The organism is Dermatophilaceae bacterium Sec6.4 (assembly GCA_039636865.1).
GTDB lineage: Bacteria > Actinomycetota > Actinomycetes > Actinomycetales > Dermatophilaceae > Allobranchiibius.
Genome location: CP144172.1, coordinates 2,299,572 through 2,357,242 on the forward strand (window position 1 = coordinate 2,299,572; position 57,671 = coordinate 2,357,242).

At 65.1% G+C, this 57,671-nt stretch carries 60 protein-coding genes (2 of these 60 cut by a window edge); 34 read left to right on the top strand and 26 right to left on the bottom strand.

Going from position 1 to position 57,671, the window contains the following annotated elements; translation table 11 throughout:
* Positions 1–171 carry the 3' end of a type II toxin-antitoxin system PemK/MazF family toxin gene (locus V3G39_10935; GenBank protein XAS75182.1) on the top strand. Its footprint begins 204 nt before the window's first position, so 171 of the gene's 375 nt are visible here — the last part of the coding sequence; the start codon falls outside the window, past its left edge; it ends in the stop codon at positions 169–171.
* Between the two features lie 49 nt (positions 172–220).
* On the opposite strand, the gene V3G39_10940 is transcribed toward V3G39_10935, so the two are convergent.
* Positions 221–556: a type II toxin-antitoxin system PemK/MazF family toxin gene (locus V3G39_10940; GenBank protein XAS75183.1), complete on the bottom strand. Its 336-nt coding sequence runs from the start codon at positions 554–556 to the stop codon at positions 221–223.
* Entirely contained in the window at positions 553–789 is a 237-nt protein-coding gene (locus V3G39_10945; GenBank protein ID XAS75184.1) for a hypothetical protein, read from the bottom strand. The genes V3G39_10940 and V3G39_10945 overlap by 4 nt, the downstream gene beginning before the upstream one ends.
* A 268-nt stretch (positions 790–1,057) precedes the next feature.
* On the opposite strand from V3G39_10945, the gene V3G39_10950 reads away from it, so the two are divergent.
* The 3 genes from V3G39_10950 (at position 1,058) to V3G39_10960 (ending at position 2,364) form a co-directional block, all read left to right on the top strand.
* Positions 1,058–1,690 (top strand): recombinase family protein, encoded by a 633-nt coding sequence (locus tag V3G39_10950; protein XAS75185.1) that lies wholly within the window; start codon positions 1,058–1,060, stop codon positions 1,688–1,690.
* Between the two features lie 96 nt (positions 1,691–1,786).
* Positions 1,787–1,990 carry a hypothetical protein gene (locus tag V3G39_10955; protein ID XAS75186.1) on the top strand — a complete coding sequence of 68 codons (204 nt, stop codon included), beginning with the start codon at positions 1,787–1,789 and terminating at the stop codon, positions 1,988–1,990.
* Positions 1,987–2,364, top strand: coding sequence for a type II toxin-antitoxin system death-on-curing family toxin (locus V3G39_10960; protein ID XAS75187.1), 378 nt, complete (start codon positions 1,987–1,989; stop codon positions 2,362–2,364). The genes V3G39_10955 and V3G39_10960 overlap by 4 nt, the downstream gene beginning before the upstream one ends.
* Before the next feature lie 155 nt (positions 2,365–2,519).
* On the opposite strand, the gene V3G39_10965 is transcribed toward V3G39_10960, so the two are convergent.
* The 5 genes from V3G39_10965 to V3G39_10985 form a co-directional block, all read right to left on the bottom strand.
* A complete protein-coding gene (locus V3G39_10965; GenBank protein XAS75188.1) occupies positions 2,520–2,891 on the bottom strand; it encodes a type II toxin-antitoxin system PemK/MazF family toxin in 372 nt (123 codons plus the stop codon).
* Entirely contained in the window at positions 2,846–3,082 is a 237-nt protein-coding gene (locus tag V3G39_10970; protein XAS75189.1) for an antitoxin MazE5, read from the bottom strand. Before V3G39_10970 ends, V3G39_10965 begins: the two co-directional genes overlap by 46 nt.
* A 704-nt stretch (positions 3,083–3,786) precedes the next feature.
* Positions 3,787–4,668, bottom strand: a complete 882-nt coding sequence (locus tag V3G39_10975) for an EamA family transporter (GenBank protein ID XAS75190.1) — start codon at positions 4,666–4,668, stop codon at positions 3,787–3,789.
* Complete coding sequence (locus V3G39_10980; protein ID XAS75191.1) at positions 4,665–5,468, bottom strand: NlpC/P60 family protein; 804 nt, start codon at positions 5,466–5,468, stop codon at positions 4,665–4,667. Before V3G39_10980 ends, V3G39_10975 begins: the two co-directional genes overlap by 4 nt.
* Positions 5,447–6,112, bottom strand: coding sequence for an MBL fold metallo-hydrolase (locus V3G39_10985; protein XAS75192.1), 666 nt, complete (start codon positions 6,110–6,112; stop codon positions 5,447–5,449). Before V3G39_10985 ends, V3G39_10980 begins: the two co-directional genes overlap by 22 nt.
* Before the next feature lie 169 nt (positions 6,113–6,281).
* On the opposite strand from V3G39_10985, the gene uvrA reads away from it, so the two are divergent.
* The 11 genes from uvrA (at position 6,282) to V3G39_11040 (ending at position 18,785) form a co-directional block, all read left to right on the top strand.
* Complete coding sequence (uvrA, locus tag V3G39_10990) at positions 6,282–9,314, top strand: excinuclease ABC subunit UvrA (protein XAS78221.1); 3,033 nt, start codon at positions 6,282–6,284, stop codon at positions 9,312–9,314.
* Between the two features lie 60 nt (positions 9,315–9,374).
* The gene (locus V3G39_10995) at positions 9,375–9,884 is read left to right on the top strand and encodes a Rieske (2Fe-2S) protein (GenBank protein XAS75193.1); all 510 of its coding nucleotides are present in this window, start codon (positions 9,375–9,377) and stop codon (positions 9,882–9,884) included.
* A 32-nt stretch (positions 9,885–9,916) separates the two neighbouring features.
* Positions 9,917–11,947 (top strand): excinuclease ABC subunit UvrC, encoded by a 2,031-nt coding sequence (uvrC, locus tag V3G39_11000; protein ID XAS75194.1) that lies wholly within the window; start codon positions 9,917–9,919, stop codon positions 11,945–11,947.
* Positions 11,948–11,981: 34 nt separating this feature from the next.
* Positions 11,982–12,977 (top strand): RNase adapter RapZ, encoded by a 996-nt coding sequence (rapZ, locus tag V3G39_11005; GenBank protein ID XAS75195.1) that lies wholly within the window; start codon positions 11,982–11,984, stop codon positions 12,975–12,977.
* Positions 12,974–13,918: a uridine diphosphate-N-acetylglucosamine-binding protein YvcK gene (gene yvcK, locus V3G39_11010; GenBank protein XAS75196.1), complete on the top strand. Its 945-nt coding sequence runs from the start codon at positions 12,974–12,976 to the stop codon at positions 13,916–13,918. Before rapZ ends, yvcK begins: the two co-directional genes overlap by 4 nt.
* 59 nt (positions 13,919–13,977) lie before the next feature.
* On the top strand, positions 13,978–14,961 hold the full coding sequence (gene whiA / locus V3G39_11015; GenBank protein ID XAS75197.1) for a DNA-binding protein WhiA: 984 nt from the start codon (positions 13,978–13,980) through the stop codon (positions 14,959–14,961).
* Positions 14,962–15,068: 107 nt separating this feature from the next.
* On the top strand, positions 15,069–16,064 hold the full coding sequence (gene gap / locus V3G39_11020; GenBank protein XAS78222.1) for a type I glyceraldehyde-3-phosphate dehydrogenase: 996 nt from the start codon (positions 15,069–15,071) through the stop codon (positions 16,062–16,064).
* Between the two features lie 5 nt (positions 16,065–16,069).
* Complete coding sequence (locus V3G39_11025) at positions 16,070–17,269, top strand: phosphoglycerate kinase (GenBank protein XAS75198.1); 1,200 nt, start codon at positions 16,070–16,072, stop codon at positions 17,267–17,269.
* A gap of 34 nt (positions 17,270–17,303) precedes the next feature.
* Positions 17,304–18,077, top strand: a complete 774-nt coding sequence (tpiA, locus tag V3G39_11030; GenBank protein XAS75199.1) for a triose-phosphate isomerase — start codon at positions 17,304–17,306, stop codon at positions 18,075–18,077.
* A 105-nt stretch (positions 18,078–18,182) separates the two neighbouring features.
* Entirely contained in the window at positions 18,183–18,425 is a 243-nt protein-coding gene (gene secG / locus V3G39_11035; protein ID XAS78223.1) for a preprotein translocase subunit SecG, read from the top strand.
* A gap of 9 nt (positions 18,426–18,434) precedes the next feature.
* Complete coding sequence (locus tag V3G39_11040) at positions 18,435–18,785, top strand: RNA polymerase-binding protein RbpA (protein XAS75200.1); 351 nt, start codon at positions 18,435–18,437, stop codon at positions 18,783–18,785.
* 86 nt (positions 18,786–18,871) lie between these two features.
* Here the strand turns inward: V3G39_11040 and V3G39_11045 are convergent, their stop codons facing one another.
* The 9 genes from V3G39_11045 to arsM form a co-directional block, all read right to left on the bottom strand.
* The gene (locus V3G39_11045; GenBank protein ID XAS75201.1) at positions 18,872–20,335 is read right to left on the bottom strand and encodes a nucleobase:cation symporter-2 family protein; all 1,464 of its coding nucleotides are present in this window, start codon (positions 20,333–20,335) and stop codon (positions 18,872–18,874) included.
* Between the two features lie 202 nt (positions 20,336–20,537).
* The gene (locus V3G39_11050) at positions 20,538–21,368 is read right to left on the bottom strand and encodes a bifunctional allantoicase/(S)-ureidoglycine aminohydrolase (GenBank protein ID XAS75202.1); all 831 of its coding nucleotides are present in this window, start codon (positions 21,366–21,368) and stop codon (positions 20,538–20,540) included.
* Between the two features lie 229 nt (positions 21,369–21,597).
* Complete coding sequence (pgl, locus tag V3G39_11055; protein ID XAS75203.1) at positions 21,598–22,362, bottom strand: 6-phosphogluconolactonase; 765 nt, start codon at positions 22,360–22,362, stop codon at positions 21,598–21,600.
* A 22-nt stretch (positions 22,363–22,384) separates the two neighbouring features.
* Positions 22,385–23,320 carry a glucose-6-phosphate dehydrogenase assembly protein OpcA gene (locus V3G39_11060; GenBank protein ID XAS75204.1) on the bottom strand — a complete coding sequence of 312 codons (936 nt, stop codon included), beginning with the start codon at positions 23,318–23,320 and terminating at the stop codon, positions 22,385–22,387.
* Positions 23,317–24,861: a glucose-6-phosphate dehydrogenase gene (zwf, locus tag V3G39_11065; GenBank protein ID XAS75205.1), complete on the bottom strand. Its 1,545-nt coding sequence runs from the start codon at positions 24,859–24,861 to the stop codon at positions 23,317–23,319. Before zwf ends, V3G39_11060 begins: the two co-directional genes overlap by 4 nt.
* On the bottom strand, positions 24,858–26,495 hold the full coding sequence (locus tag V3G39_11070; GenBank protein ID XAS75206.1) for a glucose-6-phosphate isomerase: 1,638 nt from the start codon (positions 26,493–26,495) through the stop codon (positions 24,858–24,860). Before V3G39_11070 ends, zwf begins: the two co-directional genes overlap by 4 nt.
* Positions 26,495–27,610, bottom strand: a complete 1,116-nt coding sequence (tal, locus tag V3G39_11075) for a transaldolase (protein ID XAS75207.1) — start codon at positions 27,608–27,610, stop codon at positions 26,495–26,497. The genes V3G39_11070 and tal overlap by 1 nt, the downstream gene beginning before the upstream one ends.
* Positions 27,611–27,655: 45 nt before the next feature.
* On the bottom strand, positions 27,656–29,791 hold the full coding sequence (gene tkt, locus V3G39_11080) for a transketolase (GenBank protein XAS75208.1): 2,136 nt from the start codon (positions 29,789–29,791) through the stop codon (positions 27,656–27,658).
* A gap of 277 nt (positions 29,792–30,068) precedes the next feature.
* Complete coding sequence (arsM, locus tag V3G39_11085; GenBank protein XAS75209.1) at positions 30,069–30,875, bottom strand: arsenite methyltransferase; 807 nt, start codon at positions 30,873–30,875, stop codon at positions 30,069–30,071.
* A 102-nt stretch (positions 30,876–30,977) separates the two neighbouring features.
* Between arsM and V3G39_11090 the strand changes: the two genes are divergently transcribed.
* Positions 30,978–31,325, top strand: a complete 348-nt coding sequence (locus tag V3G39_11090) for a metalloregulator ArsR/SmtB family transcription factor (protein ID XAS78224.1) — start codon at positions 30,978–30,980, stop codon at positions 31,323–31,325.
* A 63-nt stretch (positions 31,326–31,388) separates the two neighbouring features.
* Here the strand turns inward: V3G39_11090 and V3G39_11095 are convergent, their stop codons facing one another.
* Positions 31,389–31,565: a hypothetical protein gene (locus V3G39_11095; GenBank protein ID XAS75210.1), complete on the bottom strand. Its 177-nt coding sequence runs from the start codon at positions 31,563–31,565 to the stop codon at positions 31,389–31,391.
* A gap of 233 nt (positions 31,566–31,798) precedes the next feature.
* Here V3G39_11095 and V3G39_11100 point away from each other — a divergent pair, with 233 nt between their 5' ends.
* The 3 genes from V3G39_11100 (at position 31,799) to V3G39_11110 (ending at position 33,922) form a co-directional block, all read left to right on the top strand.
* Complete coding sequence (locus V3G39_11100) at positions 31,799–32,290, top strand: nitroreductase family deazaflavin-dependent oxidoreductase (GenBank protein XAS75211.1); 492 nt, start codon at positions 31,799–31,801, stop codon at positions 32,288–32,290.
* A gap of 123 nt (positions 32,291–32,413) precedes the next feature.
* Positions 32,414–32,764 (top strand): VOC family protein, encoded by a 351-nt coding sequence (locus tag V3G39_11105; protein XAS75212.1) that lies wholly within the window; start codon positions 32,414–32,416, stop codon positions 32,762–32,764.
* A gap of 519 nt (positions 32,765–33,283) precedes the next feature.
* Positions 33,284–33,922 (top strand): class I SAM-dependent methyltransferase, encoded by a 639-nt coding sequence (locus V3G39_11110; protein ID XAS75213.1) that lies wholly within the window; start codon positions 33,284–33,286, stop codon positions 33,920–33,922.
* A gap of 20 nt (positions 33,923–33,942) precedes the next feature.
* Here the strand turns inward: V3G39_11110 and V3G39_11115 are convergent, their stop codons facing one another.
* Positions 33,943–34,233, bottom strand: coding sequence for a hypothetical protein (locus V3G39_11115; GenBank protein XAS75214.1), 291 nt, complete (start codon positions 34,231–34,233; stop codon positions 33,943–33,945).
* A gap of 218 nt (positions 34,234–34,451) precedes the next feature.
* Between V3G39_11115 and V3G39_11120 the strand changes: the two genes are divergently transcribed.
* Positions 34,452–35,066 (top strand): cytidylate kinase-like family protein, encoded by a 615-nt coding sequence (locus V3G39_11120; GenBank protein ID XAS75215.1) that lies wholly within the window; start codon positions 34,452–34,454, stop codon positions 35,064–35,066.
* Positions 35,067–35,332: 266 nt separating this feature from the next.
* On the top strand, positions 35,333–36,343 hold the full coding sequence (locus V3G39_11125; GenBank protein ID XAS75216.1) for a heme o synthase: 1,011 nt from the start codon (positions 35,333–35,335) through the stop codon (positions 36,341–36,343).
* 22 nt (positions 36,344–36,365) lie between these two features.
* Here V3G39_11125 and V3G39_11130 read toward each other — a convergent pair whose 3' ends face one another.
* The 5 genes from V3G39_11130 to V3G39_11150 form a co-directional block, all read right to left on the bottom strand.
* Positions 36,366–36,938, bottom strand: a complete 573-nt coding sequence (locus V3G39_11130) for a universal stress protein (GenBank protein XAS75217.1) — start codon at positions 36,936–36,938, stop codon at positions 36,366–36,368.
* 10 nt (positions 36,939–36,948) lie between these two features.
* On the bottom strand, positions 36,949–38,421 hold the full coding sequence (locus V3G39_11135; GenBank protein XAS75218.1) for an MFS transporter: 1,473 nt from the start codon (positions 38,419–38,421) through the stop codon (positions 36,949–36,951).
* 144 nt (positions 38,422–38,565) lie between these two features.
* Positions 38,566–39,558, bottom strand: coding sequence for a COX15/CtaA family protein (locus V3G39_11140; protein XAS75219.1), 993 nt, complete (start codon positions 39,556–39,558; stop codon positions 38,566–38,568).
* Positions 39,558–40,307 carry an ABC transporter permease gene (locus tag V3G39_11145; GenBank protein ID XAS75220.1) on the bottom strand — a complete coding sequence of 250 codons (750 nt, stop codon included), beginning with the start codon at positions 40,305–40,307 and terminating at the stop codon, positions 39,558–39,560. The genes V3G39_11140 and V3G39_11145 overlap by 1 nt, the downstream gene beginning before the upstream one ends.
* A complete protein-coding gene (locus tag V3G39_11150) occupies positions 40,304–41,053 on the bottom strand; it encodes an ABC transporter ATP-binding protein (protein ID XAS75221.1) in 750 nt (249 codons plus the stop codon). The genes V3G39_11145 and V3G39_11150 overlap by 4 nt, the downstream gene beginning before the upstream one ends.
* A 125-nt stretch (positions 41,054–41,178) precedes the next feature.
* Here V3G39_11150 and V3G39_11155 point away from each other — a divergent pair, with 125 nt between their 5' ends.
* The 9 genes from V3G39_11155 (at position 41,179) to V3G39_11195 (ending at position 49,343) form a co-directional block, all read left to right on the top strand.
* Positions 41,179–42,393, top strand: a complete 1,215-nt coding sequence (locus V3G39_11155) for a glycoside hydrolase family 3 N-terminal domain-containing protein (GenBank protein ID XAS75222.1) — start codon at positions 41,179–41,181, stop codon at positions 42,391–42,393.
* 187 nt (positions 42,394–42,580) lie between these two features.
* The gene (locus V3G39_11160; GenBank protein ID XAS75223.1) at positions 42,581–43,432 is read left to right on the top strand and encodes a transcriptional regulator; all 852 of its coding nucleotides are present in this window, start codon (positions 42,581–42,583) and stop codon (positions 43,430–43,432) included.
* Positions 43,429–44,847, top strand: coding sequence for a Fe-S cluster assembly protein SufB (gene sufB / locus V3G39_11165; protein ID XAS75224.1), 1,419 nt, complete (start codon positions 43,429–43,431; stop codon positions 44,845–44,847). The genes V3G39_11160 and sufB overlap by 4 nt, the downstream gene beginning before the upstream one ends.
* 64 nt (positions 44,848–44,911) lie before the next feature.
* The gene (sufD, locus tag V3G39_11170) at positions 44,912–46,099 is read left to right on the top strand and encodes a Fe-S cluster assembly protein SufD (GenBank protein XAS75225.1); all 1,188 of its coding nucleotides are present in this window, start codon (positions 44,912–44,914) and stop codon (positions 46,097–46,099) included.
* 8 nt (positions 46,100–46,107) lie between these two features.
* The gene (locus V3G39_11175) at positions 46,108–46,434 is read left to right on the top strand and encodes a non-heme iron oxygenase ferredoxin subunit (GenBank protein ID XAS75226.1); all 327 of its coding nucleotides are present in this window, start codon (positions 46,108–46,110) and stop codon (positions 46,432–46,434) included.
* Between the two features lie 17 nt (positions 46,435–46,451).
* The gene (gene sufC, locus V3G39_11180) at positions 46,452–47,213 is read left to right on the top strand and encodes a Fe-S cluster assembly ATPase SufC (GenBank protein ID XAS75227.1); all 762 of its coding nucleotides are present in this window, start codon (positions 46,452–46,454) and stop codon (positions 47,211–47,213) included.
* Between the two features lie 5 nt (positions 47,214–47,218).
* Entirely contained in the window at positions 47,219–48,514 is a 1,296-nt protein-coding gene (locus V3G39_11185; GenBank protein XAS75228.1) for a SufS family cysteine desulfurase, read from the top strand.
* Positions 48,514–49,014 (top strand): SUF system NifU family Fe-S cluster assembly protein, encoded by a 501-nt coding sequence (locus V3G39_11190; GenBank protein XAS75229.1) that lies wholly within the window; start codon positions 48,514–48,516, stop codon positions 49,012–49,014. Before V3G39_11185 ends, V3G39_11190 begins: the two co-directional genes overlap by 1 nt.
* Entirely contained in the window at positions 49,011–49,343 is a 333-nt protein-coding gene (locus tag V3G39_11195; protein XAS75230.1) for a metal-sulfur cluster assembly factor, read from the top strand. Before V3G39_11190 ends, V3G39_11195 begins: the two co-directional genes overlap by 4 nt.
* 241 nt (positions 49,344–49,584) lie before the next feature.
* Here the strand turns inward: V3G39_11195 and V3G39_11200 are convergent, their stop codons facing one another.
* The gene (locus V3G39_11200) at positions 49,585–50,577 is read right to left on the bottom strand and encodes a hypothetical protein (protein XAS75231.1); all 993 of its coding nucleotides are present in this window, start codon (positions 50,575–50,577) and stop codon (positions 49,585–49,587) included.
* Between the two features lie 228 nt (positions 50,578–50,805).
* Between V3G39_11200 and V3G39_11205 the strand changes: the two genes are divergently transcribed.
* Entirely contained in the window at positions 50,806–51,573 is a 768-nt protein-coding gene (locus V3G39_11205; protein ID XAS75232.1) for a hypothetical protein, read from the top strand.
* A gap of 20 nt (positions 51,574–51,593) precedes the next feature.
* Positions 51,594–52,280, top strand: a complete 687-nt coding sequence (locus tag V3G39_11210) for a class F sortase (GenBank protein XAS75233.1) — start codon at positions 51,594–51,596, stop codon at positions 52,278–52,280.
* A gap of 10 nt (positions 52,281–52,290) precedes the next feature.
* On the opposite strand, the gene V3G39_11215 is transcribed toward V3G39_11210, so the two are convergent.
* The gene (locus V3G39_11215) at positions 52,291–53,409 is read right to left on the bottom strand and encodes a hypothetical protein (protein ID XAS75234.1); all 1,119 of its coding nucleotides are present in this window, start codon (positions 53,407–53,409) and stop codon (positions 52,291–52,293) included.
* A complete protein-coding gene (locus V3G39_11220) occupies positions 53,406–54,206 on the bottom strand; it encodes an MBL fold metallo-hydrolase (protein ID XAS75235.1) in 801 nt (266 codons plus the stop codon). The genes V3G39_11215 and V3G39_11220 overlap by 4 nt, the downstream gene beginning before the upstream one ends.
* Before the next feature lie 210 nt (positions 54,207–54,416).
* On the opposite strand from V3G39_11220, the gene V3G39_11225 reads away from it, so the two are divergent.
* Positions 54,417–56,015, top strand: a complete 1,599-nt coding sequence (locus V3G39_11225; protein XAS75236.1) for an ABC-F family ATP-binding cassette domain-containing protein — start codon at positions 54,417–54,419, stop codon at positions 56,013–56,015.
* Positions 56,016–56,105: 90 nt separating this feature from the next.
* A protein-coding gene (locus V3G39_11230) for an ABC transporter ATP-binding protein (GenBank protein XAS78225.1) crosses the window boundary here: on the top strand, positions 56,106–57,671 show its 5' portion. The gene runs 303 nt beyond the window's last position; the window shows 1,566 of its 1,869 coding nt (coding positions 1–1,566); the start codon lies at positions 56,106–56,108; its stop codon lies off the right edge, out of view.

Sequence of the window (57,671 nt, forward strand, 5' to 3'; positions counted from 1 at the left end):
TTCCAAACCCTGCTGCCCGCAGCTGTCACCGGGTTACCTCGAGACTCAAAGGCCCAGGCCGAGCAGGTCCGCTCGATCGCCGTCGAGCGGCTCGGCGCAGTTCTTGGACAAGTCCCCGCGGACGTCATGACGCAGCTCGACGACGCACTGCGCCTCCACCTGCAGCTATAGCCACACTGCCGTCCCGCGGCAGGATCGTCTATCGAGGCAGACCCTTTGGTCACAGGTCGAGGACGAAGCGCAGCGCTTGGTCGATGGCGCTCATCTGATCGGGGGCGATCATTCCCCGACGGGACGACAACCGTGAAGTCGAGATCGCGCGCAGCTGGTCGCAGCGCGCGTAGGAAGTGTGGCCAAGCCCGCTGCTTCCCTGCTCGACCTCGACGTGGCTGCGCAGTCCGTAGGCGGCCGACGTGATGGGCACGACCATGACCAACTGGCCAGGGCTGTTGTTCAAGATGTCGACCGAGACCACGACGGCGGGCCGCCGGAAGGCTGGCTCGTGGCCGACCGGCTGACCCAGGTCGACGTCGTAGACCTCCCTTCGCCAGATCACGCGAGGGAGTCCCACTCCTGTCGTTCGGCCAGGTACTGATCCCAACGCTCGGGGTCATCACGCAGCCGCTGGTAGTCCTGGCCCAGCCCGCGGAGAAATTCTTGCCGCTCTAGTGCGTCGATGGCGGCGTGCAGCACATCGATGACCGCGGTCTGCCTGTCCTTGGCGAGGGACTGCAACCGCTCGGAGTCTGGTCGGCGAACACGAACGGTGGTGGTGTCTACGGAAGCCATAACCCCATTGTAGACGAAATGTAGACAAGTGTCCCGGTTGCCGATCGAGCTGCGGTACGCGCAGGGCGATCGCTATCTGGCAGATCCATAACATTCTGTTCGGCCACTGGGTGAGGCATGGGTGGCCCCTTCAGTGACGAACGTTTTCGAGCAGCCAGGCGACTTATCCGCAGCGACGGCGGGGGAGCGTCCGAAAACCCCGCTCACTGACGACGACGCTCGAAACCTCGAATATGAGTGAGTTTCGAGCAGGCAGGGAGATGACACCGTGACGGTATGGGGGTACGCGCGAGTGAGCACCGTTGACCAAGATCCCGCATTGCAGTTCGACGCGCTACACGCGCACGGCATCGACGAGCTGCACATCGAAACCGACCAAGTATCCGGAGCGAAGCAGGGCCGGCCCGGACTCACCCGCCTACTCGGAAAACTCGAGCGCGGCGACGTGCTCACCGTATGGAAGCTAGACCGGCTCGGCCGCTCGATGTCGCACCTCGTCGCCGTTGTGGACGAACTCGGCCGCCGGGGGATTGAGTTTCGGTCGCTCACCGACGCGATCGACACCACCACCCCAGCAGGCCGATTCACCTTCCACCTCATGGCGAGCGTCGCTCAGTTCGAGCGAGAGATGACCGCCGAACGCACCAAAGCCGCCCTAGCCGCGGCGCGCAGGACCAAGACGCTAGGGCGCCCATCGAAGGTCAACCGTCACCAGTACGCCGCGATACACCGGATGGCCGCCGCAGGAGACGCCCACGGCCGCATCGCCGCAACCACCGGACTATCCCGCGCTGTCGTTGGCCGCGTCCTGCGCGGCGAGATTGCATCCCTAGCCAAGTTCGACCTAAACCCCGATGACGGAGCCCTACCGCTGCACGACGCCGCAGTTACGGACAATTAACTGCGGAACCTCGGCCAGCGGCAGATCGTCTACAGGGTCGCCATATGGGGATCCTCATCCGGCTCATCATGGTGTCACCAGTGATACCATGAGTGTATGCCGATGACTCTGCGACTCTCTGATGCTGAAGCCGATGCGCTGCGCCGTCGTTCCGAACGTGAGTCTCGATCGATGCAGGACATCGCCCGGCAGGCGGTACGGGAGTACGTAGAGAACCACAGTCGCGCCGAACTGCTTAGTCAAGTACTGGACGAGGAACTGCCGCGGTATGCCGAGGCGCTGGAGCGGCTTGGTCAGTGATCTATCTGACCTTGGCCGAACTCATGTACGTCGCCGAGCGGACTTTAGGCAGCGACGTTGGGGTTCGAGACCACGGGCTGCTGCAGTCAGCACTGGCTCGGCCGCAAGCCACGGTGTTCGGGAGCGATGCCTATCCCGAGCTTGAGGAAAAGGCTGCTGCGCTGCTTCACTCACTGGCTCGCAACCATGCCGTGGTCGATGGGAACAAGCGACTGGCGCTGGCTGCCACGATCGCTTTTCTAGGAATCAACGGGCGCAGGCTCACGTCGACCAATGACGAGGCGTATGAGTTGGTGATGAGCATCGCGGCCGGCGAGTTGGACGAGGTCGCTGGAATCGCTGCCCGGATCAGCGCCGGAAGTCAGCCACGTTGATCGACCGACCCAGATAACGATCGGTAATGGGAACGCCGTGGTTATGCCGTCCGTATAGGACACCGTGTGGGACGGCCCAGCTGATGTGAGCTCCAGGCCCGATCTGCGGACTGCTGTCGCCGGTGACCGATCGTCTACCGGCGCGTCGCTGTGGCTCAGTTGAAGCAGTCGACGGCAACGGCGAGGGCGGCGCAGACCTGCCTCATCCGAGCGTCGCTCAGTCGGCCTATTCGGTCGACGAGCACGGCCAGAGACACGCTCTCGACCGAGTCCAGGTTGACCGCCGAACGACGCGGCACGGGGTCGTCTCCGGGATCAAGCACCACTTCACTGACAAGGCCCCGAATTGTCGTCGTGCACGGAGCAATCAATGCGCGGCGATGCCTCGGTATTACTGCATCGCGGGAGAGCACGACGACCGGTCGACGACCTATCTGCGGTATCTCGCACCACCACACATCACCTCGGCCCGCAAGAGCCGTCAAGATGCGGCCGCAGCTTGACGGAACGAGGCGAGGTCGCCCCACTCATCCGGCTCGTCGAGCGGGTGATCGTCGTAGGCGACGTAACTCGCGTCTACCTCGACGGCGCGGTGGCGAGCGAGTAGAGCAGCCAGAGCCTCGTCTACGAGGACCGCGTCGGTGACGCCGGATCGAACACGTCTCGCATCGTCAAGAAGCGTCGCATCCACTGTCGTACTCAATCGTGCGCGATTCATGCCATGAGTATGCCATCTTGGTTTTCCGGGCGCCGACCCGTTCCCGGACAGCGATCTCGTTCCGGTCGAGCACCGCTCCGGCTGATCGGAGGACAGTTTCATCGCCCCTGGAATCGACCGGTGACTCGATACACCTCGTACAGGGCCAGCACCATCCGCGACGGTGGACGGTTGTCGATGCTGCGTGAAAACTGACCCTCTGCCGCCGCTCAGCGACTGGCGTGGCTCGCAATGCAGCGGACTCACCCAGCGGTTCAAGGAACGGACGCACAGCGTTGTACCGGCCGGCCAGCGCGGCCCACAACGCCGAGAGGTCAATCGGCTCGTTCGCTACCTCGGCTGCCGTCAACAGCAGCACCCGACCGGCCCGGGCGATCATTCCAGTGGCCTTTTCAAGCCGTGGCGGACCAGCTGACCGTTGCTCGGCCGAGGTACCCCGGGTCGGGCTGAAAAGGCGGGTGGCCACGAGTAACGCGAACAGGCCGAACGTGTCATCGACCGCGGTTGCCTCGAGATGCCGGAACCGCCATCAGCCTCGCGGTCCACTTCGACTCGCCCAGCCGCGCCAGGGCGGGTTGCCGTCCTCCCAAGCCCGGTCCGGGACAGCAGCTGATCGAGCGCCGAACTCCACCGGCCCGACTCACGACGGTAGACCCGCAACCAGCACCACATTCGCGAGCTACGGACCTTCGCCACCATCGCGCCTACCGTTGACGACTGTTGGGTGGTTTCTCGACGCTGGCTCCGAGCACAATCACGCTCGCGCAGACGACGAGCGCCATACCGACCACCTCCAACCGGTTCAGCCGCTGGCCGAGCACGAGGAGTCCCGCAATGGCGCCGGCCGCCGGCTCGAGGCTGAGCAGGATGCCGAAGATCCGCGCGGACAGTCGTCGTAGTGCGAGCAATTCCAGGGAGTAGGGCAGCACCGTGGACAGGATCGCGATGCCAAGGCCCTTGACCAGCGCATTCCCTGTGAGCAGGGCACCGCCCGCGCGCCAGATGCCGAGGGGGAGCACGACAACGGCACCCATCGCCAGCGCGATGGCCAGGCCGTCGAGAGAAGCGAAGCGGGCGCCCGTGGCGCGCGACGCGACGATGTAGGCAGCCCAGCAACCGCCCGCCGCCAGGGCGAGGAGGATTCCCTGCAGCGGGAGTCGGGACCACGACGTGGTGAGCGCGCCGGAGACGAGCAGGACACCGATGACTGCGAACAGCACCGCGACGCGATCACGCGCCTGGCGCGACAGGACTGCCGCCAGCGTCAGCGGGCCGATGAATTCACAGGTCACCGCAACGCCCAGCGGTAGGTGCGCCAACGAGCCGTACAGGCACAGGTTCATCGTCGCCAAGATCACGGCGAAACCGGTGACCACCATCCAGTCCGCACGGCTGCGCCCGCGGATCGACGGTCGGCCGAGCGCGCACAACACCACAGCGGCGAAGCCCAGCCGCAAGGCGACCGAGCCGGTAGCGCCGATGGCCGGTATCAACGTCGATGCGAGCGCCCCGCCGAATTGCACGGCAACGATCGAGGCAAGGACCAGAGCGATCGGCGACGGCGTCGGCCGGTCGCCCGGCTTCACCTGAGCACGCGGACCCTGCCGACGGTGCGCTTCTGCTGCTGCAACTGCGCGGGCACAGGCTCTTCGAGCACGCGGCCACCCTCCAGCACATGCACGATGTGCAGGGAGTCCATGGAATCGGTCACGACGCCGACGTGCTGTGGAGCGCAGCCGGGGCGGGCGAAGAACACCAGGTCGCCGGGCCGCTCCTGACCCTGCGGGCATGCGTCCGTCGCCTGTTGCTGATCCGCACAGTCACGTGGATAGCGGATCCCGAGTTCGCGCAGGCTCAGATGAACCAGTCCTGCGCCGTCCAGGCCGGTCTCGGACAGACCACCGACGAGGTACGGCTCCCCGATATGACCACGGATCTGCTGGATGAAAGTCGATCGGGCGACCAGCGGCGGAGCGGACATCGGCTCGTCCGCATCGACCGGCAGGTCAGAGAGGTCCAGATGAGCGATGCGCAGGTAGCCCGGGTATCCCCAGGGATTCTTGTGCGACGGCTGCTGGGAGCACGTGACGAAGACCCAGTCACCAGCACGTTCGTGGGTGCGCACCAGCTCACCGGCCAGCACCTGACTGGACATCCTCCCCTCCAGGCCGATGCGGCCTCCCATCGGGTCGATGGCGGCGTCCATGGCGCGCAACCAACCGTCGTGATCAGGGTCATCGACGAGCATCGCGGCATCGATGGGCCGCGGTGAGCTGGGTGTCAGCCACAACCCGCACACCGGCACCCGCACTCTCGCGACCTGACCGGGGCCCGTCACCGGACGCAAAGTGTCGCCCAGACCGCTCACCACCCGCGCGCGCGCCATTCGGGCAGGCCGGCACGCTCGGCGCCGACGGTGGTGTCGTCACCGTGCCCGGGGTAGACCCACGCCGCGTCGTTCTGTCGGCCGAAGATCCGCTCCTGCACATCGTCGATAAGTTGCGGAAACGACTGGTAGTCGAAGTGATCCGTTGCCCCGACTCCACCGGGGAACAGCGTGTCTCCGGTGAAGACGTGCGGATGGCCGGCCGGATCGTCGTAGGTCAGCACGACGGAGCCCGGCGTATGTCCGCGGACCAGTGCCACCGACAACGTGAGGCCGTCCACTTCGACGGCGTCCCCGTCGCGCAGCCGCACGTCGACGGGCACGGGGAGGGCATCTGCGTCGGGGTCGCCCGCATACGTGGGTGCACCGAGTTCGCGCACGGCCTCGACGAGTGCGCCCGTGTGGTCGCCGTGGCGATGCGTCGTCACGATTGCCTGCACCCTGGTGTTGCTCTCGCCGATCATCGCGGCGATCGCCGGCCAGTCCGCAGCGGCATCGATCAGGACCGCGGCACCAGTCGAGACGCAGCTGACCAGGTAGACGTTGTTGTGCATCGGCCCTACGGCCAGCTTGCGGATCACGACATCGGAAAGATCCCGCTGCTGGGCGGGGGAGCCGGGGCTGACGGCGCCGTCATAACTCATCGCGCTCTCCTTCGGTGGGGGTTGCTCCGCAGCGTAACCACTGCAGATCGGCATCGACCGGGTCGGACCTGTCATCGTTGTCGGACCCGACACCTAGCATTGAGCTGTGCCTAGTGCGTCCTCCCGTAACAGCCCGTCATCTGTGTCCACGCCGACCGCTCCCGGCTCGATGCCCGATCCGTCTGCTGCCGAGACCAGCGAGACCGTCTCACTCCTACCTGCCGGTAGGACTTCGGCGGCGTCCGGTCGCGACCGGCTGCGCGTCAAGGGAGCCCGCGAACACAACCTGCGCAATATCTCGGTCGATATTCCCCGCGATTCGCTGGTCGTGTTCACCGGATTGTCCGGTTCGGGTAAGTCCTCCCTGGCTTTCGACACGATTTTCGCCGAGGGCCAACGTCGCTACGTCGAGTCGTTGTCGGCGTACGCCCGTCAGTTCCTGGGGCAGATGGACAAACCGGACGTCGACTTCATCGAGGGACTGTCTCCGGCGGTATCGATCGACCAGAAGTCCACCAACCGCAACCCACGGTCGACCGTGGGCACGGTGACCGAGGTGTACGACTACCTTCGACTGCTGTTCGCCCGTGCCGGGCGTCCGCACTGCCCGGTATGTGGTGAGCCGGTCGGTCGCCAGACCCCACAGGCGATCGTCGATCAGCTGCTGGAGCTGCCGGACCGGACCCGTTTTCAGGTGTTGGCGCCCGTCGTTCGCGCCCGCAAGGGTGAATACGTCGACCTGTTCAGTGAGCTGCAGGGCAAGGGGTATTCGCGTGCCCGGGTCGACGGCGACGTGGTGTCGCTGGCTGAACCGCCGAAGTTGGCCAAGCAGAAGAAACACAGCATCGACGTTGTCGTCGACCGGTTGGTCTCCCGGGAAGGTGACGCATCGTCCAAGCAACGACTGACGGACTCCGTGGAGACCGCGCTACGCCTTGCCGACGGGGTCCTGATCGTGGAGATGGTCGACCTCGAGGCGAAGGACCCGCAGCGCGAGCGCCGCTTCTCCGAGCGGATGGCATGCCCCAACGAGCACCCGCTGGCGATGGACGAGATCGAACCGCGCTCGTTCTCCTTCAACAGCCCGTTCGGCGCCTGCCCGGCGTGCACCGGTATCGGCACCGAATTGGAGGTCGATGCCGAGCTGATCGTCCCGGACGAGGACAAATCGATTCGCGAAGGTGCCATCCTGCCCTGGGCACAGGGTTCGACCTCGGCGGACTACTTCTTGCGGGTCATCGGTGCGCTCGCCGAGGACCTGAAGTTCTCCCTGGACACTCCGTGGCACGCCCTTCCCGACCGGGCCCGCGAGGCTCTGCTGGTGGGTCAGAACCACGAGGTACACGTCCGCTACCGCAACCGGTACGGCCGCGAGCGTAGTTACTCCACCGGTTTCGAAGGCGTCATCCCCTTCGTGAAACGACGTCATTCCGAGACCGACTCGGACTGGAGTCGGGAGCGGTACGAGGGCTACATGCGCGAGGTTCCGTGCCCGACGTGCAAGGGCGCGAGGCTCAAACCCGAATCGCTCGCCGTGACCGTCGGGGGTCAGTCCATTGCGCAGGTGTGCGCGTTGCCGATCAGTGAGGCGGCGCACTTCCTGCCCGGGGTCGACTTCAGCGCGCGTGAGATGAAGATTGCGGAAGGCATCATCAAGGAGGTCGATGCCCGGTTGGGCTTCCTGCTCGACGTGGGTCTGGACTACCTGTCGCTGGATCGGCCGGCTGCCACGTTGTCCGGCGGCGAGGCGCAGCGCATCCGACTGGCCACGCAGATCGGATCGGGTCTGGTCGGCGTGTTGTATGTGTTGGATGAGCCCTCGATCGGGCTGCACCAGCGTGACAATCATCGGCTGATCGAGACGCTCACCAGGTTGCGTGACCTGGGCAACACCCTCATCGTCGTCGAGCACGACGAGGACACGATCGCCACGGCGGACTTCGTCGTGGATATCGGCCCTGGTGCGGGGGAGCACGGGGGGTATGTCGTGCATGCGGGCTCGGTCGCCGGCCTGCTCGCCAATACGGAGTCGATCACCGGCGACTACCTCGCGGGTCGACGCGAGATCCCCGTGCCGGTGCAGCGGCGACCGTTCGACGGTCGCCAGATCGTCGTCCGGGGCGCGCGTGAACACAATCTCAAGAACGTCGACGTCGCGATCCCGCTCGGCAATATGGTCGCTGTGTCAGGGGTGTCGGGTTCCGGGAAATCCTCCCTCGTGAACGGCATCCTCTACAACGTGTTGGCCAACCAGCTGAACGGCGCCCGGCATGTCCCCGGCCGGCACCGCACAGTGGAGGGTCTGGACCAGCTCGACAAGGTGGTGCACGTCGATCAGAGTCCGATCGGTCGTACCCCGCGTAGCAACGCGGCGACCTACACCGGAGTTTTCGATCATGTCCGCAAACTCTTTGCGCAGACCCAGGAGGCGAAGGTCCGGGGTTATCTGCCCGGCCGGTTCTCCTTCAACGTCAAGGGTGGACGATGCGAGGCGTGCACCGGTGACGGGACCCTGAAGATCGAGATGAACTTCCTGCCCGACGTGTACGTGCCCTGCGAGGTCTGCCACGGAGCGCGGTACAACCGCGAGACCCTCGAGGTCCACTTCAAGGGCAAATCGATCGCCGACGTCCTCAACATGCCGATCGAGGAGGCGAAAGACTTCTTCGAAGCTGTTCCGGCCATTGCCCGGCACATGTCGACGCTCGTGGATGTCGGGCTGGGGTACATCCGGCTCGGACAACCTGCCCCGACGCTGTCCGGTGGGGAGGCGCAGCGGGTCAAACTGGCCTCCGAGCTGCAGAAGCGCTCGACCGGACGGACGATCTACGTGTTGGACGAGCCGACCACCGGGTTGCACTTCGAGGACATCCGCAAACTGCTGCTCGTCCTGCAGAGCCTGGTCGACAAGGGCAACACCGTCGTGGTGATCGAGCACAATCTGGACGTGATCAAATCTGCCGACTGGGTCATCGACATGGGCCCGGAGGGCGGTAACGGTGGCGGCGAGGTCGTTGCGACCGGCACCCCTGAGGAAATCTCGCTGGTGGAAGCAAGTCACACGGGGCGCTTCCTCGGCCCGCTGCTGGCCAAGTCTGCGACTGCCGCTCGTCCCTCGACCGGTCGTTCCACAGTCAGCAGGGTCAAAAAGCCGTCGGTGCGTGCCGCACCGGCCAAGCAGAAGACCCGCGCGGCCAGTTAGAGGTGCCACCTCACCGGGGCTGCTCACGGTCGTCACAGCACCGCGGGTGATGATGGTTGCATGGACAAGACTTTGCACGAACAGCATGGCGAGACACCGGTCATACCAGCGGTGCTGGGTCGACGCAGGATGCTCGGCGGAGCGGCCGTCGCCGGGGTGGGTCTCGTCGGGTTGACTGCCTGCGGCTCCGGTTCGTCGTCCCCGGGCACGGGTGGAGGCGGTTCCGACTCTGCAGCGGGCGAGGTGACGTCTTCGTCCGGCGGTAGCGCTGCGGGCGGACAGACTGCTGTCACAGTCCCGGTCGACGAGGTACCGGTCGGTGGCGGCAAGATCCTGGCCAAGCAGGCGGTCGTGGTCACCCAGCCGAGCGCCGGGGTGTTCAAGGCATTTTCCGCCGTCTGCACACATCAGGGGTGCATCGTCGCTCAGATCAAGGACAAGATGATCGGCTGCCCCTGTCACGGGAGTGAGTTCTCGATCACCGACGGTTCGGTGCTGAACGGTCCGGCCACGACCCCTCTACCGGCGAAGACAGTGACCAAGAAGGGACTCGACCTCACCGTCACCTGATCGCTGTCGGTAGCGGTTCGTAGGCTGGGGGGGTGGCTGACCCATCGACGTACCGTCCGAAGCCGGGAGAGATTCCCCTCGACCCCGGCGTCTACCGGTTCCGCGACAAGGACGGCCGGGTCATCTACGTCGGCAAGGCCAAGTCGCTGCGTAGCAGGTTGTCCTCCTATTTCCAGGACATCGGCGCCCTGCACCAACGCACCCGCACCATGGTTACCACCGGTGCAAGTGTCGAGTGGACCGTCGTACGTAACGAGGTCGAGGCGTTGCAGCTGGAGTACTCCTGGATCAAGGAGTACGACCCGCGGTTCAACGTCAAATACCGCGACGACAAGTCTTATCCGTATCTCGCGGTCACCATGGGTGATGCGTTTCCGCGAGCCCAGGTCATGCGCGGGGCCAAACGAAAGGGCACGCGTTACTTCGGTCCGTACGCGCACGCGTGGGCGATCCGGGAAACGCTCGACCAGCTGTTGCGGGTCTTTCCTGTCCGAACCTGCAGCAGCGGTGTCTTCAAACGGGCCGGTCAGGTCGGCCGGCCGTGCCTGCTCGGTTACATCGACAAATGCTCGGCGCCCTGTGTCGGAAAAGTGACCGAGGACGAACACCGCGCTATTGCAGCAGACTTCTGTGACTTCATGGCCGGTAACACCGCGCGCTTCCAGAAGCGGCTGCGTGAGCAGATGCAGTTGGCGAGCTCCGAATTGGATTTCGAGACTGCGGCGCGCCGCCGAGATGATCTGGGCGCACTGGAGAAGGCGCTGGAGAAGTCCGCCATCGTCTTCGGCGATGCGACCGACGCAGACGTGTTCGGAGTCAGCGACGACGAACTGGAAGCTGCCGTGCAGGTGTTCCACGTGCGCGGTGGCCGGATCCGCGGGCAACGGGGCTGGGTGGTGGACAAGCAGTCCGAGGGCGACCTCGGACTGACCGAAGTCATCGAGCGGCTCCTGGGCCAGGTGTACGGCGGGGAGTCCGCGGACGGTGTGCCACGCGAGGTCCTGGTGCCGGTGCTACCCCCGGACCCGGAGCCGATGACGCAGTGGCTGCAGAAACTACGCGGTGCGAATGTGGACCTGCGGGTGCCTCAGCGCGGTGACAAGAAGACCCTGATGGAAACGGTGCAACGCAACGCGAGCCAGTCGCTGGCACGTCACAAGGTGGCCCGAGCCGGTGATCTGACGGCCCGTAGCCAGGCGTTGCAGGATCTGCAGGAAGCCCTGGAACTGGACCAGGCACCGTTGCGGATCGAATGTTTCGACATCAGTCACATCCAGGGCACCAACGTGGTGGCATCGATGGTGGTCTTCGAGGACGGACTGTCCCGCAAGCCGGAGTACCGCCGCTTCATCGTGCGTGGTGTTGCCGATGAGAACGACCCGGACGCTCCGCTGCGGATGGATGACACGGCGGCCATGGACGAGGTGCTCACCCGCCGATTCCGGCGGTACCTGAGTGACCGCGACGACGCGTCTGACGTCGAGGTCGACGTACAGGACCGCGCCGGTCACGACGCGGATTCATCCGCTCGGGCATCCGGACCTGTCGATGAGACGACCGGCAAGCCCCGTCGCTTCGCGTACCCCCCGCAGCTGGTGGTCGTCGACGGTGGAAAACCGCAGGTCAATGCCGCTGTACGGGCTCTGGACAGGCTCGGGATCACCGACGTGGCAGTCGTCGGGCTGGCGAAGCGGCTGGAGGAGGTCTGGGTCGCTGACGACGAGTTCCCGGTGATCCTGCCGCGTACGAGCGAGGGGCTCTACCTCCTGCAGCGGGTACGCGACGAGGCCCACCGGTTTGCCATCACGTTCCACCGGCAGCGTCGTTCCAAGGCAATGACCACCTCGGCCCTGGACGACATCCCAGGGCTGGGGCAGGTCCGGCGTAAGGCACTGCTGAAGGAGTTCGGTTCGGTCAAGAAGATCCGGGCCGCTCCTGTGCAGGAGCTGGCTGCTGTCAAGGGCATCGGTGCGGCTCTCGCGCAGACCGTTCATTCGCGTCTGCGAGATGATGGGGACGTCACACCGGCCGTCAATCTGTCGACCGGTGAAGTCCTGAGTTGATGCCGGACCCGTTGCAGCAGGAGAAGGAGCCTCGATGAGCGAGCGACCCGATCGACCGGGAGCAGGTTCGGGGGAGTTGATCATCGTGACCGGTATGTCCGGCGCGGGCCGCAGCACCGCCGCCAATGTGCTGGAGGACCGCGGCTGGTACGTCATCGACAACCTTCCCCCACAGCTCCTGGTGTCGATGGCGTCCCTGCTGGATGAGCAGGATGCCGGGCCGGTGCAGCGTCCGATCGGTGCGGCCGGCAACAACGGCAAGGGCGAGAGCACCACCGGCGTGGTGGGTGATGCGAGTAGTGGAAGCGCTGGAAGTGAAGGGTCTGTCCACCGCCTCTGTGCCGTGGTCGACGTTCGGTCCCGCACGTTCTTCACCGATTTTCGGGACGGTCTGGACCAATTGCGGGCGGGCAACTACCGCCCGGTCGTGGTGTTCATGGACGCCACCGATGAGGCCCTGGTCCGACGTTTCGAATCGGTCCGCCGACCGCACCCTCTCCAGGGCCAGGGTCGTCTGCTGGACGGCATCGTCGCTGAGCGGGCGGCCCTGCGCGACCTGCGGTCCACCGCCGACGTCCTGATCGATACCAGCGGACTCAACGTGCATCAGCTGAGCACGAAGGTCAGGGAGATGCTCGGCGACGAGAGCTCGATGGACCTTCGTATCGCGGTGATGTCGTTCGGTTTCAAATACGGAATTCCATTGGACGCCGACATCGTCTTCGACATGCGTTTTCTGCCCAACCCGTTCTGGAACCCCGCGCTGCGGCCCTTCTCCGGGCGCGACGCGGTCGTCGCCGATTTCGTCCTGGCCCAACCCGGAGCGCAGGAGTTCCTGGACCGTTCATTGTCGATGCTCGAACCGATGTGTGAGGGATACCGACGCGAAGGTCGTAGCTACATCACCCTCGCTGTGGGCTGCACCGGTGGCAAGCACCGCTCGGTGGCCATGACCGAGGCGCTGTCGGCTCGCCTGGGCACCGACCGCACCCATGCGGTGACCGTGCACCGAGACCTGGGTCGGGAGTGACGGCCCGTCCCGCGGTGGCGGCCCTCGGCGGCGGACACGGGCTGGCAGTCTCCTTGCAGGCGTTGCAGTTGGTGACCGACAAGATCACCGCCATCGTCACGGTCGCCGACGACGGCGGCTCGAGTGGACGGTTACGTGACGAATTCCACATCCTGCCGCCGGGCGACCTGCGGATGGCGCTGGCCGCTCTGTGCGACAACTCCGAGTGGGGACTGCAGTGGCGTGATGCCCTCCAGCATCGATTTGCCGGCGAGGGTCCGTTGGGCGGGCACGCCCTCGGCAATTTGATCATCGCGTCTCTGTGGGATCTGCTGGGCGATCCGGTGGCTGGTCTGGACCTGGTCGGTCGGTTGCTCGGGGCACGCGGACGGGTGCTGCCGATGGCTGCGGAACCGTTACGCATCGAGGCGAGTGTCCTCGGTGCGGACCCCGCGCACCCCACCGACGTCACGGAGGTCATCGGTCAGGTGAAGGTCGCAACAACGCGCGGACGCGTGCTGAGTGTTCGCCTGCATCCAGATCCACCGGCCGCCTGTCAGCCGGCAGTCGATGCGGTTCGTGAGGCCGACTGGGTCATCCTCGGACCGGGATCATGGTTCAGTTCGGTCATGCCGCACCTGTTGGTGCCCGACCTGTGCGACGCGATCGTGCAGACCAAAGCGCGCAAGATGCTGACGCTCAACATGATGCGCCACGACGATGAGACGCAGGGTTTCAGCGCGGCCGATCACCTCGAGGTGCTCGCGTCGCACGCGCCCGACCTGCACCTTGACGTGGTGCTCGCCGATATCTCGCTGCACCGTGATGAGGCGCGGGTCCTGGAGCAGGTCGCCCAGCGTCTCGGCGCGCGGCTCATGCTGGCCCAGGTGGCCGACGTGGACACCCCCGGCAGCCACGATCCGCTGCGCCTGGCTGCGGCATACCGGGATGTCCTGGACTGAGCGCCCGGGAGTCCGGCAATCGCAGCCAGCACCCTCTCGGCAATGCGAGAATACCGCTCATGCCTGCGATGACTGCGTCCGTCAAAGACGAGTTGAGCAGATTCACCGTCACCAAGACCTGCTGCCGCAAGGCTGAGATCTCGGCGGTGCTGCGCTTTGCGGGAGGGTTGCACATCATCGGCGGCAAAGTCGTGGTCGAGGCCGAGTTGGACACCGCAGCCACCGCGCGCCGGCTTCGTCAGGACATCGCCGCGGTGTACGGGCAGAAGTCCGAACTGGTCGTGATGAGTGCCGGCGGCATCAAACGGGGTAGTCGTTACGTGGTGCGGGTCGTTGGAGACGGCGAGGCGCTGGCTCGTCAGACGGGGCTGATCGACACCAGGGGTCGTCCTGTGCGCGGACTTCCCCCCCGGGTGGTCAACGGTCCGGTGTGCGACGCCGAGGCGGCCTGGCGGGGCGCGTTCCTGGCGCGCGGATCGTTGACCGAGCCCGGTCGTTCCTCCTCGATGGAGGTCACATGCCCCGGACCCGAAGCCGCCCTCGCGCTGGTCGGCGCCGCACGACGGATGGGGATCTCGGCCAAGGCCCGTGAGGTGCGGGGGGTGGACCGGGTCGTCATCCGCGACGGGGACGCCATCGGCGCGATGCTGACCCGTCTGGGGGCACACGACGCCGTCCTGACCTGGGAAGAACGCCGGATGCGCCGCGAGGTCCGGGCGACCGCCAACCGCCTCGCAAACTTCGACGACGCAAATCTGCGGCGGTCCGCGCGCGCTGCCGTTGCGGCTGGTGCGCGCGTCGAGCGGGCGATGGAAATTTTGGGCAGGGAGGTTCCGGATCACCTCGCTCAGGCAGGTCGACTCCGCATCGAACACAAGCAGGCCAGCCTGGAGGAGTTGGGTCAATTGGCGCAGCCCCCGATGACCAAGGACGCCGTCGCAGGGCGGATCCGACGGCTACTGGCAATGGCCGACAAGGTCGCCGGGGACCGCGACATCCCGGGCACCGATGCCAACCTCACACCCGACATGCTCGACAGCTGAACACGGCCGACCAAGCCGGCGGGGTCGCTGCGCGTTCGTCGTACCGAGTGGTAATCCCATAGGCTCCAAGCAGCCCTAGACCCCTCACCAGAAGGAATTGAGTGACTGTGACTGTTCGGGTAGGAATCAACGGTTTCGGCCGCATCGGCCGTAACTTCTTCCGCGCTGCGATTGCATCCGGCGCAGACATCGAGATCGTCGGTGTCAACGACCTCACCAGCAATGCCACGCTTGCGCACCTGTTGAAGTACGACACGATCCTGGGTGTCTTCGATGGCGAGATCACGTCTTCAGACGACGAGATCACCGTGGCGGGTAAGTCCTTCAAGGCGTTTGCCGAGCGCGATCCGGCTGCTCTTCCCTGGGGCGAGCTGGGGGCCGACATCGTCATCGAGTCGACCGGTCTGTTCACCGACGCGACGAAGGCGAAGGCGCATATCGACGGCGGGGCCAAGAAGGTCATCGTCTCGGCGCCGGCCTCCAACGAGGACATCACGATCGTGATGGGTGTCAACGACGGCGACTACGACCCGGCCAAGCACCACATCATCTCCAACGCATCCTGCACGACGAACTGCCTGGCCCCGATGGCGAAGGCGCTGGACGACGAGTTCGGCATCGTCAAGGGTCTGATGACCACGATCCACGCCTACACGGCCGATCAGAACCTGCAGGACGGCCCGCACAAGGATCTGCGTCGCGCCCGCGCGGCAGCGGTCAACATCGTCCCGACCTCGACCGGCGCTGCGAAGGCCATCGGCCTGGTGCTGCCGCAGCTGAAGGGCAAGCTGGACGGGTTTGCGCTGCGCGTGCCGACCCCGACCGGTTCCGCGACCGACCTGACGTTCGAGGCCGGCCGCGAGACGACGGTGGCCGAGGTCAATGCAGCGGTGCAGAAGGTGGCCGACGGCCGTTTCCTGAAGTACACCGACGCGCCCATCGTCTCCAGCGACATCGTCACCGACCCGGCCTCCTGCATCTTCGACTCCGGGCTGACCAGGGTCATCGGCAACCAGGTCAAGGTCGTCGGCTGGTACGACAACGAGTGGGGTTACTCCAACCGGCTCGTCGACCTCACCGTCCTTGTCGCGAAGGGCCTCTGAGAACGATGCGCACGATCGAGGATCTCGGCGACCTACGGGGTAAAAAGGTGCTGCTGCGCAGTGACCTGAATGTTCCGCTGGACGGCGAGGGCAACATCACCGACGACGGTCGGGTGCGGGCATCGGTGCCTACCATCCGGCGCCTGGCAGCTGCAGGAGCACGCGTCATCGTGTGCGCCCACCTGGGTCGACCCAAGGGCGCACCGGACGCGAAGTACTCGCTGCGCCCGGCCGCCGACCGTCTCGCCGAGCTCCTCGATCAGCCGGTTCCGCTCGCTGAGGACACCGTCGGTCCGTCAGCGCAGGCAGTTGTGCAGGCGCTGCGTGACGGTGAGGTCGCCATGTTGGAGAATCTGCGTTTCAACGTGGGAGAGACCAGCACGGACGTCGCTGAGCGCGCCGAATTCGCCGATGCCCTCGCCGGACTGGCTGACGTCTTCGTCAGCGACGGATTCGGCGTGGTACACCGCAAGCAGGCCAGTGTGTATGACGTGGCCGAGCGACTACCGCAGGCCGCGGGCGCCCTCATCGAGCAGGAGGTCGAGGTGCTGCAGCGACTGACCAGTCCCGCCCGCCCGTACGCCGTCGTCCTTGGTGGCGCGAAGGTCTCCGACAAACTCGGTGTCATCGAAAACCTGCTGGCGCATGCCGACATGCTGCTCATCGGCGGAGGCATGGTCTTCACCTTCCTGGCTGCCCAGGGGCATGAGGTGGGTAATTCGCTACTTGAGAAGGACCAGATCGATCGGGTCGCTGGGTACCTGGCAGCTGCCGAGAACCGTGGGGTCGACATTGTGCTGCCCACCGATATCGTTGCTGCGTCAGCTTTTTCGGCTGACGCCGACCATGACGTAGTCGCGGCGGACGCGATCCCAGCAGACCGGATGGGACTGGACATCGGCCCAGAATCGGCGAAACTGTTCGCCCGCAAGATTTCCGGTGCGCGGACCGTCTTCTGGAACGGCCCGATGGGTGCGTTCGAGATGGCGCCGTTCGCGGCCGGGACGGAGACGGTGGCCCGCGCACTGGCGGAGAGCACGAAGTCAGGTGCCTACACCGTCATCGGCGGTGGGGATTCCGCCGCTGCGGTCCGCCAGGCCGGTTTCGCCGACGACGACTTCTCGCACATCTCCACCGGTGGTGGCGCGAGTCTGGAATACCTCGAAGGCAAGACCCTTCCCGGGCTTGCGGTGCTGGAGAACTGAAGCGATGGCCGACGTGCCGAGCAGGGTGCCCCTCATGGCGGGCAACTGGAAGATGAACCTGGACCACCAGCAGGCAACGGTGCTGGTGCAGAAACTGGATTGGACGCTGCGCGACAAGCGGCATGACTTCGCGCAGGTCGAGGTCGCCGTCATACCGCCCTTCACAGACATCCGCTCGGTGCAGACGCTGATCGACGGCGACAAGCTGCATTTGAAGTTCGGCGCGCAGGATGTCTCTGTCCATGACGCGGGTGCGTACACCGGGGAGATCTCCGGCGCGTTCCTGGCCAAGCTCGGATGTAGCTACGCCGTGGTCGGACACAGCGAACGTCGCGAGTACCACCACGAGGACGATGCGGTGGTGGCGGCGAAGGTCGCGGCTGCCTACCGGCACGGCGTGACCCCGTTGCTCTGCGTGGGTGAAGCGCTCGACGTGCGGGAGGCCGGTGAACAAGTTCCGTTCGTCATCGGACAGCTGAACGTGGCGCTGGCCGGGCTGAGCGCAGAGCAGGCGGCGTCCATCGTGATCGCCTACGAGCCCGTCTGGGCCATCGGCACCGGTGAGGTCGCAACCCCAGAAGACGCCCAAGAAGTGTGCGCAGCAATCCGCGGGCGGCTGGCACAGCTGTTCTCCAGCGTCGTCGCCGACGGTGTCCGCGTGCTGTACGGCGGCTCGGTGAAGTCCGGGAATGTCGCGTCGATCATGGCGCAGCCTGACGTCGACGGAGCTCTCGTGGGCGGCGCTTCGACCGATGCCTCCGAATTCGCTGCCATCTGCCGCTATCAGTCCCATGTCGGTGGAGCCTGAGCCGCACCGCGTGGGGCGGCGTCGCCCACCGACTCCCGGTGTAAAATTTCTACCGCTGCTCATATCGGGCAGTACCACGCTCGACCGAAGGTGAGTTCCAGACACGTGGATGTCATCCGTTTCACTCTGCAGATCCTCGTCCTGCTCACCAGCGTCCTGCTGGTGCTGCTGATCCTGCTGCACAAGGGTCAGGGCAGTGGCTTGTCCGACATGTTCGGCGGTGGCGTCTCCTCGAACCTGGGCGGATCTTCGGTCGCCGAGCGTAACCTGAACCGACTCACCGTCATTGGTGGGTCTCTATGGATCCTGGCCGTCGTCGGCCTCGGTCTCGTCGCTCGATTCAGCTAGGAGACGTTCGTGGCCGGTGGCAGTGCAATTCGCGGTAGTCGTGTCGGTGCAGGGCCCATGGGGGAGGCTGAGCGTGGCGACGCGGCCCCTCGGGTGACGGTGTCGTTCTACTGTTCCAACAAGCATGAGATCACTCCGAGCTTCGCGCAGGAGCCGGGTATGACCGTGCCGGAGACCTGGGACTGCCCGCGGTGCGGGATGCCCGCCGGTCAGGACAAGGACAACCCACCGTCGGCTCCGGTCGTGACGCCCTACAAGACTCACCTGGCCTACGTCAAAGAGCGACGTAGCGACGAAGAGGGCGCCGTCCTGCTCGATGAGGCGCTCGGTACGCTGCGTGGCCGGGGTCTGATCCGCTGAACCATTCTCAACATCGCTGCACCGCAGCACAGAAGTCGCCCACCGGTCTCTCCTCCGGTGGGCGACTTGCTGTGGGTGGGGTGGGATCAGTTCGTGGATCTGCGATGCGTCCTCGCTGCGCCGGCTTCCCTGGGTGCCCGGGGTTGGGTGATCCGCTCTTCGTCCTCATCGGAGATCGAGGCGGGTTCGGGAGCTTCGGAGAAGATCGGTCCCTCCTCGCCCGCCGGCCGGCCGACGATATTGAAGACGATGTTCAGCAGCACTGCCATCAGCGCAGCAGCGGTGATCCCGGAGTCGAAGATGACGGTGAACCAGGCCGGGAACTTGTCGTAGAAGGTCGGAACGGAGATCGGGATGATGCCGAATCCGAGGGAGAACGCAACGATGACGAGGTTTGCGTTTCCGTCATAGTTGACCTTGCTCAAGGTGCGGATACCACTTGCTGCGACTGTTCCGAAGAGCGCGAGGCCGGCACCACCGAGGACGGGGAGCGGCACCAGGGCGACAACCGCGCCCAGTACGGGGAACAGGCCCAGGAAGACCAGGATTCCGCCACTGACGGCGACCACGAAACGACTCTTGATCCCGGTGATGGCGACCAGTCCGACGTTCTGTGCGAAAGCACTGACGGAGAAGCCACTGAAGACGCTCGCCACAGCGGTGGCCAGCATGTCGGCGCGCAGACCGTTGGTGACCGTCTCCCGATCGGCGGGCTGATCGATGACTTCCCCGATCGCCAGGATGTCGGCGGTCGTCTCCGTCATGATGACGAGCATCACGACGATCATCGAGATGATCGCGCCCACCGCGAAGGTGGGTGCACCGAAGTGGAACGGTGTCGGCACCTGGAAGACGCTTGCATCGGAGATCTTGGAGAAATTCGTCAGCCCGAACGGAATGGCGACAATGGTGCCGAGGACCAGGCCCAGCAGGATAGCGATGCGACTGAAGAACGGCGGAAGGAAGCGGTAGACCAGCACGATCAGCACGATCGTGATGGCGGCGAGTGCAACGTTCTTCGGGTCGCCGAAGGAGGGTGCGCCGACCCCGCCGGCTCCCCATTGGATGGCTACAGGCATTAGTGAGATACCGATGACAGTGATGACTGTGCCGGTCACAACCTCAGGGAAGAAACGCAGCAGTTTCGTGAAGAACGGCGCAATCAGCAAGGCAACCACTCCGGCGACGAGCAGGGCGCCGAAAACCGCATTCAGCCCGGCGGTGCCGCCTTTCTTGTCCAGGCCGACCGCGAGGATGGTCGACACTGCGGCGAAGGAGGTGCCCTGCACGATGGGCTGCCGGGCCCCGACCTTCCAGAACCCCAGCGTCTGTAGCAAGGTTGCCAGGCCGGACATGAAAAGACCGGCGGAGACCAGGTAGGTGATCTGGACACCGGAGAGTTTGAACGCTGAGCCGATGATCAGTGGAACGGCAACGACACCGGCGTACATGCTGAGCACGTGCTGCAGCCCGTAGATGAACATCTGCGGGAACGGCAACACTTCGTCTACGGGGTGCTTCTTCGGGGGTGCGGGCGCTTCGACGGACATCGGCTCTCTCTTTTCAGCGGGGGCTTTCGGTGATCTTGCAGGGCATCTTGCGGGGTGACGTCGATCCTGGTGCAGAAGGACGTGTCAGGGCAGCAGTTATCGCAGCGGGACCTACAGGGTGGGTTCGTCTACTCGGCTGACCGGGCCGTCCAGCTCACCTCGACGGTGACTTCCGGGCCCGGTCGGCCGGATCAGGGACGGATCAGAGGAACTGGCGGCTCAGTCGAGCGTGCCGGTTGACGTCCTTGTAGAGCAGGTAGCGGAAGTTGCCGGGACCGCCGGCGTAACACGCCTGCGGGCAGAAGGCGCGTAGCCACATGAAGTCGCCTGCCTCGACCTCGACCCAGTCCTCGTTCAACCGATAGACGGCCTTGCCCTCCAGGACGTAGAGGCCATGCTCCATAACGTGCGTCTCGGCGAACGGGATGACGGCGCCGGGCTCGAAGGTGACGATGTTGACGTGCATGTCGTGCCGCAGGTCTGTGGGGTCGGCGAAACGGGAGGTGACCCACTTACCATCGGTGTGTTTCATCGGGATCGGCTCCACATCGGCCTCGTTCGTCACGAACGCCGGCGGGATCTCCAGACCTTCGACAACCTCGAACGTCTTACGGATCCAGTGGAACCGGGTAGCCACGTCGCCGTTGTTACGCAGCGTCCAGGTGGTGCCCGGGGGCAGGAAGGCGTATCCGCCTTCCGTCAACTCATGCTCGGTGCCGTCGATAGTGAGCTTGAAACCACCTTCGACGATGAACAGGACACCCTCGGCGTGCGGGTCCAGCTCCGGCTTCTCACTACCGCCACCAGGCCCGACCTCGACGATGTACTGCGAGAAGGTCTCTGCGAACCCAGACAGTGGCCGGGCCAGCACCCACATCCGCATGTCGTCCCAGAAGGGTAGGAAGCTGGTGACGATATCGGTCATCACGCCACGCGGGATGACCGCGTAGGCCTCCTTGAACATGGACCGGTCGGTCGTGAGATCGGTCTGCAGGGGTAGGCCGCCGTGGGGGGCGTAGTAGGGACTTGTCACAGGGTTGCCTTTCGAAAGGTGGAGAGAGAGACGCCGAAGCGTTGCCTTCGTTCACGGACCAGGTGAAACACCTTGGTGGCTGCTCATCGACGTGATGTCGAGCACACCCGATTCCGTATTGTGAACGGTAACTTCCGCATGGCGGAAGAGCAAGGTATATCCAGGCCCAGCCTGCATATATCTCTTTCCACCGGCACCGGGAGATTCTCCTGGTGCCGGACCCTGCGCGTCAGCCCGCGAGGGTCTTGCCCGCTGCGTCCCGATCCAGCCACCAGATCGTCGCATCGGTGCCGCTGGCGCCGGCCGCCGGGAAGTCCCACGGATCCGCGCCCGGCGGGGATGCGTGCGCGACGGCGTCCGCCTTCTCGGGTCCGGCCACCAGGAACCACACCTGACGCGCGCAGTTGATGGCGGTGAAGGTCAGGCTGAGGCGCACAGGGGGCGGCTTGGGGGAGTTACACACCGCGACAACGTTTGCGTCGACCGTCCGGACACCTGGATGGTGCGGGAACAACGAGGCGACGTGGGCGTCCGGACCAACTCCCAGCATGAGGACGTCGAATGCGGGCACGCCGATAACGCCACCGGCACCGGCAGTGGCGTACCCCGCGAGATCGTCCTGATAGGCGAGCGCAGCAGCATTGACGTCGCCGCCGTGTGCGCCGTCACTGGGCGCCATCACGTGCACGTTCTGCTCGGGTATATCGATATGGTCCAGCAGTACTTCACGTGTCTGCGTGTCGTTGCGCTCGTCGCTGCCGAGCGGGACGAACCGTTCATCACCCCACCAGAGGTGAACGCGCGACCAATCCAGTTCGGCGCCTGCATCACGGAGCCCGGCCAGTGAGGTGCCGCCCATCGAGCCTCCGGTGAGCACCACGTGTGCCACACCTCGCAGCTGTACCGCGTCGATGATCTCAGCGAGGAGTCGCGCAGCGACCGCCGCACCCAAAGCGGCCTTGGTGTCGTGCACGACGAACTGCGGGTCGGTCATGAAGTTGCCTTCCTGGTGGGGGTCACGCCTGACGTTGTGCAGTGTGACGAACGAGTGGGAGTCCCTCGAGCAAGGCCTCGCGGTACACGTCGTCAGCATCCAGGCTGCGAAGTTCTTCAGCCAGACACTCGGCGGTGTCGTAGCGGTGCAGGCTGACCTCCTGGTCGGGCTGTCCGAAAAGCTGCAGTCGCGCCGTCCGCCCCGATTGGCGGATGAGTTGCAACGGTCCACTCGCGCGGATCAACGTGACTGCCGCGATACCGGATCCGCTGTCACTGATCGTGCGTTCCACCGGGCATCGCAGGCGGGCAGCCAGCCAACCGGCGAGTAGATCGGAGCTCGCCGAGTCGCGTGCTCCACAGACGATCGCCGAGTCCACCGACTCGTACGGTGGTTGGTCCAGTGCGGTGGTGAGCAGACCGCGCCAACGCGTGGTGCGCGCCCATGCCATGTCGGTATCGCCCGGCACATAGTGCTGCTGCAGGGCCGACAGCCGGGCCGGGGGATCGTCGCTCAGCGATACGTCGGTGATCCGACGGACCGCCATCGCACCGATGGGGGAGCGGGCGGCGTCGGCCTCACAGGTCCTGGGCCACCACGCCACGACGGGTGAATCAGCGAGCATCAACGGAACCGCGACACTCTCAGCGTGATCGGCGAGCTCGCCGTACAACCGACATACGACGATTTCGCTCGCCCCTGCGTCGCCGCCGACTCGGATCTCGGCATCCATCCGTGTCGGGTCGCCCCGATCGGCACGGACCATTGTCAGGATCCGACTCGGGTGCTGACGGCTCGCCTCGCTCGCTGCCTCCAACGCCGCCTCGGCACTCTCCTCCTCGACAACGACGACCAAGGTCATGACGCGACCCAGGGCGATCGCACCGACGTCGCCGCGCAGGCTGACCAGCCGTTTACTCACCTCGCGCGTATTGGTGGACTCCAGCGAGACGATCACGGCATTCTCCATTCACGGCCATCGCGGCGCAGCAGGTCATCGGCGTCGGCCGGTCCCCAGCCACCCGGCGCGTACTGGGTAGGGGCTCCCTGCGTGCCCCAGAATTCCTCGATCGGATCCAGGATCCGCCACGACGTCTCGACCTCTGCGTGGCGCGGGAACAGTGGCGGTTCGCCGAGCAGTACATCCAGGATCAGCCGCTCGTACGCCTCGGGGCTGGCCTCGGTGAACGCATTGCCGTAGCCGAAGTCCATCGTCACGTCGCGCACCTGCATCTCACCTGCCCCGGGCACCTTGGACCCGAATCTGATCGTGATGCCCTCATCGGGCTGGACGCGCATCACGATCGCGTTCTCGCCCAGCTCCGACGTGGAGGTGTCCTTGAACGGCAGGTGCGGTGCCCGCTTGAAGACGACCGCAATCTCGGTGACCCGTTTGCCCAACCGTTTACCGGTCCTCAGATAAAACGGGACTCCGGCCCAGCGCCGGGTATCGACCAGAAGTTTCAGCGCGGCGTAGGTCTCGGTACCGGAGGCCGGGTCGATACCGTCCTCGTCCAGGAAGCCGATGACCTTTTCGCTGCCCTGCCACCCGGCGGCGTACTGACCCCTTGCGGTGGCATGGGAGAGGTCAGCGGGGCTGCGTACTGCGGCCAGCACCTTTTCCTTCTCCGCGCGCAGCGCATCGGCATCGAAGGAGTTGGGCTCCTCCATGGTCGTCAGCGCGAGCAACTGCAGCAGGTGGTTCTGGATGACGTCGCGCGCGGCCCCGATGCCGTCGTAGTAGCCGGCCCGACCGGCGATACCGATGTCCTCGGCCATGGTGATCTGGACATGGTCCACGTAGTGGGAATTCCAGACCGGCTCGAAGATGCCGTTGGCGAACCGCAACGCGAGAATGTTCTGGACCGTCTCCTTGCCCAGGTAGTGGTCGATACGGAAGATCGACCCGGGCGGAAACACGCTCTCCACGATCGCGTTGAGCTCTTGCGCGCTGGCCAGATCATGGCCGAACGGCTTTTCGATGATGACGCGGCGCCAGCTGTCGGAAACTTCGCGGGTCAGACCGCTGCGTTCCAGTTGTCGGGCGACGGGCGCGAATGCTGCCGGAGGGATGGACAGGTAGAAGGCGTGGTTGCCGTCGGTGCCGCGTTCGCGGTCAACCGCCTCGACCTCGACCGCGAGGCGGTCGAAGCCTGCGTCGTCATCGAAACTACCCGATACGAAACGCAGTCCATCGGCCAGCGCGCGCCAGGATTCGTCCCGGAAGGGGGTCCGGGCGCCGGCACGTACGCTGCGCTCCACCTCCTGAACGAAGCGTTCGCGACTCCAGTCGCGGCGCGCGAACCCGATCAGGGTGAAGTTGGGCGGGAGCAGCCCACGGTTTGTCAGGTCGTAGATGGCGGGCAGTAACTTCTTCTGCGCCAGGTCGCCGGTGACACCGAACATCACCATGCTGCATGGCCCGGCGATCAGCGGCAGGCGCCGATCGCCGGGACTCCGTAGCGGATTACTGCCGCGCGCGACGTGCGCGGAGGTCACGAACCTGATGTTCCCTGCGTTGCCTTGGCAATGGCCTCACTGAGCTGCGCCAGACCCTGGTCGTGGTCGGTCAGGTGCAGTTGCAGGACCGGACGGCCATGGTCCGCGAGTACTTTCGCATCCCCGCCGGCCTGTGAGGTGATGAAGTCACCGAAGGTGAAATCTCGCCCCGGTACCGGATAGTCCTCGCGCGGTGTGGTTGTGATCTGCAGGTAGATGCCGATCGCAGGACCGCCCTTGTGGTACTGCCCGGTGGAGTGCAGGAAGCGCGGCGCCCACCCGAAGGTGACAGGGCGCTGCAACCGTTTGGCAAAGGCGACCTGGACGTCAGCCAGCGACTGGTCGGCGATCCGGTCCAGGTAGGCCATCACTGCCAGGTACCCGTCATCGGGAAGTTGAGCCAGCAGGGCTTCGATGGCTGCAGGCACGCTGTCTGCGTCGCCGAGCCAGTCGCCACCGAGGCTGCGTACCTCCACAGCACCGTCGGTGTACGCCGGGGCGTCACCACCTCCGGTACCTGCGTCGAGCAGCTCACGAGAGGCCGCTTTCGCGCTCTCGACATCGGGTTGATCGAACGGGTTGATCGCCAGCAATCGGCCCGCGACCGCGACCGCGGCCTCCCACAACAGCATCGACGCGCCGAGGGACCCGCCCACCGATACAGCGGCCGGGCCTTCGGGTGTTTCATCGGAGTCGTCGGCTACCAGGTAGACGTACAACTCGTCATCGGTCTGCGCAGTCGGAGCCGACGATCCAACGACGACGGGCAGGATGCCCTTGCCCTGCTTTCCGGTGCTCTCTGCAATGAGCTGCTCGGCCCAGTTGCCGAAACCGATGTTCGCAGTGCCCGCATCGAGCAGGACCAACTTGTCCCGTAGCGGTGAGGTCGCGCCCATGGCCGCTGCGAGGCGCAGCGCGGGGTTGGCGTCGTCATCGGCTGCGAGAGCTTCGGTGACGGCCTCTGCCTCGTCGAGCAGGGCGCCGATATCGGCGCCCGCAAGGCCGCTGGGTACCAGCCCGAACGCGGTCAGGGCGGAGTACCGTCCGCCGACTGCTGGGTCGGCGTTGATGACGGTGTAGCCGTTGCCGCGAGCATCTTTGTCCAGCGGGCTGCCGGGGTCGGTCACGATCACGATGCGCTGGGTCGGGTCGATGCCGGCATCGGTGAATGCCTTCTCGAACGCTCTACGCTGCGAATCGGTTTCGACCGTGGAACCGGATTTGGAGGAGACCACGACGACGGTGTTCTCCAGGCGGTCCTCGACGCCCGCCCGGACCATGTCCGGCTGGGAGGAGTCCAGCACCACGAGCGGAACACCCGCGGTCTCGCAGATGACCTCCGGTGCCAACGAGGAACCTCCCATCCCACACAGCACCACGCGGTCCAGACCGTCAGCCGCGAAGTCAGCCCGCAGGCTCTCGATCTGGGCGACCAGCGGTCGAGAGGACCGGGCCAGGCTTACCCAGGACAGCCGCTTGCCCGATTCCTCCTCGGCGTCCGGCCCCCACAGGGTCTTGTCCTGCGCAAAGAGCCGGCTCGCGACCTTGTCGGTTACCAACTGCGCGACATGCGCCTCGATCGCATCGGCTGCTGCACCGACGGCTGTTACCTGTTGGGAGGAAGACACAGTCATCACTTGCCCGCCTTGTCCAGCTCACCCTTGACGGACTCGAGCAGCTCCGCCCACGACTTCTCGAACTTGTCGACACCCTCGTCCTCGAGGACCTTCACGACGTCGGCATAGCTCACACCGATCGCGTCCAGTGCATCCAGGACCGCTTTCGCGTCGTCGTAGTGACCGGTGACCTGATCGCCGGCAATTTCACCGTGGTCCGCGACCGCGTCCATGGTCTTGCCGGGCATCGTGTTGACGGTTTCGTCAGCTGCGAGGTCCACGACGTACATCGTGTCCTTGTACTCGGGGTTCTTGACTCCGGTCGAGGCCCACAGCGGACGCTGTACGTGAGCGCCGTCGGCCTTCAAGGTCTCCCACCGTGAGGTGGAGAAGACCTCTTCGAACGCCTGGTAGGCCAAGCGCGCATTCGCGATACCGGCCTTGCCCTTGAGTGCCTTGGCCTCGTCGTTGTCCAACGCATCCAGCCGGTTGTCGATCTCGGAGTCGACGCGCGAGACGAAGAACGACGCCACCGAACGAATGCTCGACAGGTCGTGCCCGTTCTCTTTTGCCTGCTCGAGCCCGGACAGGTAGGCATTCATCACGGCGCGGTAGCGCTCCAGGGAGAAGATCAAGGTGACATTGACGCTGATCCCCGCAGCGGTGGCCGAGGTGATGGACGGCAGGCCCTCGACGGTTGCCGGGATCTTGATCATCACGTTCTTGCGGTCGACGGTCTCCCACAGTTTGCTCGCCATAGCGGTGGTGGGTTCGGTCTGATGCGCCATCCGGGGATCGACCTCGATGGAGACCCGACCATCCTGACCATTTGTCGCGTCGTAGACGGGCTTCATCACGTCACAGGCATCCCGTACGTCGGTCGTGGTGATGGCGAACGTCGCGTCGTCCACCGAAGCGCCGTCGCTCGCGAGCTGCTTGATCTGCTCGTTGTAGTCATTGCCCTTGGACAGGGCAGCCGCGAAGATCGTGGGGTTGCTGGTCTGACCGACGACGGACTTCTCGTCGATGAGTCGTTGCAGCTCGCCGGAGTGGATCAGACCGCGGGACAGATCGTCCAGCCAGATCGAGACGCCGACATCGGACAGAGCCTTGAGTCGTTCGTTGGTAGCCATCGAAATTTCTCCTGTAGTGATCGCGTTCTTGCTGATCAGGTTGAGTCAGAGTGAGTTGAGGGAGTCTTGCGCAGCAGTCACCATGTGCTCGCTGGTGATGCCGAACTTCTCCAGCAGCAGTGCGCCATCGGCGCTCGCGCCGTAGTGGTCGATACCGATCGCGATTCCCGCGTCACCGACGATGTCGTGCCAGCCGAAGGTCGTTGCGGCTTCGATCGAGACACGTGCCTTCACGCTCGCCGGTAGTACCTGCTCGCGATAGGAGGCGTCCTGAGCGAAGAACCACTCGCGGCACGGGAGCGACACGACGCGCGCGTCGATGTTCTTTTCCTTCAGCGCCTTGCGGGCCTCGACAGCGACACTGACCTCTGAGCCGGTGGCGATCAGGATCACGTCGGGGGTGTCCTTCTCGGAATCCGCCAGGATGTACCCACCGCGGTCGACACCGTCCGCAGATGCGAATTCGGTGCGGTCCAGAGTGGGCAGCGCCTGCCGGGACAGGATGAGTGCGGCCGCTCCACGACGGGTCAGGATCGATTTCCAGGCGATTGCCGTCTCGTTGGCGTCCGAGGGTCGCACGACATCCAACTGGGGGATCGCACGCAACGAAGCGATCTGCTCGATCGGCTGATGGGTCGGGCCGTCCTCGCCGAGGCCGACAGAGTCGTGTGTCCAGACAAAAGTCACCGGAATGTTCTGCAGCGCGGCGAGTCGGACGGCCGGGCGCATGTAGTCCGAGAATGTCAGGAAGGTGCCGCCGTAGGGGCGGGTCAGACCCTCCAGTGCGATGCCGTTCAGCGCCATCCCCATCGCGTTCTCACGGATACCGAAGTGCAGGGTTCGACCGTAGGGGCCGCCCTTCCACTCCTGCGTCTGGCGGTTGTGCGGCAAAAAGCTGGGCGCACCGGTCATGGTGGTGTTGTTGGACCCTGCGAGGTCGGCAGACCCACCCCACAGCTCCGGCATCACATCTGCAAGCGCAGTGAGCACCTTGCCGGAGGCCGCGCGCGAGGCAATGCCCTTGGCGTCGGCCTCGAAGGTCGGGAACGCCTCGCTGAAGCCGTCGGGAAGTTCCTGGGCGACCAGCCGATCCAGCAGTTTTGCGGCATCGGTGTTCGCAGCGCGCCACGCGTCGAAATCCTGCTGCCATGCGGCGTGGGCCTGCGCACCTCGGTCCTTGACCTTGCGGACGTGCGAGATGACCTCATCGGACACCTCGAAGGTTTGCTCGGGATCGAAGCCGAGCAACTTCTTGGTGCCCTCGATCTCCGCGTCGCCGAGTGCAGATCCGTGCGCGTCGCCGGTGCCTTTCTTGTTCGGGGCAGGCCACGCCAGGACCGTCTTCAACGCAATGAACGACGGCTTGTCCGTGACAGCCTTGGCCGCCTCGATCGCGTCGAGCAGGGCATCGATGTCTTCGACGTAGTCGCCATCGCCCTTGCTCGTCGCGCCCAAGCGCCAGTCGACGGTCTGCACGTGCCAGCCGTAGGCCTCGTAGCGGGCGGCGACGTTCTCGCTGAACGACACGTCGGTGTCGTCCTCGATGGAGATCTGGTTCTGGTCGTAGAAGGCGATCAGGTTGCCCAGTTCCTGGGTTCCTGCCAGCGACGCGGACTCGCCTGAGACGCCTTCCATCATGTCGCCGTCGGAGGCGATGGTCCAGATGCGGTGGTCGAAGGGGCTGGTGCCGGGTGCGGCATCTGGGTCGAGCAGACCGCGCTGCCGACGCTGCGCCATGGCCATCCCCACGGCCGAGGCGATGCCCGAGCCCAGGGGTCCGGTGGTGATGTCAACCCCGTCGGTGTGGCCGTACTCAGGGTGGCCGGGGGTCTTGGAACCCCAGGTGCGCAGCGCCTTGAGGTCATCGAGTTCCAGGCCGTAGCCGGAGAAGTAGAGCTGGATGTACTGGGTCAGGCTGGAGTGTCCGCAGGAGAGCACGAACCGGTCGCGGCCGATCCACGTCGCGTCGGCGGGGTCGATCCGCATGACCTGCTGGTAGAGCAGGTAGGCCAGCGGCGCCAGGCTCATCGCGGTGCCGGGGTGGCCGTTACCAGTCTTCTGGACCGCGTCGGCGGCCAGCAGCCGTGCCGTGTCGACGGCACGCACATCGACGGCGGTCCACCCCGCGGTGCTCGCTACAGGCTGGGAAAGGCTGGGATCGCGACGGGTGTCCTGGCTCACGGGAGAAGACTCCTTCAGGTTTGTGGGTATTTGCTGACTGCTTGCGCGTCTGTAGTTAGGACCCTAGACCCGAAATGGCCTGGTTCGCATCTCCATCTCGCGCACTTCTCACATATTACAACAGTGGAACGTGTTGTTTTATGTCCGATTGAGGATGGGCCTTGTACATCCCGGTGCGCGCCGGATCTGCCTGGTGACGGCGCCCGTCAGGTGGGTCGTCAACAGCCCAGCAGCGGCTGCATCGCAGACGGGGTCACTCAGCAGGCAGGTTCACCGCTCAGGCCGCTGCCGGTTTGGCGGCTCGCACGATGGCGGAGTGCATTCCGGGCGCGGCTTCGTGGGTGAAGTCGACCTCGGCGTCGATGAAACCGGCTGCAGTCAACCCCTCCAGGTATTCGGCGCGGGACAGGGCACCGGCGATGCAGCCGACGTAGGAGCCGCGCTCGGCCCGGTCCGCGACACTGAGGTGGTCCTCAGCGACGACATCGGATATTCCGATTCGCCCGCCAGGGACGAGTACGCGGAACATCTCGGCCAACACGGCGGGCTTGTCGGTGGACAAGTTGATCACGCAGTTGGAGATCACGACGTCGACACACGCGTCGGGCAGCGGCACGTCTTCCATCGTTCCTTTCAGGAACTCGACGTTGTCGACGCCGGCCCTGGCCTTGTTCGCGTTGGCCAACGTGAGCATCTCCTGCGTCATGTCCACGCCGTAGGCGAAGCCGCTCGGCCCGACCCGTCGTGCGGAGAGCAGCACGTCGATTCCGCCGCCCGAACCCAGGTCGAGGACCTTCTCACCGGCGCGTAGCTGAGCCACGATCATCGGGTTGCCGCATCCCAGACTGGCGGCTACCGCCTCGGCAGGCAGTTCACTGTGCTCGTCGGTGCTGTACAGGCTGGATCCGAAAGCAGCATCCACGTCGGTGCCACCCCCGCAACAGGACGCGTTCGCCTCGACAACCGAGGAGGACACCCGATTCTGATCGGCGTCCACGACGGCCAGTGCATCCTGGCCGGTGCTGCTGACTGCGGTCGCCGCCTCGGCGTAACGGGCCCGGACCTGTTCACGGATATCAGCCATGGTCACTCCTTGATAGAAGAATATCGATGTATCGACTTTCGCTGATCCATCGATGTATGTCAATCAGTGTGACAAGCTCATCGGGTGATGACCGCGCTACCGATGGCCAATGACGTGACGGACTGCTGCAGTCCGGTCACCGGCGATGTCCTCGATGTGGTCGAGGCCGAACGTCTCGCCCGCATCTTCAAAGCCCTCGGCGACCCGACCCGCGTCCGATTGCTGTCGCGGATCGCAGCTCACTCCGACGAGGAAGCCTGCGTCTGTGATCTCACCGAGCCCGGCGGGCTCAGCCAACCGACGGTCTCCCATCACCTCAAGCAACTCGTCGACGCCGGGCTACTGACCCGCGAGCAACGCGGCCGCTGGTCCTACTACCGAGTGGTGACCAGCACCCTCGACGCGCTGGCCACCGCCCTGAGGCGTCCAGATTTTCTACACCTCGGATAGCTGCCCAGCCTGCCAGTGTTTCGCTCTTACCTGCCGCCTCGCACGGGTCGCAGGATTTGCCGGTTACCTCAGGCTCGCGACGATGAAGAGAATCGCTGCGGCAACGTCGACGCCAACCGCTGTTGCCCTCAGCCCTTTCTTTTGGGACTCGGTCCGGGTATTTCTGGAGGCAGCCACGATCATCACCAACCCGATGCCAAGGAGAGCAATTCCGGCCCAGAGCAATGCTCCGCGCGTCATGACGTCACCACCTGGCTGTATGCGAGAGACCGTGGCGTACGAAAGCCGGCGCTATGTGCTTTGAAGCTCATGCCGGCCAGCTTGGTCGGTCACAGATGTGGAAGCAACCATCGCTCTGGTCGCCTGGGTTGCCGGCGGAAACTTCCAAGTCTCGACAGCCTCGAAATCGGCCGCCAGGTAGATGAAATCCGGAACGCCGGATCTGAACCGAACCAGCTGCGAACATCGGTCCTGTGAATGATCAGCGACCGAGCCCGATCACGCGTGCCAGCGCAGCACTGCTCAGGGTCCGATGGTTTGTACGGGCTCCGATCTGGCTCTATCGCGCCAAGCTCGGTTTCCTGTTCGGGTCACGGCTGTTGATGCTCGAACATGTGGGGCGCACCTCTGGGCTGAGGCGATACGTGGCCTTGGAGATCGTCGACCATCCAGCACCGGGACGCTATGTCGTCGTGTCCGGTTTCGGTGAAAAAGCGCAGTGGTTCCGCAATGTCCGCGCCAATCCGCAGGTCCGCGTCTACCTCGGCAGCCGCCCACCGGCAGTGGCAACTGCGCATCGCCTCGATGAGGCCGACTCCGCCGCGTCACTGGGCCGTTACGCCACCACGCATCCCCGATCCTGGGCGAAGCTGCGACCGGTACTGGAACGAACCTTGGATACACGTATCGACGTGAACCACGCTCGACTACCCATGCTCGCCATCGACCTCGATGCCAGCACCTGACGAGACCCGCAACGATCGATGAGCGATCCACATCCGGATATCGGTGCCCTGCGGTGAAACGGTGCCACCTGTGAGACGGCTTGGCGTCAGTGGTATGTCCGAGCCACCTGTCAGGCTTGGGTGATGAAAGCGTCAGAGGTCATCACCAACCTGCACACCGACGACGTCGAGCGTGCGCGGGAGTTCTTCCACTTCCTCGGGCTCACTCAGGACGGTATGAATCAAGGCTGGGTGGCCCGGTTCAGCTCACCGGATTCGGGCGCATGCGTTCAAGTCGTGACCCGGGACGCAACGGCGCCCGAGGACTCCGTGATGACGATCAGGGTCGACGACGTCGATGCCGCCTATGAGGAAGCGCAGCGACGTGGCTACGAGGTCGTGCATCCACTCACCGACGAACCGTGGGGTATTCGCCGTTTCTTTGTCCGCAGCCCTGATGGGCAGGTGATCAACGTTGCTGCGCATCACCAATGAGGGCGATGCCGTCACCGCACACGGATCGGCAGTCGGTCGGTTCTGCAGCCCCAGGATGTCGTCGTTCACCGCTGCTCATACAACCCTCGGACGTTCGTGCCGTGGATGACCAGGCACTCGAAGCAGTGATCAGGGCCTGCCGCGCACTCATCGAGAGCCGATTCGAGGACCGGGACCATCGGGGAGCAGCCGCGAGGTCGCTCGCGGACGGAACGATCCTGACCGGAACCTCGCCCGATGCCATCAACCCGTCAGTGCAGGTGTGTCACGAAATCGAGCCCTACTGCGGGGCTATCACCCTGGTCAGCAGATCGTGGTTTCGATCTGCCTGCACCGGCATTCGGATGGCCGCTTCCTGGTCTTGAGCCCGTGCGGCGTCTGCCGAGAGCGACTGGCTGTGTATGGGCCTCAGGTGCGGATCGCCGACGCCGGTGTCGTCGTGAAGTCTGCGGTCTGCGACTTCGACCCGACCTGTCGGGTGAACAGGAGCTGTACCGAACCCCGAGTTGATACTGGGTCATGAGCAGTGAGCAGGAACACGCCCACCCGGTCTTCGCACAGGTCTACCGATTGGTCGCCGCGGCCGGGGAACGTGGCGGCTACGGCCGGCTACGTGCGTCGGTGCTGGCAGAAGCAAGTGGTCGGCTGCTGATCCTGGGTCTTGGACCCGGTCACGACCTGGCCCACCTGCCGGCCACGGTGACATCAGTGGTCGCCGTCGAGCCCGACCCCTCGATGCGCGCCCTCGCCCGTGGACGGGTGACGGCCTGCCCGGTACCGGTCATGCTGCTCTCTGCGGACGCCCACGACCTGCCGTTGGCTGACGGTTCGGTCGATGCAGTGCTTTGTGCATGCGTGCTCTGCTCGGTAACACAACCGCCCAGAGTGCTCGCAGAGCTGCGACGGGTCCTGGTACCTGATGGTCGGCTGCTCCTGCTCGAGCACGCCGCAGCCCCACCGGGACACTGGGTCGGTCGCCTTCAGCAACTACTGGAGCCAGTGTGGGGGCGCGCCGCCGGTGGGTGCTCTATCCGCCGCGACACCAGAGGCGCCGTCGCGGCCGCGGGTTTCGACGCCACCGCGGTGCGCGAGGTCATGGTCTGGCCTAACCTGCCACCCGTAGCTCCTACCGTCCTGGGTACCGCCCTCAACCAATGAGTTGAAGAAGCATCCGGCCGTCAGGCACGACGCCGACCCAGTGTGAACCCCGTCCCAGCGGCGAGAACCACCAGTCCGATGGCCGCAACGGCAAGACCGAGGACCTGCCGTCGGTTGACAATCAGCATCGACCCGTTCCACAGGGAGCCGTTCCACAGGGAGCCACTGCTGATGCGCCCGCCGGAGCCGTCGCCCAGGGGTGCGTAGGCGAACCAACCGAAGTTGCTGGGACCGATCTGAGATGCCAGCACTACCGCAACACCACCTCCGAGCAGCACGAGACCGAGGACCCACCAGGTATGACGAAGCACAGGGTGAAGTATCGGCCATCCAGCCGATGGTCGATAGCAGTTGCAGGGAAGCCCCGGTCCGAAACCGATCGGTCCGAAACCGATCCCTGGATGCCGATCCGACGCGAGAGGCTCGGCTGCCTCTGGACCCCGCGATCCGAGCAGGTCGGATGCCCGTCGGCGGCTGGCGCTGCAAACGGGATGAGCGATAACGTCGTGGGCGTCGAAGGGAGACGATCATGATTGTCACAATCTCGGCGTCCTACGGGGCCGGGGGAAGCGCAGTGGGTCCGCGGGTGGCCAAGCAGCTGGGCCTTGAGTTCATCGACCGGGCGGTCCCGGTCGCCGTCGCGAACGAGCTCGGGATCTCAGTGCAGGACGCCGAGGCAATCGAACACGACGCGCCCAGCGGCTTGTGGGGATTTCTGGCCCATATGTCGAGTCTGTCGCCTGGCATGGCAGTCCCGGCCCCCGTCGACCAGGGCGTGACCGACCGCGACGTGATGCGTGGCACGGAGGCCGAGATACGAAAGGTTGCCGACGGCAAGAACGCCGTCATCCTCGGTCACGCAGCGGCAATGGTGCTTGCAGACCATGCAGACGTGTTGCATGTACGGCTCGACGGTCGGCCCGAGGGACGGATCAAGTCGGCAATGCAACAGCACGGGATCGACGAGAAGTCCGCTACTGCGGCACAGCGGGAGAATGACAGGATCCGTTCGGTGTACGCCAAACACTTCTACGGGGTCAATTCCTCCGATGCGCGGCACTACGACCTGGTCCTGGACACGGTTCGGATCGGTTGGGATCTTGCAGAGGAACTCATCGTGTATGCGGCCCGAAGCGGTCACTGAGGACCCTCGCTGCAGCACGGTGGCAGAGGTTTCATGAGTCCGACATCTCAGTTGGGCAGGGATCTTGGCGCAACCAGTGGCCGGGTGCTTTGAATAATTCCGATCCCAATGCACAGCCGCGTTGTTCCCCGACGCGGACCACCGGCCACTGCGCTGTGGTGCCCTCGAGGCGCCGAATGGCGAGGACTACGATCAGGGGACCAGTTCAGGGGCCCAGATTGCCCGGGTTCATCGTGGATGCACAAGCCAAACCTTCAAAGGACACTGTGAAAGCCAGCTCGCCGAATCTTGCGACTGATGGTCAGACGTCGCCCGCACACCCGGGGTCGACCGATCAGGGCGCGACAGGGGTCGCCGACTCCGTAGACGGTCTGGCGGCTCGGTCGAGCCGACAGATCATTGCTGACTACGTGTCGTTGACCAAGCCGCGCATCATTGAACTACTTCTGGTGACGACCTTCCCGGTCATGTTCCTGGCGCAGCGGGGGGTCCCCGCGGTATGGCTGATCGTGGCAACCCTCGTCGGTGGGAGCCTGTCCGCCGGATCGGCGAACGCCTTCAACTGCTGCCTGGACCGTGATATCGACCGGCTGATGCACCGCACCGAGGGTCGACCGATGGCCACCGGCGTCATCGGGCCCCGCGCCGGTTACACGTTCGCCTCCATCCTGGGTCTTCTTTCGGTGGCCTGGCTGGGACTGTTGGTCAATTGGCTGTCCGCCGCGCTCTCGATCGGCGCCATCGTCCTGTACGTCCTCTTCTACACACTCCTGCTGAAGCGTCGGACGTCCCAGAACATCGTGTGGGGCGGGGTCGCAGGCTGTATGCCGGTGCTCATCGGCTGGGCAGCGGTTACTAATTCATTGGCGTGGCCGGCGCTGGTCCTCTTCCTTCTCGTCTTCTTCTGGACGCCGCCGCACTACTGGCCGCTCTCGATGCGTTACAAGGAGGACTACGCCAGCGCGGGCGTGCCGATGCTGCCCGTGGTCGCGCGTGACACGGCGGTCGCTGCACAGGTCGTGCTCTACGCGTGGGCGACCGTGATCACGTCGTTGGTACTCGTGCCGGTTGCCTCAATGGGGGTGCTCTACACGGTGGTTGCGCTCGCCTCGGGCGCGCTCTTCCTCGTCGAAGCGCACCGGCTACGCCGAGCGGCTCAGAACGGAGCCGCCTACGACGTGCTGCGACCGATGCGGTTGTTCCACTACTCGATCAGCTATCTCACGCTGGTCTTCATCGGCGTGGCCCTCGACCCGCTGCTGCACCTGGCCTGGTAGGTACCGGGCACCACCGCGCCGACTACTCCGGTGGGTGGTATCCCGGCCGGCCGCTGGTGCCCAGCGCACGCAGTGCCGTCTGGCCCACCACCTGACCCGCCTTGACGATCCATGGCGGCGGCTCGTGGGTCAGTGCCGGCGGTAGAACGACCACCGGACATCCGGCCGCCGCGATGATCCGGTGCGCCAACATGGACGAAGACGACGGTGTGCGCGCAGCATCGATGACGAGGAGATCCGCACTGCGGGCAGCTGCGAGCAGACATTTACGCGTGCCCCCGTACAGAACTCGGCACTCGGCCTGGTGGGAGGACCCGAGTGTCTCGGCGATGTCGGCAGCAAGATCGGCCTGCTGATATGCCGTGGCCGTATCATGTGCGCTTCGGGACGATAGCGGCTCCGACAGCGGCCGCTGCGACGACACGCTCGTGGGTGCCTCGGGGGAGGGGACTCTTTTGAGTACGCGCACCGCGATCAGGCGCCCGTGGTTGGCGCTGGCCTGAGCCGCTGCCCAGATCACCGCAGCCCGTGACTTCGACGTGCCGCTCACCCCGACCACGACGGTGTACGGCGGGTCGGTTGCTGCTGTAGACATCAGCGCCTCCTCAGACGGGCAGATGGGTGATCGAGTTGCCCTGCTCGTCGTGCTCGGTCAGCGGCGGTGCTATCTCTTCAAGCGACTTGCCCTCGGCATCAACACCCCACACAATGGCCACGGTCGCGCCGATGAGCATGATGGCGGTCGCGATGAGGTAGCCCCAGAACATCGGGGTACGGTCCTTGCCGTCTCCGATCAGCCACCCGTAGAACACCGGCCCCAACGCTCCGAAGACCTGGGCGACCGCGAAGAAGTAGGAGATGGCCTGACCGCGGACCTCCTGCGGGAATATCTCCGACACGGTCAGGTAGCCCGCAGAAGCGCCGGCGGAGGCGAAGAAGAACGCGACGCACCAGAACGCGGTGTGCGTGACGGGGTTGAGGTGATCCCCCAGGAACAACACGGCGGAGATGCCCAGGATCACCCCTGAGATCGAGTAGCAACCACCGATCATCCGGCGCCGACCGACGGTGTCGAAGAACCGGCCGAGGACCAGCGGCCCGAGCAGGTTACCGATCGCGAACGGGAAGAAGTAGACCGCCGCCTGGGAGCTGGACAGGCCGTAGAAGTTCTTCAGGACCAGCGCGTAGGTGAAGAAGATGGCGTTGTAGAGGAAGCTCTGCGTGATCATCAAGGTAGCGCCCAGCACCGTGCGGGTCGGATAGAGCTTGAAGAACACGTAGACCAGCTGCTTGGTCGTCAGGGCCTCGCCGGCCTTGATCCAACGGCCGTCGGACTCTTCGTGATGGGGCAGTTCTCCACCCGCATCACGGATCTCGTGCTCGATGCCGCCGACGATCGTCTCGGCCTCTTCCGCGTGACCGTGCGTCAGCAGCCACCGCGGGCTCTCCGGGATGTGGCGACGAAGGTAGATGATGCCCAGGCCCAGGATCGGGCCGATGAAGAAGGCGATCCGCCAGCCGATGTCCTGCCCGAAGCGGCTGGTGTCGAGCAGGAACGTACTGGCCAGGGCGCCGATGGCCGCACCGCCCCAGTAGGTGCCGTTGATGGCCAGGTCGACGCGGCCTCGCTGCTTACCCGGTATCAGCTCGTCGATCGCTGAGTTCACCGCCGAGTACTCACCGCCGATGCCCATGCCGGAGATGAAACGGAACAACAGGAATACCCACATCGTCGGCGCGAGACCGGACGCCGCGGCTCCCACCAGGTAGACCACGAGGGTGAGGGTGAACATCTTCTTGCGGCCCCAGGAATCAGTGAGCCGACCGAAGAACAATGCGCCGGCTACCTCGCCGAGCAGGTAGACGGTACCCGCGAGGCCGACATCGGAGCTGCTCATGTGCAGCGTCTTCTCGAAGCCGCCGGCGGCGACGATCTGGATCTCGAGTCCATCGAGGATCCATGCGGTGCCGAGCCCGAAAATGACCATCCAGTGGAATCGGGTCCACGGCATGTCATGCATGCGCGCAGGGACCATGCTGCGGATGGGCTTGTCCTGCTTGGTTGACGCAGCAGTCATGCGCGCTCCTCGACCCGTGCGAGATGACCAGTTGTCATAGCCACCGAATGCTCTATCTTTTTAGCATCCTGTAATCCACGACGCAATGACCGCTTCGAGCGACGCGGTACGTGCCACGAACACCCGGCTCATGGGGCGGGTGGATCAGTGGTGAACCGGAGTTGCGGCGCGGACAGCGTCCGTGGTGGCCACGCTCGGAAGCGTCCGCGGGTACAAGCTCAGCACTCCCCAGGTGACGACGACGACCAGCAGGCAGGCCATCAGCATGTGGATGAGGACCAGCGCGCCTGGTACGCCGAGGAAGTACTGGGTGTACCCGATGATGCCCTGCAGCACGGTGACGATCGCCACGAGACGCCAGACCCGCATGGCGCTGCGTGCACCGGCCATCGAGGTGGCGACCAGCATCGCGACCACCAGGCCACTGAAGAGCATCACCATGTCTGCATGCAGCCAGGCTGCAGATTGCGGACTGAAGCTGAATCTCGCCGGGTGTGCTGCATCTCCGGAATGCGGTCCGGCTCCGGTCACGGCCGTGCCGAGGATGAGAACGATGGCGGCAATCGTTGCCGTGCCTGTGCCGAGCCACCGTAGTTCCCGGCGCACCTGGACCAGGCGGTGCGTACGGATCTGCCACACGACCCACGCGGAGGTGGCCACCAGCACCATCGAGATCAGGAAGTGCACCGCCACGATGAAGGGGTTGAGGTCGGTCAGGACCGAGATCCCGCCGACGATCGCCTGCAGCGCGATACCTGCCAGGACGCCGAAAGCAGGCAGCAGGAGGGCCTGCCGGTTGCCGGCGCGTCGGTGACCGAGGATTGCGAGGATCAGCAGCACCGCCACGACGCCCACCACCGAGGTGAGGGTGCGGTTACCGAACTCGACAAACTTGTGCCAGGACTGTTCCTGGTGGGCGACGGGGATGATCGACCCGTTGACGCACTGCGGCCATGTGGGGCACCCGAGCCCACTTCCGGACAGCCGCACCAGTCCGCCGGTGCCGACAATGCCGATCTCGACAGCAAGGTTGATCCACGCCAGGGGCCGTAACCATCCGGCGAGTAGATCGGTCAGCGAGTGCCAGCCGCGCCGGACGACGCCGCCCGGCAGATCTGTGCGTACCGCGGTGCTCATCAGTCACTCCATCGGAAGAATCTAGTCACCAGAAAAGCCCCGAGGCCACCCCAGCAGAGCAGGACGACGATCGGTCCGATCGCACTGACATCGTGGCCGGTGAGAGCGGCACGCAGCCCGTCGCCGAGCGCACCGGAGGGCAGCAACCGGATGACATCTGCAACGCCCGTCGGGAAACGATCGCTCGGGACGAGTAGTCCGCCGCCGGCTGCCAGCAGGACCCAGATCAAGTTTGCGACAGCGAGGGTCGCTTCAGCACGTAGCACCCCCGACAACGCCAGCGCCAACGCGACCCAGACCGCGCTTCCCAGGATCAGCAGCACGGCGGCGACCGCTATGCCGGCGAGCTGGGGATGCCACCCGAACGCCAGACCCAGAGCGCTCAGCAGCACGGTCTGCGCGGCAACCACGGTCAGCACGGCGATTGCTTTTCCGGCCAGCAGACCGCTGCGCCCGAGCGGTGTCGTGCCCAACAGGCGGAGGACGCCGTAACGGCGGTCGAACCCCGTGGAGATGGCCTGGCCGGTGAACGCGGTCGAGACGACGGCCAGCGCGAGTACGCCGGGCACGGCCAGGTCGATGCGCCGACCCGGTCCCAGGCCTGGAGCGGTGGAGATCGCCAGCCCGACCAGCGCCAGCGCCGGTAGCACCAGCGACACCAGGAGCTGCTCCCCATTGGACAGCAGGGTGCGTCCCTCGAACGTGGCCTGAGCTCGAATGCGGGCACCGGGACCGGCGGCAGCGGTCATCGCAGGACCGCGGTCCTGGTGAGCGCGAAGTAGGCCGACTCCAAGGTGCCGGGCGCGTAGGGCGCATCCGGGTCCTTGGTCGCGAGGGCGCTCACATCGGCGACCGAACCGTCCGCGACGACCCGTCCGGCAGCGACGACGACCACCCGATCTGCGAGTCGCTCGGCCTCTTCGAACGAATGGGTCGTCACCAACACGGCCGCACCGCGATCACGGGCCGCCCTGATGAGGTCCCACACGTCCAGGCGGCTGTGCGGATCGAGACCGGCGCTCGGTTCGTCCAGGAAGACGACGTCGGGTCGTCCGATCAACGCTGCCGCGAGCGCCACGCGCTGCCGTTGTCCGCCCGATAGGCGACGAGTGGGCGTCTGCGCGAAATCGGCGATGCCCAGGCATTCGACCAGCATGTTGCGATCGTCCTGCGCATACATCCCGGCGAGATGGCGTAGCAGTCGGTCAGGCGCGACGCTGGCCGGTAGTCCGCCGTCCTGCAGCATCACCCCGACCTGTGCGCGATGCTCAGCGCCGGCTCGCCACGGATCGGTGCCCAGCACCAGCACACTTCCGTCCTGGGGTTCCCGTAGGCCTACCGCGAGCTCGACCGCTGTCGTCTTCCCGGCTCCGTTGGGGCCGAGGACACAGGTGACCTCGGCGGCCTTCGCATCGAAGGACAACCCGTGCAGGGCGTGCTTGGCGCCGTAACGGTGTGAGACATCCCGAAGCTGCACGGGATTCTCGAAGTTCACACCCCGAGTTTAGAGCGTGTCGATATCGGGTCTGTGCGGGGTGTGGTCTCGAGCTTTCGGCGGGTCTATCGTCTCTGTTGACTATCGATAGTTGGGGCCCAGCGGGTTGGACAGGACGTCATTTCATGAACGCACGATGGACGGGTCTGATTGCTGCGACCAGCGCGCTGCTGGGCAGCGGGGTCTGCACGGCCTCGGCCGTGAACGCGGTCTCGCTGCGGCCGACGTCTACCCGGGTTGCCGCGACGGCGCGCGCCGACATTTCACCCGGCGGTGCGAGCGCGTGCAACGCACTCAGCACATTGAACCGGATGTCGCTGGAGCAACGGGTCGGTCAGATGTTCATGGTGGGCACACCGGCGACGGCCGCCAGCGCCACGGTGCTGGACCAGATATCGCGCTACCACGTCGGCAACGTGTTCCTCAGCGGTCGCAGCACCAGCGGTACTGCCACTCCTGCGCGGACGACCGCGGCGTTGCGCGCACGGGTGACCGCGAGCAGCACGGCCGGCACACCGCTGTTCATTGCGACCGATCAGGAAGGCGGTTACGTCCAGGTCCTGCAGGGCGCCGGCTTCAGCAGGATCCCGACTGCGCTCACTCAGGGTTCCTGGTCCTCCTCCACCTTGCAGCGATCGGCCGCGACTTGGGCCCGTCAACTGGCGGGTGTCGGCGTGAACCTCAACCTGGCTCCCGTGGCGGGCACCGTCCCGAGTGCCGCTGCTGCCCGGAACAACCCACCGATCGGGGTTTTCCAGCGGGAGTACGGATACACCTCGTATGCAACGGCCGCTGGGTCGTCTGCATTCGTTCGTGGCATGGACGACGGCGGTGTCGGTGCGACGACCAAGCATTTCCCGGGCCTCGGAATAGTCACCGGCAACACCGACACGACCTATGGAGTCCACGACCGGCAGACAAGCGCATCCAGCGCGTACCTGAATCCGTTCGCGACCGATATCAACGATGGAGCCAGCGCGGTCATGATGTCCTCGGCCATCTACGACAAGATCGACCCGAGCACCCTGGCCGTCTTCTCCCCGAAGGTCGTCAACCTGGTACGACAGAGAGGCTTTACCGGGCCGATCATGTCCGACGACCTCGGAAACGCTGTCCAACCGGGTCGTTGGCCGGTGGCCAATCGGGCCATCAACGCCCTCTACGCCGGGGTGGATCTGATCCTCACCGTCAATCCCGCGGTTGTCCCGGTCATGTACAACGCGATCCTGCAGATGGCCCAGGGCAGCCCCTACTGGTCGAAGAAGGTGGACAACGCCGCCTACGAGGTGCTGCTCGGTAAGGAACGACGTGGTCTGTTGGGCAGCAGCTGCGTGGGCTGACCGGGCGGTCGGCTTCGACAGCTGGGAAAACACGTACCTCCCGGTGACATGATCACGTTCTATCCGTCGTCTGCAGCGGGTAATCAGCACGCCTGATGACCGGTTGCGAAGTGCTCGCGCCGCAGGGTCAGGACAGTTAGGGCAACCTGCCTACTCGATACCCAGGCAATTAGGTCACACTGGTGTGGTGATTATCGCTGAGCACGCGGGAACCCCCGCTTCGATGCGGTGCGACCCCGAGGACGCGCTGAGCGCCGGAGCGCCGTCAGCTGGCACATCGTCAGGTCTGGATGAGTCACCTGCCACCGACCAGGGCAGCACCCGCGACAAGGTTCTGCAGGAGATATCCGAGCACGGCCCGCTGAGCGCGGCCGACCTCGGACTGAGACTCGGTCTCACATCGGCGGCTGTCCGCCGCCATCTGGACGGATTGTCGCAGCACCGCTACATCTCCGAAGCGGCTCCCACCACCCATCGCACCCGCGGTCGGGGACGGCCGGCACGGTCGTACGTGCTCAGTGGTCTCGGTCACACGCATCTACGCGGCTCCTACAACGAGCTCGCCGTCTCGGCGCTCGATTTCCTGGATCGTCGCGGCGGCCCGGGAGCGGTGCGCGCGTTTGCTGCAGAGCGGGCAGCCGATCTTGCGGTCATCGCAGCCCCTGCGGTCACGGCTGCCGGCGATGACCTCGACGCGAAGGTGGCGGCGCTCGCTGAGGTACTCACCAGACAGGGGTATGCGGCCAGCACCCGGCCGGTGGGTGACGGAACATCCCAGGTCGGCATGCAGTTGTGCCAAGGGCACTGTCCGGTCCAGGACGCCGCGGGCCAGTATGCACAGTTCTGCGAGACGGAGACTGAGATGTTCTCGGATCTGCTCGGCGTGCATGTTCAGCGGCTCGCGTCGCTGGCCAACGGCGAACACGTCTGCACCACCTTCATACCTACCGGTCCATCGACGTCGACGAGTTCGGCCGATCGAGCGGTTGCCGGCACGACCACCACTACCCGCAGCACCAGCGAGAGGAACCAACGATGAGCACCATCGAAGAACTGAACCCGGGCCTGGCCGACATCGGCCGCTACGCGTTCGGCTGGTCCGACAGCGACACCGCCGGCGCGACAGCCAAGCGTGGTCTGTCCACGCAGGTCGTGGAGGACATCTCCGGGCGCAAGTCCGAGCCGGAGTGGATGCTCAAGCTGCGTCTGAAGGCCCTGCGACTGTTCGACAAGAAGCCGATGCCCACCTGGGGTAGTGACCTGACCGGTATCGACTTCCAGAACATCAAGTACTTCGTGAAGTCGACCGAGAAGCAGGCCACCACCTGGGAGGAACTGCCCGAGGACATCCGCAACACCTACGACCGCCTCGGCATCCCCGAAGCCGAGAAGCAGCGCCTCGTCGGTGGCGTGGCGGCGCAGTACGAGTCCGAGGTCGTCTACCACCAGATCCGTGAGGACCTGGAGGAAAAGGGTGTCATCTTCGTCGACACCGATACCGGCCTGCGCGAGCACGAAGAACTCTTCCGCGAATATTTCGGCACCGTCATCCCGGTCGGCGACAACAAGTTCGCGTCACTGAACTCTGCGGTCTGGTCCGGCGGGTCGTTCATCTATGTGCCCAAGGGCGTTCACATCGACATCCCGCTGCAGGCCTATTTCCGGATCAACACCGAGAACATGGGCCAGTTCGAGCGCACCCTGATCATTGCCGACGAGGACTCCTACGTGCATTACGTCGAGGGTTGCACCGCGCCGATCTACAAGTCGGACTCGTTGCACTCCGCCGTCGTGGAAATCATCGTGAAGAAGGGTGCCCGCGTCCGCTACACGACGATTCAGAACTGGTCGAACAACGTGTACAACCTGGTCACCAAGCGCGCGACCTGCGAAGCCGGCGCCACCATGGAGTGGATCGACGGCAACATAGGCTCCAAGGTCACCATGAAGTACCCGGCCGTCTACCTGATGGGCGAGCACGCCAAGGGCGAGACGCTGTCGATCGCGTTCGCCGGCGAGGGCCAGCACCAGGACGCCGGCTCCAAGATGGTGCACTGCGCGCCGAACACCTCCAGCTCGATCGTCAGCAAGTCGGTCGCACGTGGTGGTGGACGTACCTCCTACCGCGGGTTGGTCCAGATCCTCGAAGGCGCCAAGAAGTCCAAGTCCAGCGTCGTCTGCGACGCCCTGCTGGTCGATCAGATCAGCCGCTCGGACACCTACCCCTACGTCGATGTGCGTGAAGACGACGTCCAGATGGGCCATGAGGCCACCGTCTCCAAGGTCAGCGAAGACCAGCTCTTCTACCTGCAGTCGCGCGGGATGACCGAGACCGAAGCGATGGCAATGATCGTGCGCGGGTTCGTCGAGCCGATCGCGCGTGAGTTGCCGATGGAGTACGCGCTGGAGCTGAACCGCCTCATCGAACTGCAGATGGAAGGCGCCGTGGGCTGAACCACCCCACCTCAGCCAGCTCGCACCTCTTCCTTGCCGCACCACAGAAAGGCACCCACCACAGATGTCCCTGCTCACCCCCGACGCAACGACGCACACCGACCCCGGTGCGCTCGCCAGCGGAGCCGTCATACCGGACAAGTCCCGCGCCGAGCGGGTCACGTCCTTCGACGTCGCCGACTTCCCGATCCCGCACGGCCGGGAGGAGGAGTGGCGTTTCACTCCCGTCGATCGCCTGGGCGGCATCTTCGCCGACCGGGACGGCGACAGCGACGCGCTGGAACTGTCGTTGGACGGCGTTGCGGATGTCCTGGTCGAACCCCTGGCCATCGGTGAAAGCCCACGCGGTACCGGGCTTGTGCCCGGCGATCGTGCCGCTGTCGTGGCGCACGCCCACAGCCCCAAGGCCATGCACCTGCGCCTGGAAGCGGACCGCGAGTACTCGGAGCCGCAGCGCCTGGGCATTCGTGGCACCGGCGCGGGAAAGCGTTCAGTCGGCCATATCGTGATCGAGGCCGGACGGCACAGCAAGGGCATGGTGATCCTGGACCACACCGGGTCCGCCGATGTCACTGCCAACGTCGAGGTCATCGTCGGAGACGGTGCGAACCTGACCGTGGTGAGCCTGCAGCGCTGGGACAACGACGCCAACCACCTGTCTCAGCACGACGCGCTCGTCGGTCGTGATGCCTCCTACCGCCACATCGCAGTGTCGTTGGGCGGCAGCATCGTGCGGATGAACGCCGGGGTCCGGTACGCCGGGCCGGGTGGATCGGCAACGCTTCTCGGCGTTTATTTCGCCGACGCCGGTCAGCACCTGGAACACCGGTCGTTCGTGGATCACAACACCCCGCACTGTCAGTCGCTGGTGACCTACAAGGGCGCGCTGCAGGGCGATTCAGCGCACACCGTGTGGGTGGGTGATGTGTTGATCCGCGCTGAGGCCGAGGGCATCGAAACCTACGAACTCAACCGGAACCTGGTACTGACCGACGGGGCGCGTGCGGACTCCGTGCCGAACCTGGAGATCGAGACCGGCGAGATCGAAGGCGCCGGGCACGCGTCCTCAACGGGCCGCTTCGACGATGAGCAGCTGTTCTATCTGCAGGCGCGTGGCATTCCCGAAGATCAGGCGCGACGGCTCGTGGTGCGTGGTTTCTTCGCTGATGTGGTGGCCAAGATCGGTGTGCCCGAGGTCATCGAGACCGTCATGGCGGCCATCGAAGAGGAGCTTCGGCAGGCCGGCGAATGACCGCGGAAATGGCGACTGAGAACTTCGTCCGCATCTGCGCCGCCGGTGATCTCGCCCGCGAGACCGCGACCCAGTTCACCGTGCACGACATCGAGATCGCCGTGGTTCGCACCGAAACCGGTGACGTGTATGCGGTCAATGACGTCTGCTCGCACGGTCAGGTCTCACTCTCCGAAGGCGAAGTGGAGGGGTGCATGATCGAGTGCTGGCTGCACGGTTCACGTTTCGACCTGCGCACCGGGCAGCCCGACTGCCTACCAGCGACTGCACCCATTGATATCTACCCCGTGAAAATCGACGGCGACGACGTGCTCGTAGCTGTCCCTACCAACTAGAAGGACACCGAACACCTATGACAACTCTCGAGATTCGCGACCTGCACGTGTCCGTCGACACGGAGCACGGCCCCAAGGAGATATTGAAGGGCGTCGACCTCACCATCGAATCGGGCACCACGCACGCGATCATGGGCCCCAACGGGTCCGGCAAGTCGACGCTTGCCTACAGCATCGCCGGGCACCCCAAGTACAACGTCACCAGCGGAACGGTGACGCTGGACGGTGAGGATGTCCTGGCGATGAAGGTGGACGAACGCGCCCGCGCCGGCCTTTTCCTCGCGATGCAGTACCCCGTGGAAGTACCGGGCGTCAGCGTCTCCAACTTCCTGCGGACGGCAAAGACGGCCGTATCGGGGGAGGCTCCCAAGCTGCGTACCTGGATCAAGGACGTGAAGGGCGCCATGGAAAATCTGCGGATGGACCCTGAGTTTGCCGAGCGCAACGTGAACGAGGGCTTCTCCGGCGGCGAGAAGAAGCGCCATGAAATCCTGCAGATGGAGCTGCTGCAGCCCAAGATCGCGATCCTTGACGAGACCGACTCCGGCCTGGATGTCGATGCGTTGCGTATCGTTTCCGAAGGGGTGAACCGCGCCAAGGAAAACAGTGACATCGGCGTGTTGCTGATCACCCACTACACCCGGATCCTGCAGTACATCAAGCCCGATCACGTCCATGTGTTCGTCAACGGCAGGGTCGCCGAAGAAGGCGGCCCGGAGCTGGCTGACCGCCTCGAGAACGAGGGCTACGACCGCTTCCTCGTCGACGCATCGGTTTGATCGGCATGCCGTTCGATGCGCAGCAGGTGCGAGCGGACTTTCCGCTGCTCGCGCGCACTGTCCGCGACGGCAAACCACTGATCTACCTCGATTCCGGTGCCACCTCGCAAAAGCCGAGCGTGGTGCTGGACGCCGAGCGCGACTTCTATGAGCGTCACAACTCAGCTGTGCACCGGGGTGCCCATCAGATCGCGGAGGAGGCCACCGATGCCTACGAGGGCGCCCGGGCGACGATCGCGGCCTTCATCGGTGCGCGCAGCGACGAGGTGGTGTTCACGAAGAACGCCACGGAGTCGCTGAATCTGGTCGCCTACGCATTCAGTAACGCGGGCGCACCCGGTGCGCTCGACGGGGTGGATCCGGCAGTTGCGCAGCAGTTGCGCATCGGTCCCGGTGACGACGTCGTGGTCACTGAAATGGAGCACCACGCAAATCTCGTGCCGTGGCAGGAGTTGTGTCGTCGCACCGGTGCGACACTGCGGTGGATTCCGGTCACTGCGGACGGTCAGCTCGATCTGGATCAGCTCGACTCGGTGCTGACTGATCGGTGCAAGGTGTTCGCGTTCACGCATGTGTCCAACGTGACCGGGGTGATCAACCCCGTGCACCTGCTCGTCGAACGGGCACGCGCCGTCGGCGCGCTCACCGTGCTGGATGCGTGCCAATCGGTGCCGCACCTACGCGTCGATGTCGTCGACCTGGGAGTGGACTTCGTTGCGTTCAGCGGCCACAAGATGCTCGGCCCGCTGGGAATCGGGGTCCTCTGGGGTCGCTCAGAGCTGTTGGCGGCAATGCCGCCCTTCCTGACGGGCGGCTCGATGATCGAGATGGTCACCATGGAAGGCTCGACCTACGCCCCGCCACCACAACGTTTCGAAGCCGGCGTGCCCGTTGCCGCCCAGGCTGTCGGCCTGGCTGCGGCCTGCGGCTATCTCGCCGGGCTCGGAATGACGAATGTCAGGAATCACGACCAGGCCATCACGCAGCAGGTGCTCGACGTCCTCGCGGAGCGGCCCTGGGTGCGGGTGCTCGGACCGTTGGACGCCACCCAGCGCACCGGCGCCGTTGCCTTGACCGTCGACGGGGTGCACCCACATGATGTCGGGCAGGTGCTCGACGACGGGGGAGTGGCTGTGCGCACCGGACACCACTGCGCATGGCCACTGCATCGGGCACAACGCATCACGGCGTCGACGAGGGTGAGCTTTTCGGTGTACACGACCGAGGCGGACATCACGACTTTCGCCACGACGTTGGACCGGGTGCCGCTGATTTTCGGACTCGAGACGGGAGCCGCCTGATGGACTTGTATCAGGAGCTGATCTTGGAGCACTCCAAACGACCTGTGCACGCTGGGCTTCGAGAGCCGTTCGACGGACAGGTACACCGTGTCAACACCACCTGCGGTGACGAAGTGACGCTTCGAGTGCGGCTGGAGGGCGACCGCGTCGTCGACGTTTCCTACGACGCGCTCGGCTGTTCGATCTCCATCGCGGCAGCGTCCATTCTTGCCGAACAAATCACCGGCGACACCGTCGCGCACTCGATGGACGTCTACGAAGCGACCAAGGAAATGTTGACAAGCCGCGGCACAATTGCCGGCAACGAGGACGTCATCGGTGATTCCGTGGCTCTTTCTGGCGTGTCGAAATACCCGGCTCGGGTCAAGTGCGCATTGCTGCCGTGGACTGCCTACACCGCAGCCCTCGCGGAGTCTCTCCCCGACGACTCAGCACACGAGATACTGGATTCACCGGCACTGAACACATCAATCACCCATGCAACCGGAGGTAGGCCATGACGGACACAGCCACGACCAGTACACCCAATGTCGCCGATGTCGAAGAGGCCCTGCGCGACGTCGTCGATCCCGAACTGGGCATCAACGTCGTCGACCTCGGACTGGTCTACGGGATCACCGTCGATGGCGAATCGAATGCAGTTATCGATATGACGCTGACCAGTGCGGCCTGCCCACTGACCGAGGTGATCGAGGATCAGATCGGCGCCGCCCTGGAGCCGCTGACCACGAGCCACCGGATCAACTGGGTGTGGATGCCGCCGTGGGGACCGGACAAGATCACCGACGACGGCCGCGACCAGTTGCGCGCGCTCGGCTTCAACGTCTGAATCACTTCGACGTCTGAGTTACTTCGACGTCTGAGTCACTTCGACGTCTGAACCGTTCAATACCTGAGTTTTCCAATGCCTGAGCTTTGGCGGCTGAGGTGGGGACCGGACGCGCATCCGCGTCCGGTCCCCACGTCATGTCAGCGCGAACCCTGGTCGCCAACCTTGTGCATGCATGAACGTCCCCCGGTGACAGATTTACTCCAAGCGCGCCGACCGGCCTGGTCCGGCTCTGGGTGGATTACTCGTACAGGACGTAGTCGGGTTGCGGACGCAATGCCAGGACCTGTTTCGGGGTCATCAACGGACCTGCCTTCGCGTCCTCGGAGAAGAACAGTTTGAAGCCCGGGCGGAAGAATTCCGGCGTGCCCTTCATGACACGCTCATAGGTACCGGTCTTGGCCGCCGCACCGCCGATCCCATCGACCGACTTGACCATGGCGACCCCATCGTGTGCCTTCAGCCCAGCGGGGGCGCGCAGGATGTCGGGGCGGAGCACGTGAACAACGAGAGCCTTCTCCGGTAGCCGGTGTTTTTCGACCAGTCCGGACAGATAATTCGCCACCGAGTCCACGACCGCTCCGGTCGTATGACCGAACACCCGACCGGGAATCTGCCCGGGCCCGATGGCCCACTCGGGGTCCAGGGCGAGTCCGACGTCGGGCTCGACCAGCCACTTCTCGTAAGCCTTGGCCTCGTCGATGAAGCGGGCGCGGCCAGGTTGAATATTGAGGATCAACAGCGCTTTTCGTTTACGAGCTGCTTTCAACCAGGTGTCGATGACCGAGTCGTCCATCCGAACCCTGTACATCCCGTCACGGCCTGGAGACCCCTGCACAACAGTTGCGATCAGCTCTGCAACCGGAAGGACCGAGCGTCCGTCGCCCCACCGCGGAGCCACCTTGATCATCTTGTCCATCTCGGTATCAAGATTGCCGATGCCCAGCTGTCCGAGCGCAGGAGCGTTCGGTGCACCGCACCAGCCGAAGAGACGGTTGGCCGGGAAGATCGTGCGACCACCGCCCGGCAGCTCCAGCGGCGGAGGCGGCGCAGAGGTGGTCGATGACGTGGAGCTGGGGCTGGGGGTCGAGGTGGCTGCGCGCGAGGCACCGGGTGTTGTTGCTGCCGGGTTTTTTGCCTGCGCGGCCTTGGTGGGCCCACCGCACGCGGCAATACCGGCCACTCCGAGGGCACCACCGATCACGCTGCGACGGGACGGTACTGGAGAAGTCATGCTCGACATCAGATCACGGGCTCGTGGCCAACCGGAGGACGAAACACGACAGTTTCCAATCCGGATGGCAGGTCGTGACGAATCACACATGGTAGACACACCTGTAGAGACCGCTTCGCGCCCCGGCCTGGCCGAATCCGTCGGACGTAGCGCGGTGCGGCAAGACTTGTTGACGGCCGATGACACGTTGCTATTCGGCAGCGGTCGGGCGTGGCAGAAGGGTTTCTCATGTCGATGAAGAAAACGCTCAGTCTGGCCGCGGCGGGTGCAGCGTGTATCGCGCTGCCGATGACTACCGCTCCCGCAGCGTTCGCGAGCTCGGGCACGACGAACTTGACGGCCAACCTGACCCAGTTGAACCAGTCCGGGGCCAGTGGCAAGGTGATGGCGTCGCTGACCGGTAACCAGCTGCAGATCACGATCACCTCCCAGGGGATGTCCGCGAACCTGCCGCACGCGCAGCACATTCACATCGGCGGCATGAACACCTGCCCGACCGCCAATCAGAAGGGGAAGGGCACCGACGGTCACCTGCGCACCACCGATGCGGCAGATCAGTACGGCGCTGTGAAGGTGTCACTGACGACTTCGGGCGACACCTCTGCCAAGAGCGCGTTGGCAGTGACGCGGTTTCCGGTCGGGAACGCGACCTACAAGGCCACCATCACGCTGTCCGCCGATGACGCGGCACAGGTGCGCGAAGGTCACGGCGTGATCGTGCGCCACGGCATCGACTACAACAAGAACGGCAAGTACGACGGCGCCGGCAAGTCCGACCTGGACCCCGCCCTGCCGGAAGAGGCAACCGACCCGGCTGTCTGCGGTGTACTCAATGTCAGCCAGATGAACACGGTGCCCAAGGGCGGCGTGAACACCGGTTACGCGAGCACCACTGACTCGACCAACTCCGTTGCGATCGGTGGCGGTGCTGCAGCAATCGCTCTCGGCGCTGCGGGTGTGGTGTTGATGCGTCGCCGCAAGCAGAGCAACGTCTGATAGCCAGCTGACGTCGACTCGTGAGTGACCGGACGCCCGCACAGCGCATCACCATTGTCGTGCTGTGTGCGTGTCTGGTCCTCGCGGGGGCTTGGGCCGTCGTGTGGGGTCTGCATCGCCCGCCGCACACGGCCTCAATTCCTCCTCCCAGCGCTACCTCCAGCACAGTGCCGGCCCCCTCGACGGGTTCGACCCGGTCGCCGACGGGCACATCGACGCCGGCCCCCACAAAGTCCACCGCGGCAGCGCAGCCGGCCGGCTCGGCGCCCACCGCGGTCCAGATCCCCAGCACCGATGAAGGCTCCGCCCTGCTGCAGTTGGGGACGGCCGAAGATCAGAGCATCGAGGTGCCCGACGATGCGCATGCCGATCAGGCCGGCTGGTACACCGGTTCGCCGATGCCGGGCCAGGACGGTCCCGCCGTCATCGTCGGCCACTCCACGAGTTCACGCGGAGCCGCAGTCTTCTTCCGGCTGGCGAAGGTCAAGGTAGGGGCTCGCATCGAGGTGTCGACCGCCACGGGGAAACGGTTGGTCTTCACTGTCTACCGGGTCGGTCAGTACGCAAAGACGAACTTCCCCTCGGCCGAGGTCTACGGCAACACCGCTGGCCCGGAGTTGCGCCTCGTCACCTGCGGAGGCACCTTCGATGCCCAGACCGGGCACTTCGAGGACAACACGGTGCTGTACGCCCGCCTGGCGGCATAGTGCCGTGAACTCAACCGCCGGTAGGCAGCCGGCGTCGGTGGAACGGATGCGGGAGGACCTCGGTGGATCGCTGTCCGCTCGCAGCGCCGTCTATCCGGGCCTGACGCATCGCCCGGTAGCGATCGAACAAGGCAATCAGGAGGCTCATCAGCAGCACCAGGAAGAACGCCCGGAACGGATCCGCGTACGCGTCGATGCGGCTACGCAGCAGCACCATCACTTCGACGGTGCTGCAGTTGATGGCCGCCAGGGTCGCGAACTGTGCGGTGGCGGTCCACCAGCGGTGACCGCGTGAGTAGATGACGTGACTGACCGCGGCGTTCACCGACACGAACAGGACAACAGAAATCACGATCTGCGTGGGGGTGGCACGGGCCCCCAGCACCCGGGCGAACACGACGCTGATCATGCCGACGAGCACGATCTTCTCGGCCAGACTGGACCACAACGGAATACCGAGGACGGATCGGGGAGCCGGCGGGGCGACGACCGACGCCGGGCGGTGCCGGTCGACTGCAACGGTGGGTGACCAGTCGCGGGCTGGCAGTCGATGCCAACACGCAGCCAGCGTCGCGCCGGCGATCACGACCAGGCCGATGACGACGGGCAGAATCCAGCCATGCGCTTCCGCCTGATCGGTGAAGTCCAACTTCGCGACATGGATCCACCACTCCTGGGGAAGCTTCACGAAGATCCAGATCGACGCGGCGAGCAGCAGGAGGGCCCGGCGGGACATGCGGGTCGGATCCCAACGAGTACGCACCACTTCGTACGCCATGAAGAAGTACTCGAAGGTGTTCGGGAAGATCAACAGCAACCACCCGGCATCGCTCAACTCGAACATGACCGTGCCGACCAGCCGGAAATACCAGAGGAACCGCCCGATCGCGAAGGCAGCCGGGTCGCTCCAGTTACGCATCATCGACGTGTAGGCGATGACCTGGTAGTACAGATCGAGCGCCTTGTCGTACTGCTCGTAATCGGACGGCAGTCCACCGAAGGTCTGGAAAACCGTCTGATCGACGGCATCGACGAAGAACGCTGCGAGGATTCCGGGCAACGGATATCTGGGGATCGCCAGCGGCACCAGCACCCGTGCGGTGACCACACACAGGAAGACCCAGCTCACGGTGCACCATCCGTCGGGAGGGCCGGCACATCGACCCGCTGACCGGCCGTCACGGCAAGTACGTGGACGGGCGGCTGAACCAGCGTCGCGAACAGGCCAGGATCCTGCCGGCGCCACGCAGCGCGGAACATCCGGCTGCCGGGGATCGCGAACGTCCCCCAGTGGATCGGCAGCACCTGGGTCAACTCCAGCTGGGCGCACAGCTGCGCTGCCTGGGCTGCGTCGAGGTGGTCGGGGCCGAGTGTGAAACCCCATCCGCCGATCGGTACGAGACCGATATCGACCTTGCCGCGCAGCTCGAGGAGTGCATCGACCATTCCGGTGTCGCCCGCGAACCACACGGACTGCGAACCGGAGATGAGGTAGCCCTGCGCGTGCGACTCCCGCCCGGCACGCCACCGGGCCCCGGTGTGCTGGGCGGGGACGGCGCAACAGTGCACCTCGCCGATGGTCGTGCTGTCACCGACCGCGAGCTCCACGACGTTGCGAAAACCCTCGGCCCGTAGCAAGGACCCGCGACCGGTGGGAAGCACGATCGTGGTGTCGCGGTCGATCCGGCGTAGCGACCGCAGGTCCAAATGGTCGTGATGCCCGTGGGAGATGAGGACCGCGTGCAGATCCGAGATCGCGGCGACTGACGGCAGCGGACCGCTGCGCCGCAACGGGCCGATCCAACGTCCCAGCACGGGGTCGGTCAGGATACGGACACCGTCCAGCTCGATCCCCACGGTCGAATGGCCCCACCAGGTGAACGACGCCGAGACGTGGGTGGCCGAGTCCTGCGCGTCGCTCAGCATGGGGAGACGGTAGCCGTCCGGCGGAAGCTGCCGCGCACTGCGTTGTGGTGCGCAGTGAGTGCGACGCCACACGTCATAGTGGTACGCGCCGGTCGACGACGCCGGTAACCTGGAAGCTCATGCCCGATCCATCGCCTTCGATGATCGGGTCGCCCGCGGTCCTCGTAACGACCGGCGCGGCCATTCACCACAACGTTGAGGAGTTCGCAGGTGCTCACCGCGCATGACGTCGAGATTCGCGCTGGCGCCCGGACCCTTCTGGAGCACACGACATTCCGGGTAGCACCGGGGGATCGGGTGGGGCTGGTCGGTCGCAACGGTGCCGGAAAGACCACTTTGACAAAGGTGCTGGCCGGCCAGGCCGCACCCGAAGCGGGGCAGGTCACCCGCTCCGGTGAAGTCGGGTACCTACCCCAGGACCCGCGCACCGGGGATCTGTCGGTTCTGGCGCGGGACAGAATTCTGTCGGCACGCGGACTGGATGTCATCGTCCGCGACCTGCGCAAGGCCGAGATGGACATGGGATCGGATGATGAGGCGCTGAGCGAGAAGGCAATGCGTCGCTACACCCGCTTGGACCACGAATTCCAGGCCCAGGGCGGGTATGCGGCCGAATCCGAAGCGGCCTCCATCGCCTCGGCACTGGCGTTGACGGAGCGACTGCTCGATCAGCCCCTGCAGACCCTCTCCGGTGGTCAACGCCGACGCGTGGAACTGTCCCGCATCCTGTTCTCCGGCGCCGAGACGCTCCTCTTGGACGAACCGACCAACCACCTTGACGCTGATTCGATCGTCTGGTTGCGCGACTACCTGCGTTCCTACAAGGGTGGGCTGATCATCATCAGTCACGACGTCCAGATGCTCGACACCGTCGTGACGCGGGTGTTCCACCTGGACGCCAACCGCGCCGAGCTCGATCAGTACAACATGGGTTGGAAGACCTATCTGCAGCAGCGCGAGACCGACGAGCGACGTCGTCGACGCGAGCGGCAGAATGCCGAGAAGAAGGCCTCCACCCTCTTCGCGCAGGCTGACAAAATGCGCGCCAAAGCCACCAAGGCCACTGCTGCGCAGAACATGGCCAAGCGGGCCGAACGACTACTTGCGGGGCTGGAGACCGAACGCCAACAGGACCGGGTCGCCAAGCTGCGCTTCCCCAAACCGTCGCCGTGCGGGCGGACCCCGCTGATGGCCGAAGGGCTGTCCCGCTCCTACGGGTCGCTGGAGATCTTTACCGGTGTCGACCTGGCAATCGACCGCGGATCGCGCGTCGTCGTGCTCGGCCTGAACGGGGCCGGCAAGACCACCCTGCTGCGAATTCTGGCCGGGGTCGATGATCCGGACACCGGTGAAGTGCAGCCGGGGCACGGGCTGAAACTGGGCTACTACGCTCAGGAGCACGAGAACCTGGACATGGAACGCTCGGTGCTGGAGAACATGAAGTCCGCAGCCCCGGACCTCGGTGAGACCGAGACCCGCAAGGTACTCGGCTCCTTCCTGTTCTCCGGCGAGGACGTGCTCAAACCGACCAAGGTGCTGTCCGGTGGGGAGAAGACGAGGTTGTCGCTGGCGCTGCTGGTCGTCTCCTCGGCGAATGTGCTGCTGCTGGATGAGCCCACCAACAACCTCGATCCTGCCTCGCGTGAGGAGATTCTCGGTGCGTTGAAGGGGTACGAAGGCGCTGTCGTGCTGGTGTCCCACGACGAGGGCGCGGTGTCCGCACTCGAACCCGAACGCGTCCTGCTGCTGCCCGACGGTGTGGAGGACCACTGGGGTCCGGACTACCTGGACCTGGTCACCCTGGCCTAGCCCCGCCACCGGTGTCGGCATACATCGGGGTGACCACGCGTTGATCAGCCGTAAGTAGTTGGAGCGAGCGAAGGTAACTCAGACGTGGCGATGCAGGGCAACTGGATGACGATGAGGTCGCTGACCCAGGATTCGTCGATCAAGAACGCACCGCTCAAACCGGGCACGACCAAACGCGTGCTGCGCTACGCGATCCCGTTCCGTCGGCCGCTGACCGCGTTCATGGTGATCGTCGTCATCGATGCACTGACGGTGATCGCCACTCCGCTCATCCTGCGCGAGATCGTCGACAACGGAGTGCTGCAGAAGGACACCGCCCTGGTCGTCTGGCTGGCAGTGGCTGCTGCGATCGTCTCGGTCTTCGACGCAGCGCTGGGCGTCATGTCTCGGTGGTTGTCCTCCACGATCGGGGAGGGCCTGATCTATGACCTGCGCCGGGAAGTCTTCAGTCACGTCCTGCGCCAGCCCATCGCTTTCTTCACCCGTGCTCAGACCGGGGCACTGGTCACCAGACTGAACTCCGACGTGATCGGCGCGCAGACCGCGTTCACCTCGGTGATGTCCAACGTCGTCTCGAACGCCGTCAGTCTGGTTGTCATCATCATCGCGATGGGGGTGCTGTCCTGGCAGCTCACCCTGGCCGCGCTGGTCCTGGTGCCGTTCTTCCTGATACCCACCCGCATCGTCGGGCGCCGGGTGGCGGGCCTGACCCGTAATCAGATGATCGAGAACGCCGACCTCGGCGCACGGATGACCGAACGGTTCAATGTCGCGGGCGCCCTGCTGGTCAAGTTGTTCGGTCGCCCGGACACCGAGCACCGCGAGTACGCCGAACGCGCCGCCAAGGTGCGTGACTACGGCATCGCCCTCGCGCTGCAACGCAGCGTCTTCCTCGTCGGCCTGACGCTGCTGGCGTCGCTGGCAACTGCCATGGTCTACGGCATCGGGGGAGTGATGGCCGTGCGCGGCGCGCTCACGGTGGGAACGCTGCTCGCGCTCGCGGCGCTGCTCACCCGGCTCTACCTGCCGCTGACGCAACTGTCCAACGTGCGGGTGGACGTCATGGCGGCGCTGGTGTCCTTCGAGCGGGTCTTCGAGATCCTTGACCTGCACCCGATGGTGCGTGAGGCGGACAAGCCGGTCACACTTTCGGACGGACCGTTGGACGTTCGGTTCGAGGATGTCGGGTTCGCCTACCCTGACGCGGCAGCCGTATCGCTGTCCTCCCTGCAGACGGTGACGTCCGGTGACGACGGCGCCAGTGCTGCGGTACTCGACGGAATCTCGTTCACCGCTCGTCCTGGCGAGATGGTCGCGATCGTCGGGCCCTCGGGCGCGGGCAAGACCACGATCAGCGCCCTGGTCGGCCGACTGTACGACCCGACGAGCGGGGAGGTGCTGATCGGCGGGCACAACCTGACCCAGGTCGCCACCGAATCGCTGCGGGACCGGGTCGGCATGGTCACCCAGGACGCACACATGTTCCACGACACCATCGGGGCAAATCTGCGGTATGCGCGTCCGGACGCCACGGACGAAGAACTACACGACGCGCTGCGGGCCGCGAACATCTCAGATCTGGTCGACCGGTTGCCCTACGGTCTGGACACTCTGGTGGGGGACCGCGGCCACCGACTGTCCGGCGGGGAGAAGCAG

Coding starts and splice junctions, on each gene's coding strand:
- whiA (XAS75197.1), top strand. CDS start 13,978: ATGCCTGCGATGACTGCGTCCGTCAAAGACGAGTTGAGCAGATTCACC.
- V3G39_10995 (XAS75193.1), top strand. CDS start 9,375: ATGGACAAGACTTTGCACGAACAGCATGGCGAGACACCGGTCATACCA.
- V3G39_11200 (XAS75231.1), bottom strand. CDS start 50,577: ATGACTTCTCCAGTACCGTCCCGTCGCAGCGTGATCGGTGGTGCCCTC.
- V3G39_10945 (XAS75184.1), bottom strand. CDS start 789: ATGGCTTCCGTAGACACCACCACCGTTCGTGTTCGCCGACCAGACTCC.
- sufD (XAS75225.1), top strand. CDS start 44,912: ATGTCCCTGCTCACCCCCGACGCAACGACGCACACCGACCCCGGTGCG.
- V3G39_11090 (XAS78224.1), top strand. CDS start 30,978: ATGGCCAATGACGTGACGGACTGCTGCAGTCCGGTCACCGGCGATGTC.
- V3G39_10955 (XAS75186.1), top strand. CDS start 1,787: ATGCCGATGACTCTGCGACTCTCTGATGCTGAAGCCGATGCGCTGCGC.
- tpiA (XAS75199.1), top strand. CDS start 17,304: ATGGCGGGCAACTGGAAGATGAACCTGGACCACCAGCAGGCAACGGTG.
- V3G39_11120 (XAS75215.1), top strand. CDS start 34,452: ATGATTGTCACAATCTCGGCGTCCTACGGGGCCGGGGGAAGCGCAGTG.
- sufB (XAS75224.1), top strand. CDS start 43,429: ATGAGCACCATCGAAGAACTGAACCCGGGCCTGGCCGACATCGGCCGC.
- V3G39_11140 (XAS75219.1), bottom strand. CDS start 39,558: ATGAGCACCGCGGTACGCACAGATCTGCCGGGCGGCGTCGTCCGGCGC.
- pgl (XAS75203.1), bottom strand. CDS start 22,362: ATGACCGACCCGCAGTTCGTCGTGCACGACACCAAGGCCGCTTTGGGT.
- V3G39_11195 (XAS75230.1), top strand. CDS start 49,011: ATGACGGACACAGCCACGACCAGTACACCCAATGTCGCCGATGTCGAA.
- V3G39_11205 (XAS75232.1), top strand. CDS start 50,806: ATGTCGATGAAGAAAACGCTCAGTCTGGCCGCGGCGGGTGCAGCGTGT.
- V3G39_10970 (XAS75189.1), bottom strand. CDS start 3,082: ATGAATCGCGCACGATTGAGTACGACAGTGGATGCGACGCTTCTTGAC.
- rapZ (XAS75195.1), top strand. CDS start 11,982: ATGAGCGAGCGACCCGATCGACCGGGAGCAGGTTCGGGGGAGTTGATC.
- V3G39_11220 (XAS75235.1), bottom strand. CDS start 54,206: ATGCTGAGCGACGCGCAGGACTCGGCCACCCACGTCTCGGCGTCGTTC.
- V3G39_11095 (XAS75210.1), bottom strand. CDS start 31,565: ATGACGCGCGGAGCATTGCTCTGGGCCGGAATTGCTCTCCTTGGCATC.
- tal (XAS75207.1), bottom strand. CDS start 27,610: ATGGCTACCAACGAACGACTCAAGGCTCTGTCCGATGTCGGCGTCTCG.
- V3G39_11110 (XAS75213.1), top strand. CDS start 33,284: ATGAGCAGTGAGCAGGAACACGCCCACCCGGTCTTCGCACAGGTCTAC.
- V3G39_11185 (XAS75228.1), top strand. CDS start 47,219: ATGCCGTTCGATGCGCAGCAGGTGCGAGCGGACTTTCCGCTGCTCGCG.
- V3G39_11135 (XAS75218.1), bottom strand. CDS start 38,421: ATGACTGCTGCGTCAACCAAGCAGGACAAGCCCATCCGCAGCATGGTC.
- uvrA (XAS78221.1), top strand. CDS start 6,282: ATGCCCGATCCGTCTGCTGCCGAGACCAGCGAGACCGTCTCACTCCTA.
- V3G39_11190 (XAS75229.1), top strand. CDS start 48,514: ATGGACTTGTATCAGGAGCTGATCTTGGAGCACTCCAAACGACCTGTG.
- V3G39_11155 (XAS75222.1), top strand. CDS start 41,179: ATGAACGCACGATGGACGGGTCTGATTGCTGCGACCAGCGCGCTGCTG.
- V3G39_11145 (XAS75220.1), bottom strand. CDS start 40,307: ATGACCGCTGCCGCCGGTCCCGGTGCCCGCATTCGAGCTCAGGCCACG.
- arsM (XAS75209.1), bottom strand. CDS start 30,875: ATGGCTGATATCCGTGAACAGGTCCGGGCCCGTTACGCCGAGGCGGCG.
- V3G39_10985 (XAS75192.1), bottom strand. CDS start 6,112: ATGAGTTATGACGGCGCCGTCAGCCCCGGCTCCCCCGCCCAGCAGCGG.
- V3G39_11175 (XAS75226.1), top strand. CDS start 46,108: ATGGCGACTGAGAACTTCGTCCGCATCTGCGCCGCCGGTGATCTCGCC.
- V3G39_11105 (XAS75212.1), top strand. CDS start 32,414: ATGAAAGCGTCAGAGGTCATCACCAACCTGCACACCGACGACGTCGAG.
- V3G39_11070 (XAS75206.1), bottom strand. CDS start 26,495: ATGACTGTGTCTTCCTCCCAACAGGTAACAGCCGTCGGTGCAGCAGCC.
- V3G39_11130 (XAS75217.1), bottom strand. CDS start 36,938: ATGTCTACAGCAGCAACCGACCCGCCGTACACCGTCGTGGTCGGGGTG.
- sufC (XAS75227.1), top strand. CDS start 46,452: ATGACAACTCTCGAGATTCGCGACCTGCACGTGTCCGTCGACACGGAG.
- V3G39_10980 (XAS75191.1), bottom strand. CDS start 5,468: ATGGCGCGCGCGCGGGTGGTGAGCGGTCTGGGCGACACTTTGCGTCCG.
- V3G39_11025 (XAS75198.1), top strand. CDS start 16,070: ATGCGCACGATCGAGGATCTCGGCGACCTACGGGGTAAAAAGGTGCTG.
- V3G39_11045 (XAS75201.1), bottom strand. CDS start 20,335: ATGTCCGTCGAAGCGCCCGCACCCCCGAAGAAGCACCCCGTAGACGAA.